Raw genomic sequence first — 41,359 nt, forward strand, 5'->3', positions numbered from 1 at the left:
TCCCACAGTCGCGATCATCGGGCTGGGCACCATGGGCGCCGGAATCGCGGACGTGATGGCGCGCAGCGGCCGCGAGGTCATCGGGATCGACACCAGCGACAGTGCGGCCCGGGCCGCCCGTACCGCGCTGGAGCAGTCGACCCGGCGCTCGGTCGAGCGCGACAAGCTCACCGAGCAGGAGCGGGCCGATGTGCTCGCGCGCTTCCGCGTCTTCCCCGACCTCCAGGCCGCGGCCGACGCCGACCTGGTCATCGAGGTGGTCCCCGAGCACCTCGAGCTCAAGACGGAGATCTTCGAGGAGCTGGACCGCATCTGCCGCCCGGACGCGATCCTCGCCACCGGCACCAACGCACTGTCGGTCACCCGGATCTCGGCCGTCACCGCCCGGCCCGACCGGGTCCTCGGCCTGCACTTCTTCAACCCGGCGCCGGCGATGAAGCTGGTCGAGGTGGTCTCCACGGTGCTCACCTCGCCGCAGGCCGCCGAGGCCGTGACGCGGCTGGCGAACGAACTGGGCAAGAGCCCCGTCGCGGTCGGCGACCGGCCCGGCTTCCTGGCCGACGGCCTGCTGTTCGGCTACCTCAACCAGGCCGCGGCGATGTACGAGTCCCGCTATGCCTCCCGCGAGGACATCGACGCGGCGATGCGGCTGGGCTGCGGCCTGCCGATGGGCCCGCTCGCCCTGCTCGACCTGATCGGCGTCGACACCGCGCAGACCGTCCTGGAGGCGATGTACGAGGCCTCCCGCGACCGGCTCCACGCGCCCGCGCCGATCCTCAAGCAGCTGACCGCCGCCGGGCTGCTCGGCCGCAAGACGGGACGCGGCTTCTACACCTACGACAGCCCCGGCTCCCCCATCGTCGTGGCCGATGCCGCCACCCCGGACCCGGGCGCCGAGCAGGCCCCCGCCCGCCAGGTGCGCTCGGTCGGCGTGGCGGGCTCGGGGACGATGGCCACGGGCATCGCAGAGGTCTTCGCCAAGGCCGGTTTCGACGTCGTCCTGGTCGCCCGCAGCCAGGAGAAGGCGGACAAGGCGGTGGGCCGGCTCGCGAAGTCGCTGGACCGCTCGGTGGCCAAGGGCCGGCTGACGCAGGAACAGCGTGACGAGGCACTGGGCCGCGTCACGGCCGACGGCTCGGTGGACTCCTTCGCCTCGGTCGACCTCGCGGTGGAGGCGATCGCCGAGGACCTGGAGGTCAAACGGGCGCTGTTCACCACGTTCGACAAGGTCTGCAAGCCGGGGGCGATCCTGGCGACCACGACCTCGTCGCTGCCGGTGATCGCCTGCGCGAGCGCCACCTCGCGCCCGCAGGACGTGATCGGGATGCACTTCTTCAACCCGGCGCCCGCGATGAAGCTGGTCGAGGTCGTCCGCACCGTGCTGACCGCGGACGACGTGCACGCCACCGTCAAGGGCCTGTGCACGGCGCTGCGCAAGCACCCGGTGGACTGCGCGGACCGCGCCGGTTTCATCGTGAACGCCCTGCTCTTCCCGTACCTCAACGAGGCCGTGAAGATGCTCCAGTCCCACTACGCCACGGTGGACGACATGGACACCGCGATGAAGCTGGGCGGCGGGTATCCGATGGGGCCGTTCGAGTTGCTGGACGTGGTGGGGCTCGATGTCTCGCTGGCGATCCAGCGGGTGCTGCACCAGGAGTTCCGTGAGCCGGGGCTGGCTCCCGCGCCGCTGCTGGAGCACCTGGTGGCGGCGGGCTGCCTCGGCCGCAAGTCCGGCCGCGGATTCCGCGAGCATGCCAAGCGCTGACCCTCGGGGCACCTCCTCCCCCGGGGACAGGGGGGAGGAGGGATGGGGCGGGCTTCTCGGACCCGAGTCGTGGCGCCCGCCCCGCCCGGCGCGTTCGAGAACCGGGGCGGGCTCCAGGGCCGCCCCGTGTTACGTTCCGCACATGTCTGAGCCCCGCGCCACCGCACGTACACCCGAGTCCACCGGTTCGGAGACAGCCAACGGCGGGCGAGGAGGAAGGCTCTCCGCGCAGCGCCACCGGGTGCGCCAGGACCTGGCCACCGCGGCCATGGAGCTGTTCGCGACACGTGGATACGAGGCCACGACCGTCGACGAGATCGCCACGGCGGCCGGTGTGGCCAGGCGGACGTTCTTCCGCCACTTCAAGTCCAAGGAAGAGGCGATCTTCCCCGACCACGAGGACACGCTGGACCGCTGCGCGCAGATCCTGTCCTCGGCCGATCCCCGGGAGCACCCGCTGGACACGGTGTGCCGCGGTATCAAGGAGGTGCTGCGGATGTACGCCGAGTCCCCCGCGGTCTCCGTCGAGCGCTACCGCCTCACCCGCGAGGTACCGGCCCTGCGGGAGCGGGAGATCGCCTCTGTGGCGCGCTACCAGCGGCTTTTCACCAGTTATCTGCTCGGTCACTTCCCGGAGGCGGCCCACCACAACGGCGACGACGACCCCTTGCTGGCCGAGGTCGCGGCGACAGCGGTGGTCGCCGCCCACAACCACGTCCTGCGGCGCTGGCTGCGTGCGGGAGGCAAGGGCGACGTCGAGGCCCAGCTCGACCACGCGTTCGAGGTGATCCGGGAGACGTTCGGTACCGGCATCGGCGCCGGGCGTCGGCGGACCTCGCCCGCGGCGGCCTCCACGCAGGGGGATGTCCTGGTCACGGTGGCACGCACCGACGCTCCCCTGGAGGACGTGATGCGCACCATTGAAAAGGCGCTGGAGGGCCGGGGCTGACCCCGCTTCCGAAGGACGAAAGCACGCAACAGCGGCCGTTTCCCCCGCGGGAGGCGGCCGCCGTTGCGTGCGGATGAAGACGGGGTGACACTTGTCGAAAATTGATGGCACCGAGTGTCTTTACGGCTGGCACGCCGTGCCATAACGTGTGTCATGTCCGGGCGGACGGCGTGCAGAGAACCCTCGCACGCCGTCTGTCCCCCAAAGGCCCGGACGCCTGCGTCACAGGCTCCCCCGAAGTCCGGGGGGTACCTCCTCGCGCTACCGCGCGCCACCACGAGCCACCCGCTGATGCCCAGCGTTCCCTCAAGCGTCTTCACACCACGCTTCGCCGGAGGCACCAAGTGAAAGAGATCCTCGACGCGATCCTCGCGTCGGACACCACAGCAGCGGACTTCGCGGCCCTGCCGATCCCCGAGTCCTACCGTGCCGTGACGATCCACAAGGACGAGGCGGACATGTTCGCCGGCGTCCCCAGCCGCGACAAGGACCCGCGCAAGTCGCTCCACCTGGAGGACGTGCCGGTCCCCGAGCTCGGACCCGGCGAGGCCCTCGTCGCCGTGATGGCCAGCTCCGTCAACTACAACAGCGTCTGGACCTCGATCTTCGAGCCGGTCTCCACGTTCGGCTTCCTGGAGCGGTACGGGAAGCTGTCGCCGCTGACCGCCCGGCACGACCTGCCCTACCACGTCATAGGCTCCGACCTCGCCGGTGTCGTGCTGCGCACCGGCCCCGGTGTGAACAAGTGGAAGCCCGGTGACGAGGTCGTCGCGCACTGCCTGTCCGTCGAGCTCGAGAGCGCCGACGGGCACAACGACACGATGCTCGACCCCGAGCAGCGGATCTGGGGATTCGAGACCAACTTCGGCGGCCTCGCCGAGATCGCCCTGGTCAAGTCCAACCAGCTGATGCCGAAGCCGGACCACCTCACCTGGGAGGAGGCCGCCGCCCCCGGGCTGGTCAACTCCACCGCCTACCGGCAGCTGGTCTCCCGCAACGGCGCCGGGATGAAGCAGGGCGACAACGTCCTGATATGGGGCGCGAGCGGGGGCCTGGGCTCCTACGCCACCCAGTTCGCGCTCGCCGGCGGCGCCAACCCCATCTGCGTGGTCTCCTCGCCCCAGAAGGCCGGCATCTGCCGCTCGATGGGCGCCGAGGCGATCATCGACCGCAACGCGGAGGACTACAGGTTCTGGAAGGACGAGCACACCCAGGACCCGCGTGAGTGGAAGCGCTTCGGCAAGCGCATCCGCGAGCTCACCGACGGCGAGGACGTGGACATCGTCTTCGAGCACCCCGGCCGTGAGACGTTCGGCGCCAGCGTCTACGTCACACGCAAGGGCGGCACGATCGTCACCTGCGCCTCCACCTCCGGCTACAACCACGAGTACGACAACCGGTACCTGTGGATGTCGCTGAAGAGGATCGTCGGCTCGCACTTCGCGAACTACCGCGAGGCGTGGGAGGCCAACCGCCTCATCGCCAAGGGCAAGATCCACCCCACTTTGTCCAAGACCTACCGTCTGGACGAGACCGGACAGGCCGCCTACGACGTCCACCGCAACCTCCACCAGGGCAAGGTCGGCGTCCTCGCCCTCGCCCCGCAGGAGGGCATGGGCGTGCGCGACCGGGAGTTGAGGGACAAGCACCTCCCGGCCATCAACCGCTTCCGGAACGTGTGAGTGAGCTGAACGCCACATGAGCGAGCGTCAGAAGGATCGTCCGTGGCTGATGCGGACGTACGCGGGGCACTCCTCCGCGGACGAGTCGAACGCCCTGTACCGCCGCAATCTCGCCAAGGGGCAGACCGGCCTGTCGGTCGCGTTCGACCTCCCGACGCAGACCGGGTACGACCCCGACCACATCCTCGCCCGCGGCGAGGTCGGCCGGGTCGGGGTCCCCGTCTCCCACCTCGGCGACATGCGCAGGCTGTTCCAGGACATCCCCCTGGACCGGATGAACACCTCGATGACCATCAACGCTACGGCCATGTGGCTGCTGGCGCTCTACCAGGTCGTCGCCGAGGAACAGGGCGCGGACAACACCAAGCTCTCCGGCACCACGCAGAACGACATCGTCAAGGAATACCTGTCGCGGGGCACGCATGTCTTCCCGCCGGGTCCCAGCCTGCGCCTGACGACCGACATGATCACCTACACGGTCGCCAACATCCCCAAGTGGAACCCCATCAACATCTGCAGCTACCACCTCCAGGAGGCCGGGGCCACTCCGGTGCAGGAGATCGCCTACGCGATGTGCACCGCGATCGCCGTGCTCGACGCGGTGCGCGACTCCGGGCAGGTGCCGGCCGAGCGGTTCGGCGACGTGGTGGGCCGGATCTCGTTCTTCGTCAACGCGGGTGTGCGCTTTGTCGAGGAGATGTGCAAGATGCGGGCGTTCGGCCGCGTCTGGGACACCGTCACGCGTGAGCGCTACGGCATCGAGGACCCCAGGCACCGCAGGTTCCGCTACGGGGTGCAGGTCAACTCGCTCGGCCTGACCGAGGCGCAGCCGGAGAACAACGTCCAGCGCATCGTGCTGGAGATGCTCGCCGTGACCCTGTCCAAGGACGCGCGCGCCCGCGCCGTGCAGCTGCCCGCGTGGAACGAGGCCCTGGGCCTGCCCCGCCCGTGGGACCAGCAGTGGTCCCTGCGCATCCAGCAGGTCCTGGCCCACGAGAGCGACCTGCTGGAGTACGAGGACATCTTCGCCGGGTCGCACGTGATCGAGGCCGAGGTCGACGCGCTGGTGGAGCAGGTCACCGCGGAGGTCGCCAAGGTGCAGGAGATGGGCGGCGCGGTCCCGGCCGTGGAGTCCGGGTACCTGAAGTCCCAGCTGGTCTCCTCGCACGCCGAGCGGCGCGCGCGCATCGAGTCCGGCGAGGAGAAGGTCGTCGGCGTCAACTGCTACGAGGGCACCGAGCCCAATCCGCTGACCTCCGACCTGGACGCGGCGATCATGACCGTCGACCCGGCCAACGAGGAGCGGGTCGTGGCCGCGCTGCGCCAATGGCGCGCCGAGCGGGACCAGGCCCGCGCCGAGGCGGCGCTGGCGAAGCTGCGCGAGGACGCCTCCGGCACGGCGAACCTGATGGAGGCCACCTTGGAGTGCGCCCGCGCGGGCGTGACGACCGGCGAGTGGTCCTTCGCCCTGCGCGACGTCTTCGGCGAGTACCGCGCCCCGACCGGCGTCAGCAGCGCCCCCGTGGCCGTCGCGGCCGAGGCCGGAAGCGAGCTGGCCACCGTGCGCGAGGCCGTTCGCGCGACGAGCGAGGAACTCGGACAGCGGCTGCGCCTGCTCGTGGGCAAGCCCGGCCTGGACGGGCACTCCAACGGAGCCGAGCAGATCGCCGTACGCGCCCGCGACGCCGGGTTCGAGGTGGTCTACCAGGGGATCAGGCTCACCCCGGAGCAGATCGTGGACGCGGCCGTCGCCGAGGACGTGCACTGCGTGGGCCTGTCCATCCTGTCCGGCTCGCACGCCGAACTCGTCCCCGACGTGCTCAGGCGGCTGCGCGAGGCGGGCGTGGACGACGTTCCGGTGATCGCCGGAGGGATCATCCCGCCCGCGGACGAGCAGGCGCTGAAGGCCGCCGGGGTGGCCGCCGTGTTCACCCCCAAGGACTTCGGCATCACCGGGATCATCGGACGTATCGTCGACGAGATCCGCCTGGCCAACGGGCTGCAGCCGTGGGCCGCCGACGACAGCAGCGCCCTGGCGCGCAGCAACTGAAAGGACCGTTCACCGAGATGACCGTCAACCGTCTGCGCCCCCGCCGCTCCTGCCTGGCGGTGCCCGGCAGCAACCCGCGCTTCCTGGAGAAGGCGCAGGGTCTGCCGGCCGACCAGGTCTTCCTCGACCTCGAGGACGCCTGCGCGCCCCTGGCCAAGGAGGGCGCCCGGCACACGATCGTCGACTTCCTGAACAAGGGCGACTGGACCGGCAAGACCCGTGTCGTGCGCGTCAACGACTGGACGACGCACTGGACCTACCGCGACGTCGTGACCGTCGTGGAAGGCGCGGGCCCCAACCTGGACTGCATCATGCTGCCCAAGGTGCAGGACGCCACCCAGGTCAAGGCGCTGGACCTGCTGCTGACCCAGATCGAGAAGACCATGGGCTTCGAGGTCGGCCGCATCGGCATCGAGGCGCAGATCGAGAACGCCAAGGGCCTGGTGAACGTCGACGAGATCGCCGCCGCCTCGCCGCGCCTGGAGACGATCATCTTCGGCCCCGCCGACTTCATGGCCTCGATCAATATGAAGTCCCTGGTCGTGGGCGAGCAGCCGCCGGGCTACCCGGCCGACGCCTACCACTACATCCTGATGCGGATCCTGATGGCCGCCCGCCAGCACGACCTCCAGGCGATCGACGGCCCGTACCTCCAGATCAAGAACGTCGACGGCTACCGCGAGGTCGCCGGGCGCGCCGCGGCGCTGGGCTTCGACGGCAAGTGGGTGCTGCACCCCGGCCAGGTCGAGGCGGCCAACGAGGTGTTCTCGCCCTCGCAGGAGGACTACGACCACGCCGAGCTGATCCTGGACGCGTACGAGTGGTGCACGTCCGAGGCCGGCGGCAAGAAGGGCTCGGCGATGCTCGGGGACGAGATGATCGACGAGGCCTCCCGCAAGATGGCGCTGGTCATCGCGGGGAAGGGCCGCGCCGCCGGTATGACCCGCACGTCCAAGTTCGAAGCCCCGGAGGCCTGACCACCATGCAGTTCGGACGTACCTTCGAGGAGTTCGAGGTCGGCGCCGTCTACCGCCACTGGCCCGGCAAGACGGTCACCGAGTACGACGACCACCTGTTCTGCCTTCTCACGATGAACCACCACCCGCTCCACATGGACGCGAACTACGCCGAGGGCACCACCGACTTCGGCAGGAACGTCGTGGTGGGCAACTACATCTACTCGCTCCTGCTCGGCATGTCGGTGCCGGACGTCTCCGGCAAGGCGATCGCCAACCTGGAGGTGGAGTCGCTCAAGCACATCGCGCCCACCTTCCACGGGGACACCATCTACGGCGAGACGACCGTCCTGGACAAGACCCCGTCGAAGTCCAAGTCCGACCGCGGCATCGTGTACGTGGAGACGAAGGGCTACAAGCAGGACGGCACCGTGGTCTGCGTCTTCCGCCGCAAGGTGATGGTGCCGACCGAGAGCTACGTCAAGGAACGCGGCGGCGAGCAGCCGGCCCGCCCGACCCCGGCCAACTGACCGCCGACAGGAGACACGAGCATGGCCCGTCTCGCGCAGACCGAAGGTCTCACCGACATCCAGCAGGACATCCTCTCCACGGTCCGGGACTTCGTGGACAAGGAGATCATTCCGGTCGCGACCGGACTCGAGCACCGCGACGAGTACCCGACCGAGATCGTCGAGGGCATGAAGGAACTCGGCATCTTCGGTCTGATGATCCCGGAGGAGTACGGCGGCCTGGGCGAGTCGCTGCTCACCTACGCGCTGACGGTGGAGGAGATCGCCCGCGGCTGGATGAGCGTGTCGGGCATCATCAACACCCACTTCATCGTGGCCTACATGATCAAGCAGCACGGCACGCAGGAGCAGAAGGACTACTTCCTGCCCAAGATGGCGGCCGGTGAGATCCGCGGCGCCTTCTCGATGTCGGAGCCGGGGCTCGGCTCGGACGTCTCCGCGATCCGCACCAAGGGCGTGCGCGACGGGGACGACTACGTGGTGACCGGTCAGAAGATGTGGCTGACCAACGGGGGCAGCTCCAACCTCGTCGCGGTGCTGTGCCGCACCGACGAGGGGCACCCGGAGGGCACGGCGCCGCACAAGTCGATGACCACCTTCCTCATCGAGAAGGAGCCCGGTTTCGGGGAGAACCCGCAGGTCCCGGGCCTGACGGTGCCCGGCAAGATCGAGAAGATGGGCTACAAGGGCGTCGACACCACCGAGCTCGTCCTCGACGGGGTCCGGGTCCCGAAGGACCGGGTGCTCGGCGGGGACAGTGGCCGGGGCTTTTACCAGATGATGGACGGCGTCGAGGTCGGCCGGGTCAATGTCGCCGCCCGTGGCTGCGGTGTCGCCCAGCGTGCCTTCGAGCTCGGCGTGTCGTACGCCCAGCAGCGCCAGACCTTCGGCAAGCCGATCGCCCAGCACCAGGCCATCCAGTTCAAGCTGGCGGAGATGGCCACCAAGGTCGAGGCGGCGCACCAGATGATGGTCACCGCGGCCCGGAAGAAGGACTCCGGCCAGCGCAACGACCTCGAGGCGGGCATGGCGAAGTACCTCGCCTCCGAGTACTGCAAAGAGGTGGTCGAGGACGCGTTCCGCATCCACGGCGGCTACGGGTTCTCCAAGGAGTACGAGATCGAGCGCCTGTACCGTGAGGCCCCGATGCTCCTGATCGGTGAAGGCACGGCCGAGATTCAGAAAATGATCATCGGCCGGCGGCTTCTCGAAGAGTACCGAATCTCGGGGTAATTGCCCTAGTGTGTCCTGATTCACTCGAGAGGAAGAACACAGAGCGGAACCGCTTTCCAGCCGTGGACTGACGCTCTGGCTTGCCCAGTTGGCACCCGCAGCCGATACCATCGTTGAAAGCCGCCGTCCCCCATCTCTCGCGGCACCCTCCGCTACGAAGGTCTTCCATGCCCCACAGCCAGTCCTCTGCACCACTCTCAGTGCCTGAGGTCGCGGCCTCGGCGCCTTACGCTCCGCGACGTGGTCGTGTCTCCCTTGCCCGTGGTTCGTCGCCGTGGCTGCTCCCCACGGTCGCCGCCGCCGCGGTCTGTCTGGTTCGCTCCCGCCGCTCCGGGCGCTGGGCAGCGGCCGCGGTACCGGCCACGGCACTCGCCGGCGCGATGCTGTGGTTCTTCCGCGACCCGGAGCGCGAGATCGCTCCGGGCCGGGTGATCTCCCCGGCCGACGGCGTGGTGCAGAGCATCATGCCGTGGAAGGACGGGCGCACCCGGGTGGCCATCTTCATGAGTCCCCTGAATGTGCACGTCAACCGCGCTCCGATGGCGGGCACGGTGGCCTCGGTCGAGCATGTGCCCGGTGGCTTCGTTCCCGCCTTCAACAAGGAGAGCGAGAACAACGAGCGGGTCGTCTGGCACTTCGACACCGAGCTCGGAGACATCGAGATGGTGCAGATCGCCGGCGCGGTGGCGCGGCGTATCGTGCCCTACATCGAGCAGGGCACCAAGGTGGAGCAGGGCGAGCGCATCGGCCTGATCCGCTTCGGTTCGCGAGTCGACGTCTACCTGCCCGAGGGCGTCGAGCCCGCGGTCGAGGTCGGGCAGACCACACAGGCTGGGGTGACTCGCCTTGACCGTGATTGATCCCGAAACTCAGGCCGCCTGGGTCCCCGACGCGGTCGACGAGCCGGACGAGATGCCGCTGTCGACGCGGCTGTCGATAGCTGACGCGCTGACCCTGGGCAACGCGGCCTGCGGCTTCCTTGCGGTCTACTTCACGACCACCGGGGTGCTGGTCCCGCACCTGATGGGCCAGACGGACGGCGGCATGGCCCGGCACAGCGCCGCCACCGCCGTGATCCTGATGCTGCTCGCGTCGGTCTTCGACCTGTTCGACGGCCTGGTCGCGCGCAAGCTGCGCAGCTCGGCCATGGGCGCGGAGCTGGACAACCTCTCCGACCTGATCAGCTTCGGCCTGGCGCCCGCGTACTTCGTGGTGGTCTGGGGGATGGTCGCCGACGACGCGCACCAGCGGGTCTCGGCGGTGACGGCGATCGTGGTCCTGCTGGCCGTGGTGCTCAGACTCGCGAGATTCTCGTGCACCACGCTGCCCGGAGGGGTCTTCCAGGGGATGCCGAGCCCGTTCGGCGCCCTCACGGTGATCTCGGTGGTCCTGCTGGACCTTCCGTTCATCCCGACGGTGCTGGCCATCGTGGGCATCGCCTGGCTGATGGTGAGCCGGGTGGAGTACCCCAAGCCGCGCGGTCGCCTCGCCGTGGCCACCCTGTGCTGGATCTTCCTCAGCATGGGCTGCCTGGCGGCCTGGACGGTGGACGCGCCGGGCGGTGAGCGCCTGCTCCAGACCGGCGCCTCCCTCCAGCTGGTGCTGGCCGCGGTGATCCCGGCCTTCGCCACCGCGCGCCGGATCAACACGGTGCGCGACAACCGGCGCGAGGCCAGGGCGACGCAGCTGCCGTAGCGGTTGTCCGAATCCTTCGACGGATGTGATGAGGCCCGAGCCGGCAGGCTCGGGCCTCATCGCCGGGTGGGGGCGCTGTTCAGGCGGATGCGAGCGGGTGGGCGGGAGCGGGCGGGGTGTGACTACCGTCGGCCCGGTGGCAGGAAGTCGTGGGCGATCGACTCACCGACCCGTTCCAGCAGGGGGCCCGCCTGCGCCATCGAGACCGCGGGGTCGGGTTCGAGCCGCGAGAGCGCGTAGGCGCGGCGGATCCCGACGGCACCGAGCTCCCCGGGCCCCAGGGCCAGCCGTCCGCACACCGCGATGACCTCCACGCCCTTGGCCCGCGCCGCCCGGGCCACACCCACCGGCGCCTTGCCGTGGAGGGTCTGGGCGTCCAGGGAGCCCTCGCCGGTGATCACGAGGTCCGCGCGCTCCAGCGCGTCGGCGAAGCCCAGCACCTCGAGCAGGACCTCGATCCCGGGCCGGAACGACGCCCCGAGTCCGACCAGCGCTCCGTAGCCGAGCCCACCGGCCCCACCGGCACCGGGAATCTCGGCGGCCTCCGCCGCCGCGGGGCCGAGGGTGCGCGCGAGCACATCCACGTAATGCGTGAGCGCCGCGTCCAGCTCGGCCACGTCCTGCTCGCAGGCTCCCTTCTGCGGCCCGTAGACGGCCGGGGCGCCCTTGGGGCCGAGCAGTGGATTGTCGACGTCGCCGGCGAGCACGATCTCGGTCTCGGCCAGCCGCGGGTCGAGGCCGGACAGATCCGCCGAGGCAAGGGTGCGCAGCGGGCCGCCCCCCGCCGCCACGGGGGCGCCCTCGGCATCGAGGAACCGCGCTCCGAGCGCCGAGAGCATCCCCGCTCCGCCGTCGGTGGTCGCGCTGCCGCCGACCCCGAAGACGATGGTGCGCGCGCCCGCGTCCAGGGCGGCCCCGATCAGCTCCCCCGAGCCATGCGTGGTGGCGGTCAGCGCGGCGAAGACGCCGTCGGGCAGCAGGCGCAGCCCCGAGGCCTCGGCCATCTCCACCACGGCGGTCGTCCCCCGCAGCGCGAAGGCGGCCGTGACCGGTTCCCCGAGCGGCCCGGTGACCTCGAGCTCTCTGCGCTCGAACCCGGCCGCGACCGCGGCGTCGACCGTGCCGTCACCGCCGTCGGCCACGGGAAGCGCCTCGACCCCGACTCCGGGAACGGCGCGGCGCAGACCGGTTGTGACGTGCTGCGCCACCTCGACCGCCGTGAGCGACCCCTTGAACTTGTCCGCAGCGATCAAAATGCGCCGGATTTCCGTCACATCGCCCTCCATTTCCTTGCCGTTCCTTGCCGTTCCTTGCCGTTCCTTGCCGTTCCTTGCCGTCGCGCCGCTCGGAGCGTATCGGCCCCACCGGCGGTTGCCATGGCGGTCCCGCGGGTCGGAACCGGGTCGCCGGGTGCGGTCCATCGGACAGCCCGCGCCGCCGCGGGTCGTTGCCCTAGCCTGAACCGCATGGAGTGGGCGAACCTGGTGACCGCGGTCGCCAGCGCGGCCGCCGCGGTCGCGACGACGTACTTCGGCTATCTCACCGTCCGGCACCTGGTCCCCTTCCGCATGCCGTTCCGGCGCCGGACACCGGCGCCCGGGCCCGCCCCCGAGCCCGGACCGGATCCCGCCGCGGCCCCCGACGGGTCGTACGACGCCTTCATCTCCCATGCCCGGGAGGACACCGAGCAGGCCGAGCGGCTGGCCACGGACCTGCGGGAGCGGGGATTGCGGGTCTTCCTCGCCGGCTGCGTCGGCCTCGGCCTGGTCCGCTCCCTGGAGCAGGAGCGGGCGCTGCTCGGATCGGCCAACGGCGTCCTCGTCTTCAGCCGCGCCACGATGGCCGATCCGGCGGTCCAGGACGAGTACGCGGCCCTGCTCGACCGTGTGCACTCCGGGGGCCGAAGGCTCGTCCCGGTGCGGATCGACGACGCCGCGCTGCCCCCGCTGGCCGGGATCAGGGTGCCGTTGAAGCTCGCGGCCCCCGGCACGGACGAGTACGACGAGCAGATGGCCAGACTGGTGCTGGCCCTGTGCCCGCCCCGGCCCCCATCGGGGGCATGACCGGCTGAGCGCGGACGCGACCTTCGCGGGCAGCGGCTTGGCAGACCCGGCCCGGGACAGACCGGCCCAGGCCGGACCCGGTCCAGGACGGACCCGGCTCAGGACGGACCCGGCCCAGCAGGTGCGCCTTCGGCGGATGCGGCATCCCGCAGGCGGATGAGTGGCCGTCGCGGGAATTCATGAGCGGGAATGCGGTATTTCGGGAAAACGGTGCTGAGCCCGACCTTCCACTCCTACTGTTGATTACCAGAAGTCGCTGCCCTACGACTCGCCGCACATAGAAGGGCGAGCGCTTGATCGACGTGTTCATCTCCTACGCCCGCGAGGACGCCGACTGGGCCAGAACCCTGGCCGACCGGCTCTGCGACCACGGGCTGAAGCCCTTCTTCGACGAGTGGAGCCTCCTGCCCGGGGACGTCGTGGTGCACCAACTCGACCAGGCCATCCGCCGGTCCACCAGCGGAATCGCGGTGGTCAGCCGGGCGTCGGCGCGCTCGCCGCGGGCGCTGGACGAGTACGCGGCGCTGGTCGAGGCCTCGGCCGAGCGTGAACTGCGCTTCATCCCGGTACTGCTGGGCGATGTGGACCTGCCGCCGTTCGCGGCCAACCGGGTCTGGCGAGACTTCCGCAGCGTCGGCGGGCGGGACTGGGAGGACAAGGTCGGCGAACTCGCCGCCGCCATCCTGACCCCCGTGAGCGCTCCTCCCCGCGCCCCCGGAAAGGCGGTCGCGGAGGAGAACCTGAAGGCCGCGCTCCCGTCACCGGCGCGCCCGGTCACCGAGCCGGACCAGCACACGATCGTGGTCTGCTACGCCGCCGCCGACGCCGAGTACGGCGGGCAGCTCGCCGACCAGCTCAGGAGGGCCGGGTTACCGGTCTGGTCGGTCGGCGACCTGCTGCCCGGAGACGCCCAGTTCTGGAAGATCCGGCAGCAACTCACGTACGCGGTCGCCGTGGTGGTGCTGATGTCCCCGCAGTCGCAGGACTCCGACGACATCACCCGGATGATCCTCGAAGGCATGCTGCGGGGACGCCCGTTCTTCCCGATCCTCCTGCACGGCGATCGCAACTACCATCTGGCCAACACCTGGTACGTCGACGCTCGTGACGGCCGACTGCTCGGTGACGGCGAAGTCGGCATGCTGCGGCGGCTCCACGAGGCGGAGGCCGACGGCCGCCCGCTCGAAGCCGCCGCGGTCCTGCCCGCACCACTCGAGCGCCCCCCGGTCCCCGCGGTCCGTGTACCGGTCGCCACCTCGCTGGACCGGCTGGACGGCTACCTCGGCGAGGGGCGCTACGAGCACGCCGACCTCCAGACCACCGCGATCCTTCTGGAGGCCTCGGACCGGCTGGACGAAGGGTGGATGCGAGCGCCCCACGCCGCCCGGCTGCCGGGCCGACTGCTGGCCGGGATCGACGCCGTCTGGTCCCGGCACACACACCAGCGGCAGGGATTCCTCGCACAGCGGAGCCTTGCCCAGGTGCACGACAGGCGGCACTCCCGCTTCCTTCCGCTGTCCATGGCCCTCGGATGGCGGAACTCGGCGGAAGACCTCATGCCCAGGCTCTACCACGACTTCGCGGATCGGGCCGGGCCCGGAAAGCGCGCGGGGTTCTTCCCCACGCTGCGCAACCCGCAGAACGAACGGTTCCTGGACTGGTACGACCAGTGGACCGCGACCGTGCTGGCCGTTCATGTGCGGCTCGGCGAGTGGGGGGACTCCCAATGATCAGTGTCTTGTTCGTCATCCTTCTGCTGGGATCCGCCGGCTGCGTCGGCTGGTTCGGACGGGTGGCGGTCCCGACCGACCATGTCGGCATCGTGAGGCGGCGGATCGGACGCTCCGATCCGAATCCCGTGTTCAACAAGATCGCCCCGAACAACACCCGGGGCATACAGGCCCGCACATTGCTCCCGGACCGGTTCACCTGGCTCATGCCCGGGGTCTACACGGTGGAGTTCGTCCCCCGGGTGCACATTCCGGCGGGCAGGATCGGCCTCGTCCGGGCGAAGGAGGGCCGTGGCCGCCCCGCCAACCGCCCGATCGCCACGCATGTGGAGTGCGACAACTTCCAGGACGGGCAGAGGTTTCTGCTCGCGGGCGGGGAACAGGGCCAGCAGGTGGCCACGCTGGCCGGGGACCAGTCCTACCGCATCAACACCAAGCTGTTCAGCGTCGAGATCGTCCCCCGCACCTATGTACCTCCCGGCACCATCGGCCTGGTGGAGGCCAGAGCGGGCAAGGTCCGGCCTCCGGACCAGCCGTTCGGCCGGTTCGTGGAGTGCAACAGCTTCCAGGACGGGCATGCCTTCCTCTCCGGCGGCGGAGAGCAGGGCAAGCAGTTGGCCATCCTCGGCGGCGGGACCCACTACGACATCAACACGGCCCTGTTCCATGTGATCACCGTCGACAATGTCTCGGCGTCCCTGGAGGACCTGACCGCCGACCACCTCAAGGAGATATCCATCCCCGTCGGTGAGACCGGGGTGGTCATCGCCCTCGACGGCGCGGAGCCCGAGCGGACAGGGGCCGGCACGGTCGCCCCCAGGGTGCCCGGCCACCGCAGCTTCCGCCTGCCCTGGGTCTTCCTCGACCAAGGGGGACAGCGGGGTGTGCAGGAAGAGACCCTGGGCGAGGGCACCGTCTACGCGCTCAACCCCTGGCTCGTGCGGGTGATGCTGATCCCCACGCGCCTTCTCATCCTGAAATGGACCAACAAGAGCGACTCGGAGTCGGTGAACTACGACGCGGCGCTGGAGCAGATCGCGGTCAACGTCCAGGGGCACCGGCTGCATGTGGAAATGAGCCAGAACCTCCAGATCCCCAGGGAGGCAGCGCCGAAGCTGGTCAGCCGCTTCGGTGGCACGCAGACGTCGGGCATCGGCGGACTGGTGCACGACCGGCTTCCCGTGCAGCGCTTCGTCCGGGACGTGCTCGGCGCCACGGTCGCCGGATACTTCAGCGGGATCGCCACGGCCAGCACCGTCCGCGAATTCCTGCGCGAGTACGACGACACCCGCACCCTGCTGACCGACAAGGTCCGAGCCGCCCTCGACAGCTGGGGTGTGCAAGCGCTCAGCACCACACTCGGCGACTTCGAGCCGGAGGACCCCTCGCTCTACGCGGCGTTCAAGAACAAGTTCGACTCCGAAATGCACGGTGAGAAGCTCGAGGTGGATCTGACCAACGCCGGCCTCGAGGACCGGATCGACGCGATCCGGGTGGCCGCGGAGAAGCGGCGCACCGGAATGGAGCTCGAGGCGGAGATCAACGCCCTGGGGCGGGACAATGTGGCGATGATCCGGATCGTCCGGGAGTTCTCGAAGATGCAGGTCCCGGACTACATCGGCGGCGGAGACGTCTCCGGCTATGTGCAGGCGCTGCCGATGGGCGCGCTGCGCGACCTGCTCGGTCGGCTGCGGCAGCTGCGCACGGAGCACCAGCTCAGTCCGGACGCGGCGCCGCGGCTGACCAAGGGGGAACCCGAATCGGAGCAGGTCGAGGAGGGGCACCCCATGAGCTGACCGGCGGGGAATCGGTCCGAACGCGTCCTCGGCGGCCCGCCATCCGGGGGTCGGGCGCCGCAAAGCCGGTACCAGGGTCCGCACAGCGGGAAGACCCTTCGCATGGCAGAGAGCCCGCGGGACAGTGCGCTGTTCGACAAGGTACTGGGGGGATGGTCGGGGCGCATCGCCGGGAACATGCTCGGCAAGCCCGTCGAGGAGGGAGAGCACTGGACCCGCGACCACATCCGCCGGTATCTGGAGCGTGCCTCGGCCCTTCCCCTGACCGACTACGTACCCGCGCTCGACCCGCCCGATCCCGCGTTCGAGCTGCGACCGGAGTGGGCCGAGTGCACCCGGGGGCGGATCGACGGAAGCTGCCGCGACGACGACATCGACTACAGCATCCTCGGGCTGCACCTCCTGGAGACCCACGGCTTCGACTTCACCACCGAGCAGGTCGGTGAGATGTGGCTGACCCTGCTGCCCCACCTCCAGACGTTCACCGCGGAACGGGTCGCCTACCGCAACCTCGTCAACGGCCTGCGGCCGACCCTCACGGCCACCGTCGGCAACCCGTACCAGGACTGGATCGGCGCGCTCATCCGCGCGGACATCTTCGGGTGGACTAATCCGGGCGACCCTCGTCGAGCGGCGGCTCTGGCCCGCCGTGACGCGGTGCTGTCCCACACGGGCAACGGTGTCTACGCGGCGATGTGGGCCGCCGCGGTGATCGCGGCGGCATTCGAGGCGAAGTCGCCACGGGCGGCGGTGGAGGCGGGTCTCGGCTTCGTACCACCGGGGTGCGAGCTGGTGCGGACGGTGCGCCGCATGCTCGACCTCCACGCCTCCAACGCCACCTGGGACGAGGCGCTCACCGAACTCGACCGCACGGTGGGCCGGTTGCACTGGATCCACGCCGTGCCCAACGCGGGGATCATCACCGCGGGGTTGCTGTGGGGCGAGGGCGATTTCACCACGACCATCGCCCTGACCGTGCGGGGCGGCCTGGACACCGACTCCAGCGGCGCGACGGCCGGCTCGGTGGCGGGCGTGATGTGCGGGGCGGCGGCGATCCCCCCGCAGTGGACCGACCCCTTGGGCGACCGCGTCCGCAGCGCGGTGTTCGGCTTCGACGGCTCCTCGATCGCCGACCTGGCCCGCAGAACAGCGCTCCTGGCGGAGGGGTAGCGAACGAGGCATGTGACAGCGCCCCCCGGCTTGATGCATACGCCCCCCCTACGCCAGACTCATCCAACAACCGGAGTCGTAGGTTTCAGCTGCGCGTCGGTCGTTGACTGTTGTGTCCGCCTGTCCTCGAAGAGGAGTAAATTGCACAGGTCAGTGGTAGTGGCGGCGTCCTGCCTCATAGTGCTCGGAGGGGCCATTTTTATGTGGCTCATTGAGGCCCAAAACCAGGGCATCCATCCGGTCTGACTCCGGGCACCTTCCCGCCTCCAGCCACCGCCCCCGGGACACCGAGGCGGTGGCTTTATTCAACAACGCCGTCTGGCGGATTCCCCGGCCGTGTGGCCTGAGTTGTTTCCGTGCCTCATCCGGCAAGGATTGAGATGAACAGAGGCTGATCGGAGCGGGGGGACTCATGAGCGGCGCGCACAATGACGTCAGTGGGACGGTCGAGGGGCCCAGTATCCAGGCCGGGGCCGTCTACGGGGGCATTCGCATCGGGGGCGCGGACGCGGACGGCGGCCCGCGGTCACCGTGGCAGCTACCGCCTCGTGTCCGGATGGCGGACCGGGCTGCCGAGTTGGAACTCCTGGAGCGGTTCAGGACACGTGCCATGGAGGAGGACGGGCGCACCCTGGTCGCCGTGTCGGGGCTGGGCGGCGTGGGGAAGACGGTCCTGTCGCTGGCGTGGCTGCACCGCCTCCGCCCGCACTTCCCCGACGGTCAGTTGTACGCGGACCTCGGGGCGGAGTCAACGGGTGGGCCGGTGGGACCGGCGGAGGTGCTCGGCCGATTCCTCAGAGGACTCGGCGTCACACCGGAGCGGATCCCGCAAGCCGTGGACGAGCGCCTTGCCCTCTACCGCTCGCTCACGGCGCAGCGCAGGCTCGTCGTACTCCTCGACGACGCCCTCACCGCCGCTCAAGTGAGACCCTTGCTGCCGAGCGGGCGCAGTGTGACCGCTGTGACGAGCCGATGGCGCCTTCCCGGCCTGTCGGTGGACGGCTGCTGTCCCGTGCACCTCGAACCGCTGGACACCGAGGCCGCCGTGGAGTTGCTGGCCTCGACGCTGGATGACGACAGGGTGGACAACGAACCCGACCAGGCCCGCACTCTGGTCGATCTGTGTGCCCGGCTGCCGCTCGCCGTGCGTGTGGCCGGAGCCCGGCTGGCGGCCCGGCCGAGGCGCCCGCTCACGACCATGGTGCGTGCCCTGACCGAGGAGCGCGGTCGGCTGGCCGCGCTGGCCATCGAGGGGGATCACAACGTGCGGGCGACACTCGACCTTTCGTATCAGGAGTTACCGGAGGCGGCGCGCAGGCTGTACCGGCTGCTCGGGCTGTACCCGGGCCCCACCTTCGGCAGTGGCGTGGCCGCCGCCGTGCTGGGCGGATCCGCGCAGACGCAGGGGGACGCCTCAACTGTTCTCGACCTGCTCCTCGACGCCAATCTGATCTCCGACGTCGGAGGCGAGCGCTTCCGCTTCCACGAATTGGTGCGCCTGCACGCGGCCGCTCGGGCGGAGGAGGACGAGACGGCCGAGGTCCGCGAGGCCGCCGTCCGCCGTGTCTTCGACCATCTCCTGGCCTCCGCCACCAACGCCGAGGCGGCGATCGACCCGCATCACCGGTCGTTGCCGCGCACCCTGGGCCCCGAGCCGGTGGAGGCCGAGGAGTTCGGCGAGGACGGCGTGGGCGCGCTGGAGTGGCTCGAGGAGGAACTGGCCAACTTGATGGCGGTAGTGCGCCGGGCCCGCCACTTGGGACTTCCGACGGTCACTTGGCAGCTCGTCGACGCGATGTGGCCGCTGTTCACCCGGCACAAGCACTACGACTTCTGGCGGACCGCGCACGAGGAGGGCCTGGCCGCCGCGCGCGAGTGCGACGACCTCGCGGCGCAGTGCCGGATGCTCACCTCGGGCGGGCTGGGGGAGCTCGACATGGCCAGGCACACAAGGGCGTTGGAGATGTTCGAGCAGGCGGCGCTGCTCTTCCGGCAGCAGGGGGACCGGCTCGGCCACGCGCGCACACACAACTACCGGGGTCTGGCCCATCAGGGCCTCGGTCAACTCGACGAGGCGGTAGGAGCCTTCGAGCTGGCGGCCGCCGAATGCCCACGGTGGAACGACCCGAGGGCGGGTGGGCTCGCCCGGCTCAACCTCGCCGATGTAGCGGTTTCGCGGGGCCGGCTGGAAGATGCGGCGGACCACGCCGACACGGCCCGGCGCATCCTCCTGGAGCACGGTGACCCCTACAACGCGGCCAGAGCGGCGACCCTGCTCGGCAGAGCGGACCTCGGCCGCGGCCGGTTGGACTCAGCCGGGGTGCACTTGGAGTCGGCCCTGGCGACGTTCCGCCGGATGACGGCGGGATTCGAGACCGCCAGGGCGCTGGAGGGCCTGGCCGAACTGGCCCAACGGCGTGAGAAGTTGCAGCTCGCGCGTGAGCGCTACAGGGAGGCACTGGAGCTGTACACCGCTCTTGGCGTTCCCGCCGCCGAAGCCGCACGGGAACGCCTGGAACAGCTGCAAGGGCCGCCGACCGGCTGACGCAACCGGGGCCCATCACCGACTATCGCCGGGACGGCGGCAGCAGGTGCGACCGCGCGGCCCGCAGACGCACCCTGCGGACCGCCGCGGTGGCCAGGACGGCCGACGGCACTCCTGCCGCCAGCCAGGCGTGGATCAAGGACGCCCACATGGACCACGCCGGCGTGCCCTCACCGATGTTGACGCTCAGCACCGTGGGCTCACTGCCACCTATGCGCACCAGGCTCCCTGTCCGCGCCCGAACAGCCACCACCAGAGCCCCGGGATGGCGGGCGACCAGTTCCGCCAACCTGGGCCCGGGTTCGCCGGGCACTGTTTGGACCAGCACGTCCGCCACGGCCGCCCACTCGTCCGGCCCGGGCAGCGCCACTCGCAGGTGGTGTTCCCGCACCGGCGCTCCGGTGTCCAGGGGCACCACCGTCGTCTCGACCTCGGCGATGGGCCCGGTGGCGGACTCGGTGAGAAGGGCCAGGGCTCCGGGCCGAGTCGGATCATTCGGCGCCAGCAGCGCCGCCCTCGGCGGCACTCCCCTGCCAGGCCGGGGAGCCCGGACTCTCGGGGAGTCCGCAGTATGCACAGTCATCACGGCACTGGGCTCCCCTGTTCGTTCTCGCTCAGCAGCACGGGCAGGCGCGCCGGTTCGGTGACCGAGGAGACCGCTGGTGCCCGCAGCCGCAGCTTCCGGTACATCAGCGCGCGCATATTGCGGCTGAACCGCCCCGGCTCCGAGGTGAGGCGCGCCGCGACGCGGTCGAGGTCGGCCGGGCGGTATTCCTCGGCGCTCCTGGTGAGCTGCTTCAGCAAGGACCGGCCGGAGTCGACACGCGGCGCGAACGAGGCGAGTTCGGCCATCGGGGACCCCGGATCCACATCGGTCTCCGGATAGGACGCCAGAAGCACGGGCACCCCGGTCGCCGCGCCGTACAGCGTCATCGACCCGTGGTCACCGATGATGTGGTCGGCAGCGACCAGGACCCCGCACCACTGCGACTGCTGGCTGACCAGCGCAAGTCCCGACCTGCGCAGTTCGGCCAGCCAGGCCTGGATCTGCCACTCCCCGTGGGCGTTCCAGGCATTGGGGTGGATCATCATCGCGATCCGGTACCTGTCCCGGGGCAGTTCGGCGACGAGGCGATCGAGCAGCTCCGGTGTCCTGCCCAGCAAGGAGCGCGGTCCCCACGTCGTGGTGACCAGCACCAGTTCTCGCCGCGAGCCCGTGTCCAGTGCGGCCCGGTACAAGGCCCTGAGCGGCCGGCTTGCCAGGATGCGGTCGTAGCAGGCGTCACCGACTACTTCTGCCGCGGGCAGCGCCTCCGGGCAGTGACGGCCGAGGCGGGCCAGGTCCTCGCGGTGGCTGAGGACGATGGTCTCCGGGACAACGGCGCCGTCCCGGATGAGCCACTGGTGACTCAGGCCGTACACGGCACGCTCGGCCACGGTGCGCCCCGGCCTGCCGTCGGTGATGAACTTGTTGTGCCCGACGCCGTGCGGAAGGACCACCACAGGCGCGTGCAGTTCGTGGATGCCTTCGTGGCCTGCCGCGAAGGCCAGGTCGAAGGGTGTCTGGACCGCTTGGCGCCAGGGCATGACCACAGCCCTGAGCTGGTCCAGGAACTCGGGCACTCCATTGCTGAACACATCGGGCACCATGGCGAAGATCACCTGCACCCGCAGATCCCCCTCCAGCAGGCGGACAACGTCCAGCAGGCGCTGCCCTGTGACGACCGAGTGCACCACGACGAGGACCTGGCGGCACCCCGCCCGGGTCGTCCAGCGCTCGGCGTCCAGGCGGACGGGCACCTGGCGCCACTCGGCGTCTGACATGAGACTCATCGAACTCCCCCGGATCTCCTGGCGTCCGAGCCCGGCCGACCGGGCGTGACCGAACCGCCAACCACGATGCCGCGGTTGTCCGCGGCCCCTACCATGGGTCTGCCCCGGGGGCTGTGCGATTGGGTTGCAGAAAACTTGCAAGAGCGGCCGAGGGGGATCCAAGCGCATCGGAGACGATCGAGCAGGACCGCATGCGTTCAAGCGGGATCACGGGGCCCCGGCTCCCGCGAACACGAGTGCTCCCTCTCGCCCCTGTGCGCCCCTGCCGTGCCTGCTCGTTCCATGACACGGTGGCCACGGGACGACGCGCACGTGCAGCACCGCCGCTTCGACCCGGCGGTGAGGAACGACCGGCGAGGGGGCGCTGGTGGAGTTCCGTACTCTCGGACCCTTGGAGTTGTGGGTCCGCGGCCAACAATACCCACTCGGGACACCGAGGGAACGGCACGTTCTGGCTGTCCTGCTCTGCGCGGGCGGGTCACCTGTGGCGGTCGACACGCTCATTGAGCGTGTGTGGGACGACAGACCGCCGCCGAGCGCCGTCGAATCGCTCCGGGGCTATGTCTCCCGGCTGCGGACCCGATTACGCAGCTCGGTGGGCGAGGACCGGGCACGGGTGGACCACGCCGCACGTGCCTATCGGCTCCATGTGGATCCCGACCATGTGGACCTTCAGCGGTTCCGCCGACTGAGCGTGCGGGCCAGGACCCTGTCCAGAAGCGCGGAGAACGAGCGCGCGGTCGAGCTGATGCACGAGGCCGAGGCACTGTGGCGGGACGAGCCGCTGGCGGAGTTCCCCGGACAGTGGGCCACCTCGCTGCGCGGACGGCTCAACGAGGAACTGCGCTCCCTGCGGGAGAACCGGATCCGCCTGGAGCTCGGGCTCGGTCGCCATGCCGACCTCATCGGGGAACTGCAAGAACTGGCGGCCCGCCGCCCCGTCGCCCAATCGGTCGTTGCGGATCTGATGCTGGCGCTCCACCGCTGCGGGCGCGACGCCGACGCCCTCGCCGAGTACCAGCGGGCCAGGCGCCGATTGTCCGACGAGCTCGGCCTCGACCCGAGTCGCGAGCTGTTGACGCTCCATCAGCGAATTCTCCGGCGCGACCCGGCTCTGCGTGTCCCGGAACCGCCGATCGCCGACCGGGCCGGACAGCGCTCCCCGCCTCCCGACACGATGCTGCGCGACATCCGCGGCTTCACCGGACGCCGTGTGGAACTGCGGGTGCTCATGGCCGAGAACGAAACCGACGGCACGGCTCTACCGGTGACCGTGGTGCACGGAATGGCGGGCGTCGGCAAGACGACACTCGCCGTACACGCCGCGCACCTGCTGTCGCAGCGCTACCCCGACGGCCGCTTCTACGTCCATTTGCACGGGCACAGCCAGCAGCCGCCGTGCGAACCGGGCGAGGCACTCGCGACCCTGCTGACCGCCACCGGTGTGCGGGCGGAGGACCTGCCCAGGACCGTGGACGAACGGGCGGCGTCCTGGCGCAAGCGGATGGCACATCTGAGGGTGCTGCTCGTCCTCGACGACGCCAAGGACGCGGCGCAGATCAGACCGCTGCTGCCGGGCGCGCCCACGTGCTCCGTGTTCGTCACCAGCAGGCACCGGCTGGGAGATCTGGAAGGGGCGCGGTCGATCTCACTCGACGTCCCCGGTGCCGCGGAGGCTGCCGCACTGTTCGCGAACATCGCGGGCGCCGCACGCGTGTCCGACCGCGCCGCGGTGCGCGAGGTCGTGGATCTGTGCGGGCGGCACCCGCTGGCGATCCAGCTCATGGCGAACAGTTTCCGTCACCGTGAGTCATGGGAGGTGAGCGACCTCGTCGACCAACTGGCGCAAGCCACCGACCCGCTCGGGGAGATGGACGCTCCGCCGAGCATCTTGGCGACCTTCGATCTGTCGTACACCGAACTCGGCGAGCCAGAGCGCCGCTTGTTCCGCTTCCTCGCCCTGCACCCCGGCCCGGACTTCACGCTGCACGCCGCGGCCGCTCTGGTGGACGCGGACATCGTGCGGGTGCGGCGCGGGCTCGACGAACTGCTCGACTGCCACCTGCTGGACGAGCATGTGCGCCACCGCTACCGATTCCACGACCTCGTACGGGAGTTCGCGGTGCGGGTGGGCAGGCGGGAGGACACCCAGGCCTCGAGGAACGAGGCCGTGCGACGCGTACTGGACTACTACCTCGTGGTGTCCGACCGCGCCGACCGCCTCGCCCACCCCCAGCGCCGTCGCCTCGACGTGGTGCCGCGGCGCCCGCCCCGCTTCGCACCCTCGCTCCAAGGGGACGAGGGCGGGGCCTGGCTGGACATGGAACGCCCCAATCTCATCGCTGCCGCGCGCACCGCCGCCGCCGGATCACCGGAGCACGCCTGCCTGTTCCCCCATGTGCTCGGGCAGTCGTTCATCACCTGGGGCGCCTGGGACGCGGCGGCAGAACTCCACGGCGTGGCGCTGGCGATCCGGCTCGAGGGGTGCGACTCGCGCGCCACGGCCCAGACCTTGGTCGAGCACGCGGCCGCCCTGTTCAACCAGGGATCCCACGAGGAGGCGCTGAGCCACGCCGCACGGGCACGGGACCTGTGGCGGGAGGAAGGCGATGGCTGGGGACAGGGCGAGGCGCTCCTCGTAGAGGGAAGGGCCCATCTGTTCTCGGGGCGCCGGACGGCGGCACTTCGTTGCTTCGCTTTGGCGCTGGCACTGCACCAGGAGGTCGGGAACCGCCATGGGGAGGCCGAGACCCTCAATATGCAGGGCGTCGCCCTGGGCCAGGCGGGCGAGTACGACCGTGCGGCGCAGCGGTTCCAGGCGATGCTCGCGATCCAGCGCGAAACAGCCGACCGCCACGGCCAGGTCAAGGCCCTCAACAACATCGGGGAGATCCACCGCCTCCAGAGGCGCTACGAGGAGGCGCGGGTCTGGTTCGAGCGGTCATTGGCGCTGGTGCGCTCGATCGGCGGGCGTCGTGAGCTGGCGAACCTGTACAGCAACCTCGGCAATGTCTGCCGTGCGGCACATGAGACCGACCGGGCGCTGTCGTACCTCCACAAGGCCCTGGACATCTACCGGGCCAGTCGAGACCCGCGCTGCGAGGCGGATTGCCTGATCGACATGGGCCGTGCGTTCGGGGACGCGGGCCACAGCCGCGAGGCTCTGACGTACTTCGTCGAGGCGGAGGGGGTCGCCGGGCGCATCGGCGACCGTTACGGGCTTCATATGGCCCAGCTCGGCACGGCAGCCGTACAAGGTGCCACGGGGGCGCACGACGCGGCGCGGGAGAAGTACCAGCAGGCGCTGCTTGTCGCTCGGGAGATCGATGTGCCGCTCGGCGAGGCGCAGGCCCTCGACGGCATCGCCAGGACGGCTCTGGCCACCAGTGACCCCGAAGCCGCCCGCGGATGGTGGGAGCGGGCGCTGGCCATCTACGAGCGGCTGGGGGTAACCGAGGCCGAGGCGGTACGGAGCATGCTCGCCCGGCTCCCGGGCCCCTCACCCGAACGGGACGGGCGCTAGACCGACAGCGGCACCTTCCGGCCGAAGGCCTTTCTCAGGGCCGTTCGGGCCGCGTAGTGGCCGCACAGGCCGTGGACGCCCGGGCCCGGGGGGGTTGCCGAGGAGCACAGGAAGATGTCGGGGGCTCCGGTGGTGTAGGGGACCGGGGAGAGGGCGGGGCGCAGCAGGGAGTGCAGGGCGGCCATGCTGCCCACGCCGATGTCGCCGCCGATGTTGTTGGGGTTGTGCGCCTCGATGTCGGCGGGGGTGGTCACATGGCGGGCGAGGACGAGGTCGCGGAAGCCCGGGGCGAAGCGCTCCAGTTGGCGTTCCATGGCGTCCGTGGCGTCGCCGGTCCACCCGAAGGGGACATGGCCGTAGGCGTAGAAGACATGCTTGCCCTCGGGCGCCCGGGTGGGGTCCGCGAGGGTGGGCTGGGCCGTGATGAGGAACGGCGCCTCGGGGCTCAGTCCCCGTGACGCCCTGACCAGCGCGGTGTCGATCTCCTCCAGCGTGCCGCCCACGTGCACCGTTCCCGCCCGGCGGGCTTCGGGCGCGGTCCACGGCACCGGGCCGTCCATGGCGTAGTCGATCTTGAAGACGGCCAGGCCGTGCCGGTAGCCGCCCAGGGCCTTGGCCTTTCGGGCCGGCAGCCGCTCCCCCGCGATCTCCAGCAGGCCCTCGGGCGCGGTGTTGAACAAGTAGGCCCGTGCGGAGGGCAGTTCGGTGAGGGAGCGGATGTGCCTCCCGGTGTGGATCTTTCCACCGAGCGAGCGCAGATGTCCCGCGAGAGCGTCGGAGATCGCCTGCGAGCCGCCGCGGGCGATGGGCCAGCCGACGTCGTGCCCGGCCAGGGCGAACATCAGCCCGACCCCTGACGTCAGCGGTGTGCCGAGCCCGGTGATGGCGTGCGCCGCGAGTCCCGCGAACAGCCCCCTGGCCCGATCGCCCGAGAAGCGCCTCGCCAGCAGGGTGGCGGGCTGCACTCCCAGCACTCCGAGGCGCGCCAGCAGCGCCGGATGGCGGGGCAGCCCCGTCAGGGGCGGGCGCAGGACATCGGCGGCGAGGTCGTCCCACCGGCCGGTGAAGGGGGCCACCAGCCGCCGGTAGGCGCCCGCGTCCTCGGGCCCCATCGACATCGCGGTCTCCCCCACCGAGCGGGCGAGGACCGCGGCCGACCCGTCGGGGAGGGGGTGGGCCAGGGGCACGTCGTGGTGCACCCACTCCAGGCCGTGCTCGGCCAGCGGCATCCGGCGGAAGGCGGGTGAGCCGATACCGGTCGGGTGGACGGCCGAGCAGGGGTCGTGCCGGAAGCCGGGCAGGGTCAGCTCCTCCGTGCGCGCCCCGCCGCCGACCTCCTCGGCCGCCTCGAAGACCTCCACCGACAGGCCCGCCTCCGCGAGGGTGACCGCCGCCGTCAGCCCATTGGGCCCGGCGCCGACCACGACCGCGTCAACCGAGTACGGCACGGCAGTCCTCCCTGGCTTCGGCGGTCAGCAGGTCATGGGTGCGGGTGAACAATCCCAGCAGATGGGCCGGCAGGGTGCCGCCGGGGTGCGCGTCCTCGGCGCCGCGGCGGCGCAGGAGGGCCACGGCGTCGTGATGTCCGTCGTTGACTGCCACACCCTCACTCTGGCACAGGGGCGTCGCCGCGCAGCGCCGGGATGATGTGCTCGCCGTAGGCGTCGATCGTCGCCTCCTTGGCGTCGTGCATGTTGTACACGGCGAACTGGTCGACGCCGAGCGCCTTGAGCCGACGCAGCTTCTCGATGTGCGCGGAGGGCGGGCCGAGCACGCAGAACCGGTCCACGATCTCGTCCGGCACGAACGCCGTGTCGGGGTTCCCGGCCCGTCCGTGGTGGGAGTAGTCGTAGCCGTGGCGGTCGCGGATGTAGTCGGTCAGTGCCTCGGGGACGGCCCCGGTGTGCTCGCCGTAGCGGGAGACCAGATCGGCCACGTGGTTGCCGACCATTCCGCCGAACCAGCGGCACTGCTCGCGCGCGTGCGCCATCTCCTCGGGGCTGTCGCCGCCCACGTACGCCGGAGCGGCCACGCAGATCGTCACCGACGCCGGGTCGCGTCCGGCCTTCCGCGCGGCCGCGCGCACCGCCTTGACCATCCATTCCGTCAGATACAGGTCACTGAGCTGCAGGATGAAGCCGTCGGCGAGCTCTCCGGCCATGGCCAGCGCCTTGGGTCCGTACGCGGCCATCCACACCGGCAGCCGGCCGTCCTTGACCCACGGCAGCCGGATGGTTGTGCCGTCGACGGTCGCCTCCCGGCCCTCGGCGAGATCCCTGATCACGTGGATGGCCTCGCCCACGCGGGCCAGCGTGTTGGGTTTGCGCCCGGCCACGCGCATGGCCGAGTCGCCGCGCCCGATACCGCAGATCGTACGGTTGCCGTACATCTCGTTGAGCGTGGCGAACGTCGACGCGGTCACCTCCCAGGTGCGGGTGCCGGGGTTGGTGACCATCGTGCCCACGGTCATGTGCTCCGTGTGCTCCAGGATGCGGCTGTGGATGACGAACGGCTCCTGCCACAGGACGGCCGAGTCGAACGTCCAGCCGTAGCGGAAGCCCTTGCGCTCGGCCCGCCGCATCAGGCCGACGACGGCCGAGGCGGGCGGGTCCGTCTGGAGGACGAGTCCGAAGTCCACGAGGCGCTCCTAGATCAGGTACTGGCTGGTGCTGCGGGCGAGGTACTGGCCGTGCCCGGCCCGGCCCACGTACTCGCGGTCGTCCAGGACGAGCTCGCCGCGGGACAGGACGGTGCGGACCTGCCCGGTGACCTGCTTGCCCTCGTACGCCGAGTAGTCGACGTTCATGTGGTGGGTGGCGGCGGAGAGGGTCTGCCGCACATGCGGGTCGTACAGGACGATGTCGGCGTCGGCGCCGGGGGCGATGGTGCCCTTGCGCGGGTAGAGGCCGAACATCCGGGAGGGGGTGGCGCAGGCCAGCTCGATCCAGCGCCGCCGTGAGATGTGACCGTCCAGGACGGCTTGGTGGAGCAGGTCCATGCGGTTCTCCACGCCCGGCAGGCCATTGGGGATCTTGGAGAAGTCGCCGCGGCCGAGCTCCTTCTGGCCGACGAAGCAGAAGGGGCAGTGGTCGGTGGAGACCACCGAGAGGTCGTTGGTGCGCAGGCCCCGCCACAGCGCCGCCTGGTGCTCCTTGGGCCGCAGCGGGGTGGAGCAGACGTACTTGGCGCCTTCGAAGTCGGGCTCGGCGAGGTTGTCCGTGGACAGGAACAGATACTGCGGGCAGGTCTCGCCGAAGACGTTGAGCCCCATGTCGCGGGCGCGGGCGATCTCCTCCACGGCCTCCTCCGCGGAGACATGGACGACGTAGAGCGGGGAGCCCGCGACGCGGGCGAGCTGGATGGCGCGGTGGGTCGCCTCGGCCTCCAGCAGCGCCCTGCGCACCTCTCCGTGGTAGCGCGGGTCCGTCCTGCCGGCGGCCAGCGCCTGCTCGACGAGGACGTCGATGGCGATGCCGTTCTCGGCGTGCATCATCGTCAGGCCGCCGTTGCCGGCGGTGCGCTGCATGGCTCTGAGGATCTGGCCGTCGTCGCTGTAGAAGACGCCGGGGTAGGCCATGAACAGCTTGAAGCTGGTCACGCCGTCCTCGACCAGGTTGTCCATCTCCTTGAGTGTGTCCTCGTTGACGTCCGAGAGGATCATGTGGAAGCCGTAGTCGATGGCGCACCGGCCGTCGGCCTTGGCGTGCCACGTGTCGAGGCCCTCGCGGATCCGTTGGCCCACGCTCTGGACGGCGAAGTCGACGATCGTCGTGGTGCCGCCCCAGGCCGCCGCCCGGGTGCCGGTCTCGAAGGTGTCCGAGGCGGCCGTGCCGCCGAACGGGAGCTCCATGTGCGTGTGCGCGTCCACGCCGCCCGGGATGACATACATTCCGGTGGCGTCGACGACCCGGTCCGCCGTCCAGCTCTCGGCGGCGGAGGAGTCATGGGCGACGACGGCGGCGACCCGGCCTCCCTCGATGAGGACGTCGGCGTGGACCTCGTCGGACGCCGTGATGACGAATCCACCACGGATCACGGTACGCGTCATACTGCCACTCCTTCCCCGGTGTCGCCGGGCGGCCCTGTCGCCGGGCGGCGGCTGCCGCAGCGGCCGTGCGGACCTCGGCACCGGCGGGTTCCTGACGCGGCGTCGGCCCGGCTGCCCCCTGGCTTCTACGCACGTAGACGCCGGGGGTGGGAAACGAACGTAGAAGCCCACCGCCCACTGTGGCAATACCGTCGAGGCTAGTCCCGCAGGACGGGCGGGTTTCTTCCGCGGGCACCCGGCCGGCTCAATCCCGGTCGGCGGATCCGGCGGTCCTCAGCCGGTTTCCAGCGCCTCCTCGGCGAGGTCCGCGGCGGTGCGGCGCCCGAGGGGCGGTTTGAGGGGGGTGACGCGCCCGAGGGAGTCCCGCGAGGCGGCGGGCTTGCCCGCTTGTTCGGTGGCCGCACGGCCGGCCGTGCTGTTGCCGGGGGCGCTCTTCCTGGCGGTGCTGCTGTTGGCGCTGCTGTTGTTGGCGAGGGTGTTGTTGGCAGTGGTGTCGGCGGTGGTGGTGTTTCTGCCGGTGATGTCGTTGGCGGTGATGCCCGACACGCAGCGGTCGGCGAGGATACGGGCGGCAGCGCCGAGATGGGCCATGCTCTCCGAGAGCGAGTGGAGGATGAGCGGCAGGAAGGCGTTCATCTGCAACTGTCCTGACTGCGCCGCCATGGTGACGGCGAGGTCGTTGCCGATCACCTTGAAGGCGACCTGGTTGACCATCTCCGGGATGACCGGGTCCGTCCTGCCGGGCAGGGAGCCGGAGGCGGCCTCGACCGGGGGGAGGCTGATCTCGCCCAGGCCCGACCTGGGGCTGCCGGACAGCAGGCGCAGGTCGTTGCAGATCTTGGAGAGCTTCACCGCGACGCGCTTGACCACGGCGGAGACGTGGACGAGGGCGCCGCAGTCCTGGGCGACCTCCATCGGGTCCTCGGCCGTGAGCAGCCGCAGGCCGGTGATGACGCAGAGGTGGCCGTGCGCGGCCTCGGCGTATCCGGGGGGCGCCCAGGGGCCCGTGCCGAGGGCCGGAGTGCCCAGGTTGACCTCATGGGCGAGCATCGTGGCTTCCGTCAGCCGGCCCCGGTCCTCCTCGATCATCACGCCGTAGGCGGCGAACTCCCGGCTCAGGCCCACCGGGTCCGCGGCCGGGAGCCAGGAGCCATGGACCGCCGCGGTGTCCCGCGACGTCTCCTGGGAGGTGTCGTTGAACTGCACGGCTTTGACCGCGAAGGCCTCTGCCAGCACCGACAGCGAGCTCAGCAGGTCCTGGACCGCGAGGACGACCGCGACGTTCACGGCGGTGGCGTAGGCGTCGCCCGTGGACTGGCCGCGGTTGACGTCCTCATGGGGGTGCAGGTGCTGGTACTCGCCCTTGGCATGGCCGAGGAGTTCCAGAGCGCGGTTGGCGAGGACCTCGTTGGCGTTCATGTCCGTGGAGGCGCCCGCGCCGCCCTGGATGACGTCCACGACGAACTGGTCGTGGAGCAGACCCGACCGGATCTCACGGCAGGAGGCGACGACGGCCGAGGCCTTGGACTCCTCCAGCAGACCGAGGTCGGCGTTGGCCATGGCCGCGGCCTGTTTGACGGCGGCGAGCGCTTCGATCAGGTGGGGGTAGCGGGCTACGGGTGTGCCGCTGATGGGGAAGTTCTCGGTGGCGCGCAGGGTGTGGATGCCCCAGTAGGCGTCGGCCGGGATGTCTCGCTCGCCGAGAAGGTCTTTCTCGACGCGGTGGGTGGCGGGCATGTCGTTCCTCGCTGAAGTGGTCGTGCTGGTGCGCGCCGCTGTCCCCGGTCAGCGGCCCGCCGGTGATCAGAACTCCGTGTGCGGAGCGATCTCAGCGAAAACGATCTTGCCACGGTGCCGCGCGATCATGCCCCAGCGCTGGGACAGCGCGGCGATCAGCAGCATCCCCCGGCCGGAGTCGTCCGTCCCGGACGCGGCCGCGGGTACGCAGGGGCGGGGGTCGAGATCGTGGACCTCCAGGCGGAGCAGGGGCCCGCTCAGTCCTATGGCGACGGTGACGTCGGATCCGGCGTTGTCGGCATGAGTGGTGGCGTTGGCGAACATCTCCGAGACGACGAGGGCGACATCGTCCATCGGGAAGCGGTGGGTGACGCCGAAGCGGGCGGCGCAGGTGCGCACATAGCGGCGGACGGAGCCCACCCGCGCGGTCAGGGGCGGGAACGCGGCGTGGTGCACGACGTCGCCCACGCAGGCTTCCCGGTCTGTCGACACGCAGGTCGGACAGGTCACCGGATCACCGTGCCGATGGGGAACCGGCGTGCGTGTCCCGAGGTTCCCTTCCAGGTACGGATGCGTATCCACCATGGCAGTACCTCTCAGCAGGGGTCCGCTGGTCCGGCTCGACGAGGAGCCGACCGGACGGACCGGGCGCGCGGCGCGCGAACACCCCCGGACGCTAGCGGGAGGGCGATGGGACGCTGTGGGCCCGATGCACAGAGGCGGTACAGGCCACTGTGTCATTGGCACAGACCACGTCGTGGACGGCGGAGCGCCCAGGTCATCGGGCGTGGTCCAAGGGCCGGGAAGCCAAGCCCGCCAAGGGTGCGGGCGGTGGCTCCACCAGGGAGCCCATGTGCGGCACCCCGCCCGGTGGGCGGGGTACACACCCGGTTGCGGGGGCATGTGCAGGACGCCCATCCGGGCGCGGCCCCTCGCCGCCGACAGCGGCGGAGAGGACGACTCCGGTCCCCGACGGGAGCGGCCGGGCCGTCTGCGCCACCGCACCGGTGGTGGACCCGGACCCCACCGGCACACGAGCGGCGCGCCGCCGGCGGGACGGCGCGCCGGGCGCCTCGGGCGCGACGCGCCGCCTCACGGTGGAGGCGGGATGCGTCTGCCTCACCGGGGCGGTGAAGTGCTCCGCCGCGCCCGGCACCCGGCAGGACCTCCGCCTCCGGCGCGGCACCGCGCCCGCCTCACGTCGGCTGACGGGTGCTCATCAGGGCGTAGCAGGCGATATGGAGGGCCAGGCGGTGTTCCGGGGCTTCGAGGTCCACACCTCTGGAGCGGATGCGTTCCATGCGGCCCAGCATGGTGTTGCGGTGCAGGCCGAGGCGGGCGGCGGCCTGTCCGGTGGAGCAGGCGCAGTCCAGGAAGGCGGCCAGGGTGCTGATGAGGACGTCGGCCTTGGGGTCCGCGATCAGTTCGGCCAGCAGGATCCTGGCCGCGTCCGCGATCTCACCGACCGGGAGGCAGGCCAGGACCGCCCGGGGTCCCAGCTCCGCGTAGAGTTCGATCGTGCCACCGCCGGCGCGCACGGCCACCGCCGCGGCGAGGGCCGCTTCCGCGACCGAGCGCCGCAGGCCGCTCATCCCCTCCCCCGGCTGGCCCACTCCCACGCTCAGCGGCAGGGGTATGCGGGACGACAGCAGCCTGTGCCGTACCAGGTCGGCGACGTCCCGGGGTTCGGCCGCGTTGTCCGTGAACCACGCCACCCACCCCTGCTCGTAAGGGATCAGGTCGGTCCTGGGAAAGGCGTCCTGCCACGACGCGATCACCCCTGTCGTGGCCGACTCGCGGCCCGGTTCGTCCAGCCGACCCGGCCGCAGGAACACCGCCACATGGCTGCCGTCGATGCGCCAGCCCGCCTCACGGGCGATCCGCTCGGCGCTGACTCCTTCGTCAGCGGGAGAGGGAGGCCGCGGCGCCGCGCCGTCCGCTTCCGGCGCCGCGTGCTCGTCGCGCAGAAGCGTCTCCAGCAGGAGCCGGTCCTTCACGGCCCGGTGCGACAGCGCCAGTTGCGCCCCGGCGATGGACGCGGCCAGGGGCGCCCGCGCCAGCCGCAGAATCGTTTCGACGGTCTCCGCCCAGGCCGGGGACCACGTGGACAGACGCGCCACCAAGGTACCCAGCGGCCGACCGCCGGGGCCCGGCACCGGCACTTCCACCCGGTGGCCGTCGCCGTTGGCGTTCCGCTGGTCCCGACCCACCGTCGAGCGCCCGGCGAGCACATGCCCGTCGGCCGTCAACAGAGCCGCGGTCACCCCCGGCACCTCGGTGTTGATGACGCCGACGATGTCCCGCATGTTCTCGCGTTCGCTGAACAGCACCGCGCAGCGGGTGGTCATGCGGGCCCTGGCCGCCTCGGTGTCGGCGATCGCCGCCGCCAGCTCCAGCGCGCTCTTGGCGGGATCGCTCACGACGAACAGCGGCATGCGCAGCCGTTCGGCCAGTTGCTGCGTCGAGCCGGTGACCGCGATGCCGGACGGGGCGACGAGGCAGGAGGCGTTGCGCTCCCAGGCGAACCGCAGGGCGGACTCCAGCGCCCAGATGCCCAGCGCCGCGGTGGGGTGCACCACCAGGACGGTGTCGGGCTCGCACTGCCGCGCCTTCTCCAGTTCGGAGATCAGCGAGACCCCGGAGACCGGGCGCTCGAGATGGCCGGTGGCGAAGGCGCGGGCCCGGCTCAGAGGGCCGAAGCGCACAAGCTCCGCCACCGTCAGGGGTTCTGTCGAACGGTTGGCTCTCACGGCCGTCCTCCCTCGCTCGGATGGCTGACCGGGAAGCCGAATGCCCGGGGACCGGCCAGTCCCAGTCCCGCCTCGGTGTGCCACATCGGCGCGGCGGGCACCATCAGCACGTCCACGTCGTCCCCCACCTCCACCCCTTCGAGGCCGACCACGCGGAGCTTGTGACGGTCGAGCATGCACAGCACATCGGGGACGGCAGCGGCCACGGCGCCGTCGATCAGTGCGAGCAGCAGCTCGTTCTGCGCCTCGAGCCGGATGATCCGCCCGGCCTCGCCCGGCTCGGCCAGGACGATACTGCTCGGCATGGAGGGGTAGTGCCGGGTCCCCTCCGTGCGGCCGACGCCCGCCACCTCGACGACTCGGCCGTGGGCCAGCACCCGGGCGCCGACGGTGCGGGCCAGGCCCGCGAGCAGGGCCCCGCGGCCGGACACGCTCGTCAGGAGTCCGCCGACCCGCAGGATGCGGCTGGTGGAGCCCTCGATCGCGGCCTCGCGCAGTCGCGCGGCCGTCGCCGGGTACATCGCGCAGATCATGAAGCCTCCCGAGGCGTCCACAACGCCGCGCAGGAGCGCGTCCGCCCGCCGGGAACCGGTATCGAGCACCACCACATCCCCGGTCTGGCTGGCGCCGGCGAGCGGGGTGACCGGCAGTCCGGCCAGGGCATAGGTCGTCTGGTGGATCAGCGGAAGGATCCGCCCCATCCCGTCGCAGTCCACCAGCGGAAGGCCGAGGGCCGCTGCCGCCCCGACCGGGAACAGGGCGTTCGGTCCGGCCGCGTTGAGTGACACGACGGCGTCGAGCCGACGGCCGATCCGGGCCTCCAGCGCCCCGACGGCAAGCTCGAACTCGTCTCCGCACGGCGGCAGTTCCAGCAGCGGGGCAAAGGCGCCGACCGCTCCCACCGAGGCGCACAGGGCGTCGTCGGGCAGCGAGTCCAGCCCGACCAGCGGCACCGGGCCGTGCCGGCGCAGCAGGGCCTCCACGCAGACCGTGACCCCGTCGACGCCCGCCGCGCCGATCGCCGAGCACAGCAGCTGGTTGCCCGCGACCATGGCCGGAAGGTCCTCGGCGGAGATCGTCTGAGCGGGTGCGGCGGCCTCGCTGTCCGCCGCCACCCCGGTGGCGGTCATCGGGCGGGCCCGTCGTCGGGGAGGCCGGTGGCGCGCACCTGCAACCGGTAGAGGCTGGCCCGCAGATAACCCACCGCGGCGGCGGAGGACTTCACGACGCGTTCGGTTCCCGGCCGGGCGCCGTTCGAGGCCACCAGGGTGAGAGCCTGCTGTTCGGCCCGCGCCTGGAGCCGGTCCAGCTCGTCCGTGGTCTCGGCGGGTATCAGCAGGTCCAGCCAGGCGCTCGCCTCGGTGTGGGCGGCGCCGACCGCGGCGATGTCGGCGGGCGACCGCAGCCACGTCGGGCCGGGGTGGACATGGCGCCGGAGCTGGTCGGCCACCTCGCGACCTCCCTCGTCCAGGACCGCCACGACATCGACGGTCGGTCCGCTGTGCTCGTTGAGCGGGTGGGCGGTGGGAGAAGCGGGGTCCACGGCGCTGAAGGTGAGCACGGGCTGCGGCGTCGTCATGCGCACCCCGATCCTCCTCGGCAGATCGGCCTCCACATGGGGAAGCCCGCCCCGCACCTGCCCGACAGTGATCATGGCCGGGCCGGTCAGCCCCACGACCGCGTCCCTGCTGCCCGAGAGCGTCGCCGCGCCGATCAGGGCGGACGCCGCCGTCGCGGCCAGGCCCACGACGGGGAACCAGCGCAGCCTCTTGGCGGACACCCGGCCGCCGTCACCGGTGGCGAACCAGCAGGACACCCCGTCCCCCAGCGCGCTCGTGGCCTGCTCGCACTCGGCCACCACGTTCTCCGCCACGTCGAGCAGGGCCGCGTTGACCACCGTGGTCGCCTCCCGCTCCAGCAGTCCGAGCCCTCCGCTCTCGTGGGACAGGCACAGCCGCAGCCGCGGGATCCGCTCCAGCAGCCAGGCGGCCACCGACTCCTCGTGAATGGCCCGGTTGCACGCGCCGGTGGCGGTGATCGCCAGGGTCGTCAGCCCCGCCAGGGCCGCCTGCTCGGCGCACCGCAGTGCCGCGTCGAGGTCGAGCGCCGCCAGCTCGTTCCCGAACAGGTCGTGGCCCCCGGTGACGGTGCCGCGCCAGGACACCAGCGAGCGCACCAGGGAGGACGGGTGGGCGCCGAGGCCGGGCGCGGCCGGGGACCTGGGCACCACCCGTACCGCGGCCACGTGCTGGGCCACCACCGGGCTGCCGGGCCAGACGAGGGACAAGCCGCCCGGGCCCACGAGGGACGAGGGGGCGCGGCCCTCGCTCGCGCGCTCCAGCGCCTCTTCGAGGACCGACGACACATCCCAGGTCACCGAGTCGACCTCGGGGGAAGCGGCCGCGGCCAGGCCGGTCGTCAGCGCCGTGAGGGCACCCGGCGCCGAGCCGTCGAGCGGCGCCGTGGCCGCCGACACGACGGCGCCGCCGTCCATGAGGACCCCGTGCGCCGTCGAGGCGGAGGTACGGATCCCTATGCGCATCGGGCCCCCTCGGGCCGCGGCGGCCTCATCGCCGCGCTCCGGACGGCCGGTCGACGGCGATCGCGCCGAGGATGAGCAGCCCTTCGATCAACTGCCGGTAGGTGGAGTTCCAGCCGAGGAGGTTGAACCCGTTTCCGATCAGGGTGAGCAGGGCCACCCCGACCAGACCGCGCCACACCGCGCCCCGGCCGCCCAGCACGCTGGTGCCGCCGACCACCGCGGCGGCGATCGCGCTCAGCGGCAGCTGCGCCCCCATGTCCGCCTGCGCCGAGCCCGCGCGGGACGCCAGCACCAGGCCGGCGAGGGCCGCGCACACGCCGCTGATCGCCAGCACTGCGACCCGTACGGCGTCGATCCGCACCCCGCAGCGCCGGGCCGCCTCGGCGTTGCCCCCGACCGCGTACATGTGCCGGCCGAACGCCGTCCTGGCCGACAGGGCCCAGCAGATCCCCGTGACGACGACGAGCAGGAACGACGCCACGGTGATGCCGCCCGCCGCGGTCGGCCGGGCCAGCACCTGCGCCTCGGAGAGCCGGCTCGACAAGGGGTAGACGATGTCCCCGTCGGTGACGATCAGCGCCACGCCCCCGTACGCGATGCCCAGGGCGAGTGTGGCGATGAAGGAGTGCACCCGGACCCCCACCACCACAAGTCCGTTGAGCGTGCCCAGCGCAAGGCCGACGGCCACGGCGGCCGCCATGCCGAGCGGAACTCCCGTCGCCCTGGTCACGGCGACGAAGGTGATGGCGGAGAGGGCGAGTGTGCCGCCCATCGCGAGGTCGAACGCCCCGGCGAGCAGGCAGACCGTGGCACCGCAGGCGAGCAGGCCCGTCACGGTGGCCTGGTCGAGCAGGTTCACGAGGTTGTCGGCCGTCAGGAAGGTGTCCGTGGACAGCGACAGCGCCAGGACCAGGAAGGCCACGCAGGACCCCACACCGCGGTCCCGCCACCGCGCGCTTACCGCAGTCGCCCGGCGCGCGGGCGCCGACGCCCCCGCGGTGTCGCGGGACACCGCTTCCGCGGACACGGCTTCCGCGGACTCGCCTTCTGCGGACACCCCTTCCGGGGACGCGGCTTCTGGGGACACCGCCTCTCGGGACACGGTTTCCCTGGACACGGCCTGTCGGGACACGGCCTGTCGGGACACGGCCTGTCGGGACACCACTTCTCGGAATGTCGTCTCGTCCTCCCTCACTCGTCGTACTCGCCCGCCACACCCTTCAGTGACCGCGCGGTTCCCTTGGCGCCCACGGCGGTCAGGGAGGTGACGGGGACGGCCTCGTCGACCCGCTCGCCGTCCGCCCTGCGCAGCGCCAGTTCGGCCGCCTTGGCTCCCATCGTCCGGGCGGGGACGTAGTAGATGCCGAACCACCGGTGGCTCTTGACGGCGGCGACCGCCTGCCGGGATCCGCCGTTGCCGACGAAGGCGATGCCCTTGCCGCGCGCGACCTTCTCGGCGCCCGCGACGGCCTGCGAGGAACCGAGCACGACATCCAGGTCGGGGGTGGACTGCAGGACGTCCTGCATGGCCTTGCGCCCGGTCTGCTGGGTGTAGCCGCCCTCGGTCTCGGCGACCAGCTTCACATCCGGTCCGGCGGCCTTGAGCGCCTTCTCCACGGCCTTGGTGCGGGCGTTGTCCAGCGGCAGGGTCTTGAAGCCCTCGAGGTAGGCGACACGGCAGGGGTGGGCCTTCCGGCTGCGGCACGCGTCGACACCCAGCTCCCCGAGCTCGCGCCCGTTGACCGTCGGCACGTCGACGAGGGAGATCTCGCCGGGCACCTGGGGCTGGGCCGTGTCGAGGCGCTTGCCCACGGGGGTGAAGACCGCGACCACGGGGATTCCGGCCTTCAGCGCGGCCCGCACCTGCGGTTGCACGGCCGCCCCGTCGTTGGCCTGGACGAGGAAGGCGTCGAAGCGTTTGGAAGTGATCGCGTCCTGCATCTGGCGTACCTGGACCTGCGCGTCGAAGTTCGGGTCGAAGAACTCGGCGTCGGCGCCATGGGCCCGTGCGTATTCCTTGACTCCGGCGAAGGTTGCCGCGGCGAAAGAGTTCGCCTTGGCGAATCCGAAGAACGCGATGCGGTGTTCCGCGCCCTTGCGTGCGCCGGAAACCGCGGAGCCGCCCTGAGCAGGCGAGTCCGAGCAGGCGGCCGCCAGCAAGAGCGCGGGGGCCACCGCACATGCCATCAGCATGCGTTTCCTCGCCATCACGTCCTCCTGACCGCAGTATCGGTGGGGGCATGGCATGCCGGGAACTGTTCCTTTTCCCCAGGCCGGTGAAAGATGGAAATCTCCTGAAAATGAAGAGCGGCCCGCACGTCGGGGCCGACGAGGTCCCGACCCGCACGCTATCGAAACTTCCGACTCCGCAACCCCCCACAGCCAAACCGTGATGTGAATTTGACAGCCAAAAAATGACCCCCCAGTAACCCAAGTTCCAACGGCACCTGAGCAGGTCCGGGCGCCCGGCGCGAAAGCTCTCCCCTCGCCGGGTGCCGCTTCCGGCCGACCGGGCCCGGCCGTTTGTCCGCGGGGCCGGGACGACGTCCGGACCGTTACCTCAAATCCCCTACAGTCAAAGGCAGTTGGCTTGACATGGCTAATTGGCGAGGGCTAGAAGAAACGAAGACGACAAGGAATTGCGCGGACGGCCCGTTAACGCGGCCGCACTGGTCCGCGTTTGCTGTCGGCAGGACTCGGCGGACCGCCGGGAGTCCACCGAGCGCGAGCGTGCGGGCAGGGCCGCGCGCATCCGGTTCCACCAGCGTCCGGTCCCGCGGACGCCCCTCAGCCAAGGAGTCATCGTTGACCCGATCCCCGTTCGAGTCCCGCACCCCGGACGCCCGCAACCGTGGCACCCGCGGGCCGGGAGGCGGCCGGACGTGGCCGGAGGGCCTGTGCCGTCCGGGCTCACCGGACTTCGAGCGGTCGGCGAAGGCGTGGCTGTTCGACCTCGCCCCGCCCCGGTGGCGCTACGAGGAGGTGCTGCACCGGCACCCGCTGGAGCTGGCCCGCATGGTGGTCCTGTTCCTGGAGGTGGAACTGACCTCCATACGGGCCCGGCTCCTCGCGACCCGCCACTCGCCGCACCCCACCGTGCGGGAGGTCTCGGGGGTCTACCGGCGCGAATGCGAGTGGGTCGCCACCACTGTGGAGCAGGTCAAGCTGGTGGAGGCGGCGCTGAGCGACACGACCGGCGCCTCGTTCGAGGCGCCCCGGATGTGAGGCACCCGGATGTGCGGCGCCCGGATGCGCGGCCCCCCCCCGGAGGTGAGCGCCCGGATGCGCGGCGCGCCCCGCGCGCGGCGTCCGGACGTGCGGCATGCCCCGCGTGGGGCGCGCCCCGCGGCCATGCCCGCTCAGGATCCCTGGCGGCCGGACTCGACCTGCTTGAGCGCCGCCTCCAGGATCTCCGCGCCCTCCTCGGCCTCCGCCACGGTGAGCGTCAGCGGCGGTGCGATCCGCAGCACCGCGCCGCCGTGCCCGCCCTTGCCGACCAGCAGCCCGCCTCCACGGGTGGCCTCGAGGACGTCGGTGGCCTGCTCCGGGGTGTTCAGCTCCACACCGATCATCAGGCCCCGGCCGCGGACCTCGCGGACGCAGGACAGTCCCGCGGTGATCGCCTGGAGCCTGCCGAGCAGGAGGCCGCCGACGCGGCGGGCGTTGCCCTGAAGGTCGTGCTCGAGCAGGTAGGTGAGGTTGGCGAGGGCGCCGGCGGAGGTGATGGGGCTGCCACCGAATGTCGAGATGGAGTTCGCGGTCAGGCAGTTCATCACGTCGGCGCGGGCGACGACGCCGCCCATAGACAGGCCGTTGCCGATGCCCTTGGCGAACGTGAGGATGTCGGGCGGGCCGCTCGCGCCGTGGGCCTGCCAGCCCCAGAAGTGCTCGCCGGTGCGGCCCCAACCGGTCTGCACCTCGTCGGTGATCCACAGGATCCCGCGCCGGTCCAGCACCCTCTTGAACGCGGCGAACAGACCGTCCGGGCCGGAGGTGAAGCCGCCGACGCCCTGGACGGGTTCGGCGATCAGTGCGGCCACCCTGCCCTGGGCCTGATCGAGGACGTCCTCCAGGTCCTCCACACAGGCGTCGATGTAGGCGGGATCGGTCAGATGCGCGAACGGCCCCCTGGTGCGCACCCCGCCGTGCACGTAGAGCGTCTGGAGCGGCGACAGGCTCGTGGGCGACCAGGAGGTGTTGCCGGTGATGCCTACGGTGGTGAAGGAGCGGCCGTGGTAGCTGTTGCGCATGGCCAGGACCTGGTTGGAGCCTCGGTAGGTGGTCGCGAGCAGCAAAGCGGTGTCGTTGGCCTCCGTGCCCGAGGTGGTGAAGAAGACCCGGGCATCCTCGATGCCCGACAGGCGGGCGATGCGCTCCGCCAGGTCGATCATCGGGCGGTTGAGATAGAGGGTCGAGGTGTGCAGGACCCGCCCGGCCTGCTCGGTGACGGCGGCCGTGACCTCCGGCAGGGCGTGGGCGGTCATGGTGGTGAGGATGCCGCCGAAGAAGTCCAGGTACCGGCGCCCCTGCGCGTCCCAGACGTAGCGGCCCTCGCCATGGGTGATCTCGATCGGCTGCCGGTAGTAGACGGCCAGCCAGTCCGGCAGCACCGCTCGGTGCCGCAGTGCCAGTTGCTCGTGCACGCTCATACTCACCGTCGCCATTTCCGCTCCAAGCTGTTCGCTTCTCCGCCCGCGAGGCACAGCGGCAGCACCGCCGCCACCACCCGAAACGCCGCCTCACGGACGACGCTCACGGA

31 protein-coding genes (1 of these 31 only partly in view) are annotated in these 41,359 nt (G+C 71.0%); 16 read left to right on the plus strand and 15 right to left on the minus strand.

The features are described from left to right. The 9 genes from IEY86_RS25380 to pssA all read left to right on the plus strand — a co-directional run. A protein-coding gene (locus IEY86_RS25380) for a 3-hydroxyacyl-CoA dehydrogenase family protein (RefSeq protein ID WP_189134154.1) crosses the window boundary here: on the plus strand, positions 1–1,768 show its 3' portion. The gene continues 32 nt to the left of window position 1, outside the view; the window shows 1,768 of its 1,800 coding nt (coding positions 33–1,800); its start codon lies off the left edge, out of view; it ends in the stop codon at positions 1,766–1,768. A 142-nt stretch (positions 1,769–1,910) separates the two neighbouring features. Continuing rightward, a complete protein-coding gene (locus IEY86_RS25385; RefSeq protein ID WP_189134155.1) occupies positions 1,911–2,717 on the plus strand; it encodes a TetR family transcriptional regulator in 807 nt (268 codons plus the stop codon). A 344-nt stretch (positions 2,718–3,061) separates the two neighbouring features. Further along, on the plus strand, positions 3,062–4,399 hold the full coding sequence (gene ccrA / locus IEY86_RS25390) for a crotonyl-CoA carboxylase/reductase (protein ID WP_189134156.1): 1,338 nt from the start codon (positions 3,062–3,064) through the stop codon (positions 4,397–4,399). A gap of 16 nt (positions 4,400–4,415) precedes the next feature. Continuing rightward, entirely contained in the window at positions 4,416–6,449 is a 2,034-nt protein-coding gene (locus tag IEY86_RS25395; protein WP_189134157.1) for an ethylmalonyl-CoA mutase, read from the plus strand. A 17-nt stretch (positions 6,450–6,466) separates the two neighbouring features. Continuing rightward, positions 6,467–7,426: an HpcH/HpaI aldolase/citrate lyase family protein gene (locus tag IEY86_RS25400; RefSeq protein WP_189134158.1), complete on the plus strand. Its 960-nt coding sequence runs from the start codon at positions 6,467–6,469 to the stop codon at positions 7,424–7,426. Positions 7,427–7,431: 5 nt separating this feature from the next. After that, a complete protein-coding gene (locus IEY86_RS25405; protein WP_189134159.1) occupies positions 7,432–7,935 on the plus strand; it encodes a MaoC family dehydratase in 504 nt (167 codons plus the stop codon). 21 nt (positions 7,936–7,956) lie between these two features. Beyond that, entirely contained in the window at positions 7,957–9,168 is a 1,212-nt protein-coding gene (locus IEY86_RS25410; RefSeq protein ID WP_189134160.1) for an acyl-CoA dehydrogenase family protein, read from the plus strand. Between the two features lie 167 nt (positions 9,169–9,335). Next, positions 9,336–10,028: a phosphatidylserine decarboxylase gene (locus IEY86_RS25415; RefSeq protein ID WP_229698743.1), complete on the plus strand. Its 693-nt coding sequence runs from the start codon at positions 9,336–9,338 to the stop codon at positions 10,026–10,028. Further along, complete coding sequence (gene pssA, locus IEY86_RS25420) at positions 10,015–10,863, plus strand: CDP-diacylglycerol--serine O-phosphatidyltransferase (protein WP_189134162.1); 849 nt, start codon at positions 10,015–10,017, stop codon at positions 10,861–10,863. Before IEY86_RS25415 ends, pssA begins: the two co-directional genes overlap by 14 nt. Before the next feature lie 122 nt (positions 10,864–10,985). Here the strand turns inward: pssA and IEY86_RS25425 are convergent, their stop codons facing one another. Beyond that, a complete protein-coding gene (locus IEY86_RS25425; RefSeq protein ID WP_189134163.1) occupies positions 10,986–12,149 on the minus strand; it encodes a glycerate kinase in 1,164 nt (387 codons plus the stop codon). 180 nt (positions 12,150–12,329) lie between these two features. Here IEY86_RS25425 and IEY86_RS25430 point away from each other — a divergent pair, with 180 nt between their 5' ends. From IEY86_RS25430 to IEY86_RS25450, 5 genes are all read left to right on the plus strand, one after another. After that, complete coding sequence (locus tag IEY86_RS25430) at positions 12,330–12,926, plus strand: toll/interleukin-1 receptor domain-containing protein (RefSeq protein ID WP_189134164.1); 597 nt, start codon at positions 12,330–12,332, stop codon at positions 12,924–12,926. Positions 12,927–13,228: 302 nt separating this feature from the next. Then, the gene (locus IEY86_RS25435; protein WP_308425174.1) at positions 13,229–14,656 is read left to right on the plus strand and encodes a toll/interleukin-1 receptor domain-containing protein; all 1,428 of its coding nucleotides are present in this window, start codon (positions 13,229–13,231) and stop codon (positions 14,654–14,656) included. After that, positions 14,653–16,452 (plus strand): SPFH domain-containing protein, encoded by a 1,800-nt coding sequence (locus tag IEY86_RS25440; protein ID WP_189134166.1) that lies wholly within the window; start codon positions 14,653–14,655, stop codon positions 16,450–16,452. Before IEY86_RS25435 ends, IEY86_RS25440 begins: the two co-directional genes overlap by 4 nt. Positions 16,453–16,554: 102 nt before the next feature. Then, positions 16,555–17,622, plus strand: coding sequence for an ADP-ribosylglycohydrolase family protein (locus tag IEY86_RS25445; protein ID WP_189134167.1), 1,068 nt, complete (start codon positions 16,555–16,557; stop codon positions 17,620–17,622). 412 nt (positions 17,623–18,034) lie between these two features. Further along, positions 18,035–20,167, plus strand: a complete 2,133-nt coding sequence (locus IEY86_RS25450) for an ATP-binding protein (protein ID WP_189134168.1) — start codon at positions 18,035–18,037, stop codon at positions 20,165–20,167. A gap of 22 nt (positions 20,168–20,189) precedes the next feature. Here IEY86_RS25450 and IEY86_RS25455 read toward each other — a convergent pair whose 3' ends face one another. Together IEY86_RS25455 and IEY86_RS25460 are read right to left on the minus strand one after the other, a co-directional pair. Beyond that, complete coding sequence (locus IEY86_RS25455; protein WP_189134169.1) at positions 20,190–20,750, minus strand: hypothetical protein; 561 nt, start codon at positions 20,748–20,750, stop codon at positions 20,190–20,192. After that, the gene (locus IEY86_RS25460; protein ID WP_189134170.1) at positions 20,750–22,000 is read right to left on the minus strand and encodes a hypothetical protein; all 1,251 of its coding nucleotides are present in this window, start codon (positions 21,998–22,000) and stop codon (positions 20,750–20,752) included. The genes IEY86_RS25455 and IEY86_RS25460 overlap by 1 nt, the downstream gene beginning before the upstream one ends. A gap of 367 nt (positions 22,001–22,367) precedes the next feature. Here IEY86_RS25460 and IEY86_RS25465 point away from each other — a divergent pair, with 367 nt between their 5' ends. Further along, the gene (locus IEY86_RS25465; RefSeq protein ID WP_189134171.1) at positions 22,368–25,523 is read left to right on the plus strand and encodes an AfsR/SARP family transcriptional regulator; all 3,156 of its coding nucleotides are present in this window, start codon (positions 22,368–22,370) and stop codon (positions 25,521–25,523) included. On the opposite strand, the gene IEY86_RS25470 is transcribed toward IEY86_RS25465, so the two are convergent. The 11 genes from IEY86_RS25470 to IEY86_RS25520 all read right to left on the minus strand — a co-directional run bounded on the left by IEY86_RS25470 (position 25,520) and on the right by IEY86_RS25520 (position 38,808). Further along, a complete protein-coding gene (locus IEY86_RS25470) occupies positions 25,520–26,971 on the minus strand; it encodes a phytoene desaturase family protein (protein WP_189134172.1) in 1,452 nt (483 codons plus the stop codon). The genes IEY86_RS25465 and IEY86_RS25470 overlap by 4 nt on opposite strands. Further along, on the minus strand, positions 26,955–27,125 hold the full coding sequence (locus tag IEY86_RS25475) for a hypothetical protein (RefSeq protein ID WP_189134173.1): 171 nt from the start codon (positions 27,123–27,125) through the stop codon (positions 26,955–26,957). The genes IEY86_RS25470 and IEY86_RS25475 overlap by 17 nt, the downstream gene beginning before the upstream one ends. 4 nt (positions 27,126–27,129) lie before the next feature. Further along, a complete protein-coding gene (locus tag IEY86_RS25480) occupies positions 27,130–28,161 on the minus strand; it encodes a TIGR03842 family LLM class F420-dependent oxidoreductase (RefSeq protein WP_189134174.1) in 1,032 nt (343 codons plus the stop codon). A 9-nt stretch (positions 28,162–28,170) separates the two neighbouring features. After that, entirely contained in the window at positions 28,171–29,571 is a 1,401-nt protein-coding gene (gene hydA, locus IEY86_RS25485; protein ID WP_189134175.1) for a dihydropyrimidinase, read from the minus strand. Between the two features lie 273 nt (positions 29,572–29,844). Then, positions 29,845–31,308, minus strand: coding sequence for a lyase family protein (locus IEY86_RS25490; RefSeq protein WP_189134176.1), 1,464 nt, complete (start codon positions 31,306–31,308; stop codon positions 29,845–29,847). Positions 31,309–31,374: 66 nt separating this feature from the next. Then, positions 31,375–31,776 carry an ATP-binding protein gene (locus tag IEY86_RS25495; RefSeq protein ID WP_189134177.1) on the minus strand — a complete coding sequence of 134 codons (402 nt, stop codon included), beginning with the start codon at positions 31,774–31,776 and terminating at the stop codon, positions 31,375–31,377. 728 nt (positions 31,777–32,504) lie between these two features. Next, positions 32,505–34,058: a PucR family transcriptional regulator gene (locus IEY86_RS25500; RefSeq protein WP_189134178.1), complete on the minus strand. Its 1,554-nt coding sequence runs from the start codon at positions 34,056–34,058 to the stop codon at positions 32,505–32,507. Then, entirely contained in the window at positions 34,055–35,188 is a 1,134-nt protein-coding gene (locus tag IEY86_RS25505) for a DUF917 domain-containing protein (protein WP_189134179.1), read from the minus strand. Before IEY86_RS25505 ends, IEY86_RS25500 begins: the two co-directional genes overlap by 4 nt. Further along, positions 35,185–36,600 carry a hypothetical protein gene (locus IEY86_RS25510; protein ID WP_189134180.1) on the minus strand — a complete coding sequence of 472 codons (1,416 nt, stop codon included), beginning with the start codon at positions 36,598–36,600 and terminating at the stop codon, positions 35,185–35,187. Before IEY86_RS25510 ends, IEY86_RS25505 begins: the two co-directional genes overlap by 4 nt. 25 nt (positions 36,601–36,625) lie before the next feature. Further along, positions 36,626–37,522 carry an ABC transporter permease gene (locus tag IEY86_RS25515; protein WP_229698745.1) on the minus strand — a complete coding sequence of 299 codons (897 nt, stop codon included), beginning with the start codon at positions 37,520–37,522 and terminating at the stop codon, positions 36,626–36,628. Positions 37,523–37,791: 269 nt separating this feature from the next. After that, positions 37,792–38,808, minus strand: a complete 1,017-nt coding sequence (locus tag IEY86_RS25520; RefSeq protein WP_229698746.1) for a sugar ABC transporter substrate-binding protein — start codon at positions 38,806–38,808, stop codon at positions 37,792–37,794. A gap of 597 nt (positions 38,809–39,405) precedes the next feature. Here IEY86_RS25520 and IEY86_RS25525 point away from each other — a divergent pair. Next, the gene (locus IEY86_RS25525; protein WP_189134181.1) at positions 39,406–39,825 is read left to right on the plus strand and encodes a hypothetical protein; all 420 of its coding nucleotides are present in this window, start codon (positions 39,406–39,408) and stop codon (positions 39,823–39,825) included. A gap of 134 nt (positions 39,826–39,959) precedes the next feature. Here IEY86_RS25525 and IEY86_RS25530 read toward each other — a convergent pair whose 3' ends face one another. Further along, on the minus strand, positions 39,960–41,264 hold the full coding sequence (locus tag IEY86_RS25530) for an aspartate aminotransferase family protein (RefSeq protein WP_189134182.1): 1,305 nt from the start codon (positions 41,262–41,264) through the stop codon (positions 39,960–39,962). Positions 41,265–41,359: the final 95 nt, after the last annotated feature.

This window comes from Wenjunlia tyrosinilytica, from assembly GCF_014646055.1.
GTDB classification, from domain to species: domain Bacteria; phylum Actinomycetota; class Actinomycetes; order Streptomycetales; family Streptomycetaceae; genus Wenjunlia; species Wenjunlia tyrosinilytica.

Coding starts and splice junctions, on each gene's coding strand:
- IEY86_RS25385 (WP_189134155.1), top strand. CDS start 1,911: ATGTCTGAGCCCCGCGCCACCGCACGTACACCCGAGTCCACCGGTTCG.
- IEY86_RS25395 (WP_189134157.1), top strand. CDS start 4,416: ATGAGCGAGCGTCAGAAGGATCGTCCGTGGCTGATGCGGACGTACGCG.
- IEY86_RS25400 (WP_189134158.1), top strand. CDS start 6,467: ATGACCGTCAACCGTCTGCGCCCCCGCCGCTCCTGCCTGGCGGTGCCC.
- IEY86_RS25405 (WP_189134159.1), top strand. CDS start 7,432: ATGCAGTTCGGACGTACCTTCGAGGAGTTCGAGGTCGGCGCCGTCTAC.
- IEY86_RS25410 (WP_189134160.1), top strand. CDS start 7,957: ATGGCCCGTCTCGCGCAGACCGAAGGTCTCACCGACATCCAGCAGGAC.
- IEY86_RS25415 (WP_229698743.1), top strand. CDS start 9,336: ATGCCCCACAGCCAGTCCTCTGCACCACTCTCAGTGCCTGAGGTCGCG.
- IEY86_RS25425 (WP_189134163.1), bottom strand. CDS start 12,149: ATGGAGGGCGATGTGACGGAAATCCGGCGCATTTTGATCGCTGCGGAC.
- IEY86_RS25430 (WP_189134164.1), top strand. CDS start 12,330: ATGGAGTGGGCGAACCTGGTGACCGCGGTCGCCAGCGCGGCCGCCGCG.
- IEY86_RS25440 (WP_189134166.1), top strand. CDS start 14,653: ATGATCAGTGTCTTGTTCGTCATCCTTCTGCTGGGATCCGCCGGCTGC.
- IEY86_RS25445 (WP_189134167.1), top strand. CDS start 16,555: ATGGCAGAGAGCCCGCGGGACAGTGCGCTGTTCGACAAGGTACTGGGG.
- IEY86_RS25450 (WP_189134168.1), top strand. CDS start 18,035: ATGAGCGGCGCGCACAATGACGTCAGTGGGACGGTCGAGGGGCCCAGT.
- IEY86_RS25455 (WP_189134169.1), bottom strand. CDS start 20,750: ATGACTGTGCATACTGCGGACTCCCCGAGAGTCCGGGCTCCCCGGCCT.
- IEY86_RS25460 (WP_189134170.1), bottom strand. CDS start 22,000: ATGAGTCTCATGTCAGACGCCGAGTGGCGCCAGGTGCCCGTCCGCCTG.
- hydA (WP_189134175.1), bottom strand. CDS start 29,571: ATGACGCGTACCGTGATCCGTGGTGGATTCGTCATCACGGCGTCCGAC.
- IEY86_RS25490 (WP_189134176.1), bottom strand. CDS start 31,308: ATGCCCGCCACCCACCGCGTCGAGAAAGACCTTCTCGGCGAGCGAGAC.
- IEY86_RS25505 (WP_189134179.1), bottom strand. CDS start 35,188: ATGACCGCCACCGGGGTGGCGGCGGACAGCGAGGCCGCCGCACCCGCT.
- IEY86_RS25510 (WP_189134180.1), bottom strand. CDS start 36,600: ATGCGCATAGGGATCCGTACCTCCGCCTCGACGGCGCACGGGGTCCTC.
- IEY86_RS25520 (WP_229698746.1), bottom strand. CDS start 38,808: ATGGCGAGGAAACGCATGCTGATGGCATGTGCGGTGGCCCCCGCGCTC.
- IEY86_RS25530 (WP_189134182.1), bottom strand. CDS start 41,264: ATGGCGACGGTGAGTATGAGCGTGCACGAGCAACTGGCACTGCGGCAC.